Raw genomic sequence first — 45548 nt, 5'->3', positions numbered from 1 at the left:
CCGACCGGGCCGCAGTGCCGGTTTCCGCGGGGCGACGGAGGCGACAAAGGCCGGAATTCTCCGAGGTGAGCACGTGATAAGCCGTCAAGCCATTGCGCAGGGAATGTCGGATGTTCTCCGCTGCCCTGTATGCTCGTGTGCGGTTTTTTCTACCCATTTGCACACGAGACCGCGGGTGCAGCGCGCATCCGGCATTCCCTGCTCCCTCGTTGAGGGAGAACGATATTCAAACCTCGGGCAAATCATGCCGCGAGAACGCGGACGTGTATCCGGTGTCCACAATGAATTGCAACTCCCTCCACGTCATTGCGAGCCAACGGGTCGGCGCGAAGCGCCGCCCGATGACAGGCTCCGCGAAGCAATCCATCTCACCACCGGCACCGTTGCAAAATGGATTGCTTCGCTTCCGCTCGCAATGACGTTAATGACGTTGATGGGCCGGTGGAGTGGCGCAACCGCAGCAACGAAGCTATCGTGTGCGGGGCGGCCGGCCCGGGGAAAATTCAACCGGGAAATGGCAGGCCAGATAACGCCAGCGACGACGATTCCAGCGAGGACGGTAGTTTTGTGAACGGAGTACCTGGCGAAACGGCCGTAACGGAGTCGCGGGATCGTTTCATTCCGTTGCGGAAGTCGGATTTGATCGACGGCCTGCTGGCCGTTGATAACCTCGACGATGGCGGACAGGCGAGGTTCATGCAATTTGCCCGCCAGCTCGGCGCCTTGTTTCACTATCAGTATTTCGAACAGCTCGACCTGCTGCGCGAGGCGTATTTTCACTTCGATCCCGAAGTCGACCCGCGGATCGGCGGACCTCAGCAGGATAACGAGGCGGCCTATCGCCGACTGAGCGAGGAGGTGGTCCGTGTGCTCACCGAGGCCAATTTCATCGAGATCACGCACGACGAAATTATCAGCGCCTTTGCCGAGCATGCTTTGGTTCGAGTCAAGCTCAAGGCTCCGGTCGAGGAGTATCGCGATGTCCGCATGTTCCGCCGCGGCAGTCACCAGGAAACCGTCGAAATTCCGGTCTGGCGGGGCTTGCGCAAGCGATCGCATGAAATCGAGGTGTTCGACGACGTGGTGATGATGGTTGCGACCCGGCCGGGGAGTGACACGCCGGCCGATGCCCGCAAGGTACGCTGGAGCGGGAAACGGAGCAGTCAGAAAATTCGTGGCGGCGCGGTGCTGTTCAAGTATTTCCGGCACGTCGCCCGCGCCGATCTTGAGGCGCTGTTTCCCAATGTGCGGGTGGTGATGAGTCTGTCCGACCAGCTCATGCTGGGGGTGCCAGCCATTTTCGGCGGCATCCCGATCCTGATCAAGCTGGCCTCGACCATGGTGATCCTGTTTCTGGTCGCCGGCTTCTATCTCGGCGTCAACGGCACGCTCGGCGACAACGATCTCGAGCAGGCGCTGGCCGCGCTCAGCGGCTTGTTTGCGCTTGGCGCCTTTCTGCTGCGGCAACGAGGGAACTTCCACCGTCAGTCGCTGATCCATCAGAAGCAGCTGACCGACAATGTCTACTATCGCAACATCAACAATAATTCCGGCATTTTCAGTTATCTGATCGGTGAGGCCGAGGAACAGGAATGCAAGGAAGCGCTGCTCGCCTATTACTGCCTGGCCATAGCGGGTAAACCGGTGACGCGCGCGGTGCTCGGTGCAAGCATCGAAGCGCTCTTGTCGCACCGTTTCAGCGTTTCGGCCGATTTTGCGATCGACGAGGCGGCGACGCAGTTGCAGCGCCTCGGGCTATTGGACGACAGCGGCGGCATGCTGTCGGCTTTGCCGCTGCCCGCGGCGATCGAGCGGCTGGAGGCAGAGTGGGCGCAGTTATTGCAGCCTAGCGCAGGCTCGCGTTGATCTTCTCGAGTGCGGCGTTGCCGGGGCAAAGCTCCACGGCGTCCAGCGTATTGAGCGGCGCTTCCACGGTGTCGAGATGGCTGTGCAGGTCGTCCGATTCCGGATCGACATACAACAGCCCGGTGACGATCTGCCCGCGCGCAGCGTGCTTCTGCAGGAACGACATCGCACCGACGCGATCATGCGGATCATAGTCGGCATCGATCTTGCGCAGCGCGATCCGGGTGCCGTCGTGCTGCTCGACCAGTTGCACGGTGCCCGGGGCATAATCCACCGTGATCGGGTCGCGTCCGCTGATGACGTCGAGCCGGTTCACCGCGTCATTGTGCTCGCGCACATAGTCGAAGCTCTTGGTCGAGCCGGCGTGGTTGTTGAAGGCGACGCAGGGGCTGATGACGTCGATGAACGCCGCGCCCTTGTGCTGGATCGCGGCTGCGATCAGCGGCACCAACTGGGTCTTGTCGCCGGAGAAGCTGCGCGCCACGAAGCTGGCGCCGAGCTGCAGCGCGATCGCCACCAGATCGATCGGGCTGTCGCTGTTGATCAGGCCCTTCTTGGACTTCGAGCCGCGGTCGGCGGTGGCCGAGAACTGGCCCTTGGTGAGGCCATAGACGCCGTTGTTCTCGACGATATAGGTCATGTTGACGCCGCGCCGGATCGAATGCGCGAACTGGCCGAAGCCGATCGAGGCCGAGTCGCCGTCGCCGGAAACGCCGAGATAGATCAGGTCGCGGTTGGCGAGGTTGGCGCCGGTCAGCACCGACGGCATCCGGCCGTGCACCGAGTTGAAGCCGTGCGAGTTGCCCAGGAAATAGTCCGGGGTTTTCGACGAACAGCCGATGCCGGAAATCTTGGCGACCCGGTGCGGTTCGATCGACAGCTCGAAGCAGGCCTCGATGATCGATGCGGTGATCGAGTCATGGCCGCAGCCGGCGCACAGCGTCGAGACCTTGCCCTCGTAATCCCTGTGGGTGAAGCCGAGATCGTTCCTCGGAAGTCCCGGATGCTGGAATTTCGGCTTGGCGATATAGGTCATGACTTCACCTTGCGGAGCGGGGTCACCTTGAGCTGATCCTGATGGTCGCCGATGGCGCCGGCGATGAAGCGCGCGGTAATCGGCGTGCCGTCATAATGCAGGATCGGAATCAGGCGGACCGGATCGATGCCGTTCTCGTTGACGATCAATGAGCGAAGCTGCGCATCGCGGTTCTGCTCGACCACATAGACGAAGTCGTGGTCGGCGATGAAGCTGGCGACGCTGGAATGGAACGGGAAGGCGCGGATGCGCAGGCGATCAAGCTGATGCCCGCGCGATTCCAGGATGCCGATCGCCTCGTCCATGGCCGGCGCGGTCGAGCCGAAATAGATCACGCCGTATTTGGTCGGCTTGGCAGCGTTGGCCTGCAGCGGCCGCGGCACCATGTCCTGGGCGGTCTCGAACTTGCGCACCAGCCGCTGCATGTTGTCGGCATAGACAGGGCCTTCCTCGGAATAGATCGCATAGCGGTTGCGCGAGGTGCCGCGGGTGAAGAACGAGCCCTTGGTCGGGTGGGTGCCGGGATAGGTGCGGTACGGGATGCCGTCGCCGTCGACGTCGAGGTAACGCCCGAAGTCGCGGCCGGGTTCATCCAGCATCTCCGCCGTCATCACCTTGCCGCGGTCGTAGTGCCGGGCGTCGTCCCACTTCAGCGGACGGGACAGGCGGTGGTTCATGCCGATGTCGAGATCGAGCATGAGGAAGATCGTGGTCTGCAGCCGCTCGGCGAGATCGAAGGCCTGGGCGGCGAATTCGAAGGCCTCGGCCGGGTCTTCCGGCAACAGCAGCACATGCTTGGTGTCGCCATGCGAGGCATAGGCGCAGGCGATGATGTCGCATTGCTGGGTTCGCGTCGGCATGCCGGTCGAGGGGCCGGCGCGCTGCACGTTGATGATCACGGCCGGAATCTCGGCGAAATAAGACAGGCCGATGAACTCCGTCATCAGGGAGATGCCGGGCCCGGAGGTGGCGGTGAAGGCGCGGGCGCCGTTCCACGATGCGCCGATCACGATGCCGATCGAGGCCAGTTCGTCCTCGCCCTGCACGATGGCATATTTCGCCTTTCCGGTGACGGGATCGTGCCGCAGCTTCTTGCAGTGGCTGGTGAAGGCGTCGGCCACCGACGACGACGGCGTGATCGGATACCACGCGCATACCGTGGCGCCGCCATAGACTGCGCCGAGAGCGGCCGCGCTGTTGCCTTCGATGAAGATGCGGTCGCCGACCTTGTCGGCCTTCCTGACGCGCAGGCCGATCGGGCATTTCAGGTTCTGCAGCGCCCAGTCGCGGCCGAGATGCAGCGCGTGGATGTTCGACGACAAGAGCTTCTCCTTGCCCTTGTACTGCTCGCCGATCAGCTGCTCGACCAGCTTGGCATCCATGTCGAGCAGGGCGCACATCGCGCCGAGATAGATGATGTTCTTGAAAAGCTGGCGCTGGCGCGGATCGGTATAGGTCGAGTTGGTGATGGCGGTCAGCGGCACGCCGATCACGGTGATGTCGGCACGGAACTTCGACGCCGGCATCGGCTTGGTCGAATCGTAGAACAAGTAACCGCCGGGCTCGATCGAGGCGATGTCCTTGTCCCAGGTCTGCGGGTTCATCGCCACCATCATGTCAACGCCGCCGCGGGCGCCGAGATGGCCGTCCTCGGTCACCCGCACCTCGTACCAGGTCGGCAGGCCCTGGATGTTGGAAGGGAAGACGTTGCGTGGGCTAACCGGCACGCCGTGGCGCAGGATCGAGCGCGCGAACATTTCGTTGGCGCTCGCCGAACCCGAGCCGTTGACGTTGGCGAAGCGGACGACGAAGTCGTTTACGCTGCTGATCGGGCTTTGGACGGACATGATGTTCCTGCGTGGGTCATATCGATGAGGTGCTTTTGCATGTCCCAGGCGCCGGTGGGACAGCGTTCGGCGCACAGGCCGCAGTGCAAGCAGACGTCTTCGTCCTTGACCATGACACGGCCGGTCTTGAGGCCGTCGGCGACATAGAGGTCCTGGTCCGGATGCAGCGACGGCGCCTTCAGCCGGGTCCGCAGATCCTCTTCCTCGCCATTGTCGGTAAAGGTGATGCAGTCCATCGGACAGATATCGACGCAGGCGTCGCATTCGATGCACAAGGGCGCTGCGAACACGGTCTGGATGTCGCAGTTCAGGCAGCGCTGCGCCTCGCCGAGCGCGAGCTTGACGTCATAGCCGAGTTCGACTTCGGCGCGGATGTCCTTCAGCGCGATTACCTTGTCGCGATGCGGCACCTTGTAGCGCTTGTCGTTGGAGACGTCGTTGTCGTAGCTCCATTCGTGGATGCCCATCTTTTGCGAGGAGACGATCACCTCGGGCAGCGGCCGTTCGGTGATGTCCTCGCCGGACAGCATCTTGTGGATCGACAGCGCGGCATCGTGGCCGTGCGACACCGCCCAGATGATGTTTTTCGGCCCGAACGCGGCGTCGCCGCCGAAGAACACCTTCGGATTGGTCGAAACAAAGGTTTTGGCATCGACCTTGGGCATGTTCCACTTGTCGAATTCGACGCCGCAGTCGCGTTCGATCCAGGGAAAGGAATTCTCCTGGCCGACCGCCACCAATACGTCGTCGCAGTTGATCGTCTCGTCCGCTTCGCCCGACGGCACCAGATTGCGGCGGCCTTTGGCGTCGTATTCCGCCTTCACCTTCTGGAAGGTGACGCCGGTAAGCTTGCCGTTGTCGTGGATGAAGGCGACTGGCACCATGAAATTGAGGATAGGGATGTCCTCGTGGAGGGCGTCTTCCTTCTCCCAGGGGCTGGCCTTCATTTCCTCGAATCCGGAGCGCACGACCACCTTGACGTCTTCGCCGCCGAGCCGGCGCGCGGTGCGGCAGCAGTCCATCGCGGTGTTGCCGCCGCCGAGCACGATGACGCGCTTGCCGATCTTGCTGACATGCTCGAACGAGACCGACGCGAGCCATTCGATGCCGATGTGAATATTAGCGGCGGCTTCCTTGCGGCCAGGAATTTCCAGCTCACGGCCGCGCGGCGCGCCGGAGCCGACAAACACCGCGTCGAAGTTCTCGGTGAGCAGCTGCTTCAGGCTGTCGATGCGGTGACCGCCCTTGAACTCGATGCCGAGATCGAGGATGTAGTCGGTTTCCTCGTCGATCACCGAATCGGGCAGCCGGAATTTCGGAATCTGCGTCCGCATCATGCCGCCGGCCTTGGGGTCGGAATCGAACACGGTGCAGTGGTAACCAAGGGGGGCGAGATCGCGGGCCACCGTCAGCGAGGCAGGGCCGCCACCGACAATCGCGATCCGCCTGCCGTTCTTCGCCATCGGCTTCGGCATGCGGTGCTTGACGTCGTCCTTGAAATCGGCGGCGACGCGCTTCAACCGGCAGATCGCGACCGGCGTATCCTCGACGCGGCCGCGGCGGCAGGCGGGCTCGCACGGGCGATCGCAGGTGCGTCCGAGAATTCCCGGAAACACGTTCGATCTCCAATTGATCATGTAGGCGTCGCTGTAGCGGCCTTCAGCAATCAAACGGATGTATTCTGGAACGGGCGTATGCGCAGGACAGGCCCATTGGCAATCGACCACTTTATGGAAGTAGTCCGGCGCCGAAATATCAGTCGGTTTCATTCCTACCTTGTCCGCGCGATTTCAAGGAAGGCGCGGCCTTATCTTTACCTGCGAACGCTCAGTCGGCGTTCTTGTGGTTTTTGAATTGGATCATATGCTTATCTTATTAGAGGCATTCCAGAGCCTGCACAAAGGCAAATTTGTCTCACCACCAGCCTTCATTAGTTGAAGGCCACGGCGTTGAGGTAATTGCGGCAGTGCAGCATCTGCAACGCGGTTCACGTCGTGTTCAAATCGTCGGGAGGTCGCACTTCGCCAGGTCCCACATCAGATGATAGAGGCCGGTCGAGATCACGGCGGATTTGATTGCGGCATCGCCCAGGCGCGCAGTGACGGCGGCCGAGACCGCCTTCACGTCGGTCCCCTCGATCAGCACGAACCAGTCGCCTGCGCCGGGATTGGGGGCCGAGGGATCGTCGGTGATCGGTTTGGACAGTGAAGGATCGCTTTCGAGCAGGTGCATCGAGAGGATTCCGTCCAGCTTCCCGGGCTCGAGTTGATCCCGCAGTGCGATACGCAACCTGTCCTTGTCCACGGCACGCAGGCGGACGATGCCGAGTACGGCGCCTCGGCCCTGGCCGCGGCTGATGCTGATCCGCGCGACTGCGCGGATCATGTTCCTGAAGCGCGCGATGTTCGCCTTCGACCAGTCGGTCTGGTTCGCGAGCGCCGTGCGATAGGCCGGGCTGTCGAGCACCTCGAAGGTTTCGGTGGAATAGAGGCTGAGATATTTCGGCTTGCCGTCATGGGCGACGTAGCGCCGGGCCTCGAGGAAGCCGGGAATCGCGACCCGCTCCTCGAGATGCTCGCGGTCATACCAGCGGTTGAATTCGGCCTCGTTGGAAGCGTCGATGTCCATCGACGTCAGCAGCATTCCCTTTCCGGCGAGCGGCATTTCAATCCTCCTTATCGTTTGATTTTGGAAGCCATATCCGCGATCGCCTTCATCACGGCGTCCCTGACGTCGGGATCATACAGCGAGTGGCCGGCGCCCTCGACAATGCGGATTTCGGATCCGCGCCACGCCGCGGCCAGCGCATGCGAGGTTGCCGGCGGACACAACAGATCATAGCGGCCCTGCACGATGATGCCGGGGATGCCTTCGAGCCGGCCGGCATGGCGGAGGAGCTGATCGGGCTTCATGAAGCAATCGTTTTGAAAGTAATGCGCCTCCATGAACGGCGTCGAAGGCAGCGTCCGCGTTGAGTTCAGCGCGTTGAGATCGAGCCGAACCCGCGACGAGGTGTGTTCGGAGAGAATGCGTTCGGTCTCGCCCCAGGCGCGGGCGGCAGGGCCATGCACCGCCGGATCGGCATCGAGGATACGGCGGAAGTAGACATCCAGCGGCTCGACGCGTTCTTCCGGCGGCAGTACACCGAGAAAATCCTCGGAGAGGCCGGGATGCAGGCGCGGCAGTGCGCCGAGAAATACATCTTCAAGCTCCCGGCGGGTGCCGAGAAAGGTTGCACGCAACACGATGCCGGTGACCCGCTGGGGATGCGCTTGCGCATAGGCCAGCGCCAGCGTCGCGCCCCAGGATCCGCCCACGATCATCCAGCGCTGAAACCCGAATTTCTCGCGCATCAGCTCCATGTCGGCGATCAGATGCGGCAGCGTGTTGTCGTCGCGCCGGCCCTTGGGACGGCTTCGTCCGGCTCCGCGCTGATCGAACAGCACCGCGTGGAAGCGCTCGGGATCGAACAGCCGCCGGTGGTCAGGCTGGCAGCCGCTGCCCGGGCCGCCGTGCAGGTAGACCGCGGGAATGCCATCGGCGCGGCCGACGGTTTCGACATGGAGCTCGTGGCCGTCGCCGACCGGCATCAGCTCCGATGTCAGCGGTGCGAATGGATCGGAACGGTTGCTGCTGGCTTTGCCGGCGTCGGCGTCAGGCGCCATGATTGTCGCCCGTCTCCAGCGTGCCACCGGAAAAATTGCGATAGAGAAAACGGTTGTTGTCGGAAGCAGCCTCAAGCTCGGCCTGCTTGAAGAGCTGCTCGTGCATCGGCGACAGCGTGCAGGCCGGATCGGTATTGCCGGCATCGCCGGTCAGCGCAAAAGCCTGGCAGCGGCAACCGCCGAAATCAATCTCCCTGAATTCGCAGCTCTTGCACGGCTCCTTCATCCAGCCGGTGCCGCGATAGCGGTTGAAGGCTTCGGAGTTCTGCCAGATCCAGGCGATCGAATGATTGGATCGCACGCTTTCGAATTCCAGCCCGGTGATGGACTCGGCGGCGTGGCAAGGCAGGACTTTCCCCGCAGGCGAAATGTTGAAGAATTGCCGGCCCCAGCCGCCCATGCATTTCTTCGGCCGCAACGCATAATAATCCGGCACCACATAATCGATGGTGAGGATGCCCTTCAGCCTCACCGCGGCTTCCTCGACGATGCGGCTGGTCTCTTCGATCTGCGACAGCGTCGGCATCAGCGCCGCGCGGTTTTTCAGCGCCCAGCCGTAATACTGCACGTTGGCGACCTCCAGCCGGTCGGCGTCGAGATCGACCGCCATCTCGATGATGTCGGCGAGCTGATGCAGGTTTTGCCGGTGCATCACCGCGTTGACCGTCAGCGGCAGATCCAGCTCGCGGGTCCACCTTGCGACTTCGAGCTTCTTTTCATGGGCATTCTTCAATCCGGCGACGCGATCGGCCACCATGGGCTCGTTGCCCTGAAAGCTGATCTGCACGTGGCACAGCCCGGCATCGGCCAGCGCGGAAAGCTTTTCCCGGGTCAGTAACACTGCCGACGTGATGAGATTGGAGTACAGGCCGACATCGCTGGCGTGCTGCACCAGCTCGACCAGGTCCTTGCGCGCGGTGGGTTCGCCGCCGGAAAAATGGATCTGCAGCACGCCGATCTGGGCGAGTTCGGTGAGAACCTTCTTCCATTCCTCGGTGGTGAGTTCGCTGCCGCCGCGGTCGAGTTCGACCGGATTGGAACAATAAGGGCATTGCAGCGGACAGCGATGCGTCAGTTCGGCGAGCACCGCGAGCGGAATGCCAAAAGCCTCCGCCGTCGAGCCCCGCGCCTCCAGCACCGCGAGCCCGTCGTGGGGGTCGCTGGCCGCTACGCCGGCATCTGACCGCGTCGGACTCATGATGTCTTCTCGCGTGCTTCCGTCAAAAATCCCTTGTCGGCCAGGTCCTGCAGCATGGCGATGACGTCGGTCAAGATCGCCTCGCGTTCGGCGGCATATTTGGCGGCGAGTTGGTCGACCATGTCGGCGACGCTGCGAACGCCGTCGCACAGCTGCAGCACTTCCACCGCGATTTCGTCCGGCGCCAGCACCCGCTCCGGCGCCAGAATGACCCAGACCTGCCGGGTTTCATCGAACTTCAGCTTGGCATGCCGCGGCAGAACCGGCCTGCTGCTCTCGCTGACGTTGATGTTGCGGTTACGCGGGGTTGCCATCGTCTCATCTCTAACTGGGTCTCATCTCTAACCGGCTTTGGGAACGAACGCCCCGGGTGGTATGTGGCCATCGACGTAGGCATGATACAGCGCATCGAGCTGAGCCCATAGCACATTGGTCTTGAATATCAGCGCATTGCAGACCGCCGCGCGTTCCGCCGGCGTCTTCGCGTGTTCCCTCACATATTCCAGCGCAAAGCCGGCATCGCGTGGCGCCTGCGTCAGGCGGCGGCTGAAATAGCTCATGATATCGGGGTTGACGAAATCGTAATGCGCCAGCATCCCCGAGATGCGTTCTTCGTGCAGGTTCGGCGCGAACAGCTCGGTCAGCGACGAGGCGATGGCCTCGAGCGGGCTCTTGTCGCGAACGAAATGCACATAGGCCTCCACCGCGAAACGCGTCGCCGGCAGAATGCCCTCGGTGGATTCCACATAGGCGCTGTCGAGCCCGAGCCCCTCGGTCAGCTTCAGCCAGCGCTCGATGCCGCCCTCGGCGCCGAGGTCGCCGTCATGGTCCTCGATCCGGTGCCGCCATTCCATTCGAATGCTGCGGTCGCGGAAGCGCGAGATCACCACCGCGTCCTTGATCGGAATGGTGCTCTGGTAGAAATAACGGTTGAGCGCCCAGGCCTGCACCTGGCCCTTGTTCAGCTTGCCGCCATGCAGCAGCCGGTGAAACGGATGCAGATTGTGGTAGCGGGTCGCGCCGATGTGGCGAAGCGCAGCTTCCAGTTCCTCGGCATTGTTGAGCGGCGCGCAGCCGGCGAGCGAGAAGGCTGTCATCCCGGTCAGGGCTATCGCGTTCACAGCGTAATCTCCGTTCCATCGGCGGGGATTTGCCAACCCGCGCGCTCGGCTTGTTGCCGTTCGGCGGAATCGTGCAGCAGCGCCGGGTTGGAATTGTTGATATGCAGAAACACCTTCCGGCCGATATTGAGGCCCGACAAGGCTTCGATCGCGCCGCTCTCGCCGGACATGGCAATGTGTCCCATGCCTTGCCCGGTCTTGTTGCCGAGGCCGGCCACGATCAACTCGTCGTCGCGCCACACCGTGCCATCGAAGAAGATCAGGGGCGCGCCGGCAAGCCTGGATTTGAGATCGTGTGTTACTTCGGCGCAGGCGGCGAGAAAATAGAAATACTTGCCCGTTGCCTTGTCGCCGAGTCGTAAGCCGAGCGTGTCGCCCGCGCCGGTATCGCCCGCAGGGTGGGCCTTGCCCTCCAGATACCAGGCGCTCTTGCCGGGAGCGGCAAACGGCAGGATTTCGATCCCGGACGGCGTGCCATTGGGCAGCGTCGGCTCGAACGTCTCGTCCAGTTCGATCGGCTGGCGTTTTACGTTCTTCTCGTTCAGCACGTTGAAGATGCTGTTGTCCCGGAGGATCGCCAGCACCTTGCCATGCGCATAGACCGTAAATGGTGAGCCCTCGCGCATCGACAGCAGGCCGGCTAAGGCATCGATCTCGCCGTTGGTCAGGATCACGCCCGAGATCGGGCTGTGGCGAAGCTTTCCGGCCTTGGGGTGAAGCTGCGGGGTCGCGATCAACTGCTGGCGCAGGTCGGGGGAGGCATTGATCAGGAACCAGTGCTCGCCGTCGGCGCTGATCGCGATCGAGGCCTGGGTGCTCTGGAGTTCAGGGTGTTCGCTTCTTGCTGCCCAGCACACCGGACATCCGCAATTCCACTGCGGAACGCCACCACCTGCCGCGGCGCCCAGGACGACGACGCGAAGCATGATTCGTCTCCTGGAAATTCCTAAGCGTATAAAAGCGTGAGGTGCACAAGCTTCAAAGGTGGACACCGATAGGGACACAATTCCGCGGTCGGGATCGTGTCACGCCCGGAGGTCCACCTCAGATCATGCGAAGCTGGCGCAGCCGCTTACTTGCGGGCGGCGCACGCATACATGTTGATTTCCATGCCGACCGGCACTTCGACGATCTTCGGGGTTTTCCAGGCCATTTGGCGCTCCTTTTCGAACGGACGACTTCCGCCCTCAGAGAGATAAACTACCGCGGAATGAAAAGTTCGCCAGTTAAATCTTTGGTCACGTTCTTTGCGTTTTCCATGCTGCGACGCACAAGGAATCACGTCATTGTGTGAGAACGTCCCAAAACAACGTGAGATCAACGGGTTCAAAGTCGCGCGCAGCAACCTAGATGCAGACCTCGCGCCGGGGTGGCGGGCCGCCGCCTTTCGGATAAGGAACTTGTGAGATGTCGCGGACTTTGGCTGGAGCCCGCAACGGAAAGGCCGCATGCCCCGGTATTTTTTCAACACTCGGATCGCGGACGAACTGATCGCCGACCCCGAAGGCGAACAACTGAGGGATCCGGATCAGGCTTGGGAAATTGCGCGCGCCATGATCCGGGAATTGCTCAAGCTCGAAGGCGCGGAAGGCGGCCTGTTGAACGCGACCCTCGAGGTGACGGATGACGCGGGCGAGATCGTGCTGGAGTTTCCTTTCACCGAGGCGATCCTCGACATGTCGGGCGAAGCAGGCACCAGGCACTGACGCAACATGACCCGCACTTGATCACGCGCCGGTCGATGTGCTGCAGATGAAGGACGGTTCGCTGCTGGTGTCGGACGACTGAAACGGCGAGGTCTACCCCGCGCGGATGCAGCGCGCCCAGGCGCTGGCGCAGCAGCATCGTTGCGACACCTGTCACAATCCGGATTTTTCCGGCAAGGAGAATGTCCCGCGCATCGCCAACCAGCGCGAGGATTATCTCGCCAGGACGCTGGCCGAGTACAAGGACAATAGTCGCACCGGCTATGATGCTTCGATGGCGGACGTGATGGCGCCGGTCACGCCGGGGCAGATCGCCGACCTCGCCTATTTTCTCGCCCGCGTGCGCTGATCAGGGCCGGACAGGCGCTTTTCCCGGTGGCCTTGCCCTCCGCGCGGCGCTACAAGCGGGCGATCAACGGAGCTATTCATGCAAGATCTCTGGCGTCTGTCGGCTACCGATATCGCTGCCCTGGTAAGATCGAAGAAAATCTCGGCGAAGGAGGCCGCTTCCGCGGCGCTGGCCCGGCTCGACGCGGTCAATCCGAAAATCAACGCCGTGGTAGACCATCGGCCGGCGGATGTGCTGGCGCAGGCCGCCGCCATCGATGCCGCGCTCGCGCGGGGCGATGCGGTGGGCCCGCTGGCGGGGGTGCCGGTCACCGTCAAGGTCAATATCGACCAGGAGGGGTTCGCCACCACCAACGGCCTCAAGCTACAGCGCGATGTCATCGCGAAGACCAACAACCCGGTGGTCGACAATCTGCGCAAGGCCGGTGCCGTCATTCTCGGGCGCACCAATTGCCCGGCGTTCTCCTATCGCTGGTTCTCTACCAACCTCATTCATGGCGATACCAAAAATCCGCGCGACCCCGGCATCACGCCGGGCGGCTCGTCGGGCGGAGCAGGGGCGGCAGTGGCGGCGGGCATCGGCCACATCGCGCACGGCACCGATATCGCCGGATCGATCCGCTATCCCGCCTATGCCTGCGGCGTGCATGGCCTGCGTCCGACCATCGGACGTATCGCGGCCTTCAATGCGGCGCTGCCGGAGCGCCCGATCGGGCCGCAGATCTCCGCGGTATCGGGTCCGCTGGCGCGCACCATCGGCGATCTCAGGATCGCGCTGGCGGCGATGTCGGGCTACGATTCGCGCGATCCCTGGTGGGTGCCGGCACCGCTGCAGGGGCCGGCGATGCCGAAGCGCGCCGCGCTGTGTCTCAATCCCGACGGGCTCGATCCGGTCGCCGAAGTACGGGCCGCGGTTACCGATGCCGGCAAGCGGCTGGAGCGCGCGGGATGGGTGGTCGAAGAGGTCGAGACGCCGCCGCTGCGCGAGGCCGCGGAGCTCCAGACCAAACTGTGGCTCGGCGACGGCTATGAGGCGCAACTGGCCGCAGCCGAACGCGAAGGCGATCCCGGCGCGCTGGCCTGCCTGCGCGGCAACCGGTCCAAGGTATTTCCGTTTGACGTCGATACCCTTTCGAAAGTCCTGACGCGGCGCGCGACCCTGACCCGGCAATGGCTGCAATTTTTGGAGAAGTATGCCGTGCTGGTGATGCCGGTCTCCGGCGAATTGCCGTTTCCCGATCAGCTCGACGTCAAGGACGATGCCTCCTTCGCCCGGGTGTGGCACGCACAATTGACGCAGATCGCGATTCCTTTCATGGGGCTGCCGGGGCTGACCGTTTCCACCGGACTGGTGGGCCGCGTTCCCGTCGGCGTGCAGGTCGTCTCTAGCCGCTACCGAGAGGATCTTTGCCTCGCCGCGGGCGAGGCGATCGAAGCCGGCGGCACCCCCTCGGCGGCGATCGATCCAGCCGGTTAATGGATTTGCGCGTCCAGACGAAAGAACATGATGACTGGCGTTCTTGATTTCACGGCGAAGTCGCTGGCCGGCGAAGACGTTCCGCTGAAGCGGTTCGAGGGCCAGGTGCTGCTGATCGTCAATACCGCGAGCAAGTGCGGTTTCACGCCGCAATACAAGGGCCTCGAGACGCTGCACCTGGCGCTGAGCCCGCGCGGCTTTTCGGTGCTCGGATTTCCGTGCAACCAGTTCGGCGGCCAGGAACCGGGCGACGCCTCAGAGATCGAGCAGTTCTGTTCGAGTCAATATGCCGTCACCTTTCCGATGTTTGCCAAGGTCGACGTCAATGGCAGCAACGAGCATCCATTGTTTGCGTATCTGAAGAATGCGAAGTCCGGCCTGCTTGGGCCGTCGATCAAATGGAATTTCACCAAGTTTCTGGTCGACCGTTCCGGCAAGGTGGTGGCGCGGCATGCGCCGACGGCGAAGCCGGAAGGCCTGACCAGAGAAATCGAGGCACTGCTATGAACGACAAGAACGAGACCATGAGCGATGCGTTTCCGGACCGCCTCTCCACCAACCCGAAAAGCCCCTACTACAATGAAGAGCTGCTGCAGCGCGACGTCGGCATCCGCTTCAAGGGCGCCGAGAAGACCAATGTCGAGGAATACTGCATCAGCGAGGGCTGGGTCCGCGTCACCGCCGGCAATGCCAAGGACCGCTACGGCAATCCGCTGACCATCAAGGTGCACGGTCCGGTCGAGCCGTATTTCAGGGACAAGACAGAGTCGTAAGCCATGTCGGTCCGCATCGTCGACGTCCGCGAAATCACAAAGCCGATCTCGTCGCCGATCCGCAACGCCTATATCGATTTCACCAAAATGACGACCAGCCTCGTCGCCGTCGTCACCGACGTGGTGCGCGACGGCAAGCCGGTGGTCGGTTACGGCTTCAATTCCAACGGCCGTTACGGACAGGGTGGGCTGATCCGCGAGCGCTTTGCGCCGCGTCTGCTGGAGGCCGATCCCAAGACCTTGCTCGATGAGGCCGGCGGCAATCTCGATCCGGACAGGGTGTGGGCCGCGCTGATGTCGAACGAAAAGCCGGGCGGTCATGGCGAGCGCTCGGTCGCGGTCGGCACCATCGACATGGCGGTGTGGGACGCGGTGGCGAAGATCGCGGGCAAGCCGCTGTTCCGGTTATTGGCGGAGCGTCACCGGCGCGACGCCAACCCGCGCGTGTTCGTCTATGCCGCCGGCGGCTATTATTATCCCGGCAAGGATCTCACGGCACTGCGCGGCGAGATGCGAAGCTATCTCGACCGCGGCTACAACGTCGTCAAGATGAAGATCGGCGGCGCGCCGCTCCTGGAAGACAGCCAGCGCATCGAGGCGGTGCTGCGGGAGATCGGCAGCGAGGCCCGGCTCGCGGTCGACGCCAACGGCCGTTTCGATCTGGAGACCGCGATCGCCTATGCCAGGATGCTGCGCGACTATCCGCTGTTCTGGTACGAGGAGGCCGGCGATCCGCTCGATTTCCAGTTGCAGGCGGCGCTCGCGGAATTCTATCCGGGACCGATGGCGACCGGCGAAAACCTGTTCAGCCATCAGGACGCCCGCAACCTGCTGCGTTACGGCGGCATGCGGCCCGACCGCGACTGGCTGCAATTCGACTGCGCGCTGTCCTACGGACTGTGCGAATACCAGCGCACGCTCGCCGTGCTGCAGGCGCAGGGCTGGCCGGCGAGCCGCTGCATTCCCCATGGCGGCCACCAGATGTCGCTCAACATCGCGGCCGGGCTTGGGCTTGGCGGCAATGAGAGCTATCCTGATCTGTTCCAGCCCTATGGCGGCTTCCCGGACGGGGTGGGTGTCGAGAACGGCCACATCACCATGCCGGATCTGCCGGGCATCGGGTTCGAGGGCAAGAGCGATCTGTATGCTGAGATGAAGGCGCTGGCGGAATAAGGAGCCTCCAACGTCTCCACGTCATTGCGAGGAGCTCTTGCGACGAAGTAATCCATGCTTTCTTTGCGCGGATATATGGATTGCTTCGCGGAGCCTGTCATCGGGCGGCGCTTAGCGCCGACCCGTTGGCCCGCAATGACGCTGGGAGAGCGCAGCTACGACAACCGCATGTCCAGCAGCCGCCGCCCCTCGCCCTTCAGCAGTTTCTTCACCGCGCTGGAGGCGACGACCGCGCCGTCGTTGGCGTAGGCCTCGTGGTTCTTCTCGATGTCCTCGAGCCGGTAGAGATAGTTGACCATGATGCCGGCGGATTCGCGCAGGCCCTTGGGCGAGAGATCGCCGAGCCAGTCGATCCGCTCCAGCCGCGCACCATTGCCGAGATGGAATCGCGCCACCGAATCGATCAGCCGCCCCTTCGGCGTCCTCGCCTTCAGGAAATAATGCGCGGCCAGCGGTTCCAGCACCGCGCGCAGTTTTGATGCGAGTTCGGCATCCTCGAACCAGCCGGGCTGTTCCAGGTTTTCGAGCAGCGTTCGCTCGTCGTCTGAAACCGGAACGTCGCTCGCCTGCTTCAGCCACTGCACAAAGCCGGGCACCGGCGAAAGCGTAACGAAATTTTCCAGCTTCGGCAGTTCGCGCCGCAATTCCTCGACCACCTGCTTGATCAAAAAGCTGCCGAACGAAATGCCGCCGAGGCCTTTCTGGGTGTTGGAGATCGAATAGAACACCGCGGTGCGGGCGCGCTCGGTCGGCACCAGCGCCCGGTCTTCCGCCAGCAGCGGCGCGATCGCGGCGGGAATTGTCTCGGTCAGCGCCACCTCGACGAAGATCAGGGGTTCGTCGATCAGCGCTGGATGAAAGAAGGCGTAGCAGCGCCGGTCCACCGGATCGATGCGGCGGCGCAGATCGTCCCAGTCGCGGATCTCGTGCACCGCCTCGTAGCGGATGATCTGTTCCAGAATGTTCGCTGGCGTCTGCCAATCGATCCTGCGCAGCACGAGAAATCCCCTGTTGAACCATGAAGACAAAAGATGCACGACGTCGCGGTCGAGCGCGGCCAGATCCCGGTGCCGGTTCAGCAGGCCGAGCAGGTCGGCGCGCAGCGCCACCAGCTCGCTGGTGCCGCCGGGCGCGCGGTTGAGCCGCCGGATCAATTCCTGCCGCCGCGGCTCCGAGGCAAAATGCAGGTCGCTGGCGTCCTCGTCGGACGGCTGCGCGCGCCAGGCCTCGATCGCCTGCGACAGCCGCTCGCGGTCCGGGCCATAGTTGCGCGCCAGCGTCTCGAAAAACGCCAGCCGGCCGGCCTCGTCGAGCTGGCGGTAGCGGTCAAGCACCTCGCGCGCGATCGCGATGCCGGACGCCTCGCCGCGGCCCGACAGCAGCGCCTCGCACAATTCGATCAGCTCGGAAGCATCCTGTTTCGCATCCGGCGCCCCGCCGCGGCGAAGCAGCGTGCGGCCGCGCTCGGAAATCGAGGCGAGAAGGTCGGAGAAGAAGGCGTTGCTGCTCATACCGGGCGGTCGAATCCTGACTGGATGGAAATCCTACACGAGATTTAAGACGGAACGGATCACAATCAAGCTGGTGTGGGTGAGTAAAAAATTGTCATGGACTGCACCGCTCCCTCAATAGTCGTCGTCCCAGCGAACGCAGGGGCCCATACGCCGTGCTGTCGTGATTGTGGTTGGCGCGAGAGGATTTTCTTGAACCATTGCACGCTGCATAAAGCTACCGGGATTATGGGTCCCTGCGTGCGCAGGGACGACGGATGAGATTTCGCTTGCATCAGACACGCCTTCGCGATCTCGCGGCGCATGTCGCCCGAGCATTGCGTCATTTGCCGCCCTCGACAGGAAAGAGGGCGCAGGGAAGACCGGGTGCACGCTGCACCCGCGGTCTCGTGTGCAAAAAGTACGAGTAAATGCGCACACGAGCATACAGGTCCAGCGGAGGCATCCGGCCTTCCCTGCGCAGTGGTTTACGGATTATCCCGCGATCTCCTCGGCGAGCCCTGCACTTTTGCCGCCGTCGCCCCCGGGGAGTTTTGCTACCCGCGAACTTGACACCAGCCTTGGGGTGTCGGAACCACGCGTCTTCACCGTCCGCTCAAGTTGCGCTCGTCAGTCGCAACTGCCGCGTCCACCGCATCCCAACGCGCGTTCGTGACGATCGCGATCGCCCCTCTCATCGGGTGAGACGGACGAATTACTAAAGGTGATTTGCCCGACGTGTTAAGCAAAATATTTTCTTGCGATGGGCTTGACACGAATTCCGATAATCGGAAGTGATTTGCCCGTCGGGTCGTTTGTCGCGGGTTTCCGAAGGTGGGCGCCGTCCCAAACCAAAAATATCGAAAACAACCCCATGTACAGTAAGCGGCAGCGTCGTCGTCCAGAACATGATGGGTATCCCTTCCGTTCCACCCATCGCTTGTCATTGCCGGGCCTGACCCGGCAAAACGTCTTCGGATGAGGTGCGGTGGATAACGCGGGTCAAGCCCGCGTATGACGATCCTGCTTTCCTTTCACTTCGTTTCCGCAAATTCCGTCGGCGTCTTCCCCGTCACCTGGCGGAACGCATGCGAAAACGCCGGCACGCTGGCGTAGCCGAGGTCGGCGGCGAGTTGTTTTACCGAAACATTGGCATCGACGGACAGGCGTTCGATCGCGGCGGCGATGCGGGCGCGCTGGCACCAGCTCTTGAAGCTGAGTTGGGTTTCCGACGCGAACAGCCGCGACAGGGTTCGCGCCGAGGTGCCGACCTCGCGCGCCAGCGCCACGATCTCGTGGCTGCCGGTGGGATCGTCGAGCACGATGTCGGCGGCGCGGCGGCAGCGCGGCTCGCGTGGCAGCGGAATGAAGGTCGCGGAATCCTCGGCCTGGTGCAGTTCGAGCATCACGAGTTTTATCAAGAGCGCGGTGCGGTCGGGGTCGTTGCGGCCGTCGAACAGCGCGAGGATGGCCTGGTGCAGCAGGGGCGAGACTCGCACCACGAATTCGGCATCGAGGCTGGCGCTGCGGTCTTCGCGCGCGAGCCAGGCGAGGTCGAAATACAGCGTGCGCATGTCGATATCGGCGAGCACGTCGATGGCATGTTCCGATCGGGCCGGCACCCACACCGCGCGGTCCGGCGGCACCAGCCAGCGCCCCTTCGGCGTGGTGACCTGCATGGTGCCGCGGGCGGCGTACACCAGTTGCGCCTCGCGGTGCATATGGGTGTCGAGCCGCGTGCCCCTGCGGTAGTGGTTCGCAATCAGATGGAGGCCGTCGCCGGTCGAGATCCGGCGTCCCTTGATGGCAGCAATTGGCTTTTCGGCGATATTCATTGGCCACATCCCGTCAGCACAACACCCTATAACCTATTTTAGGAAATTGCGGGATTCGCCAATGAACAGCCCAAGCCGGGTGATCGGCTACGTCAACGCCGGCCACTTCATCGACCATTATTCGATGCTGATCTTCGCCGCCGCCATCATCGTGATGGGGCCGGCGCTCGGCATGGCCTATTCCGAGCTGCTGCCCTACGCGACCCCCGGTTTCGTGGCCTTCGGCGCGGGCTCGCTGCTGACCGGCTGGCTCGGCGACCGCTGGAGCCGCCGCCACATGATGGTGATCTTCTTTGCCGGCATCGGACTGTCGATGATCGCGGTCGGCTTCGTGCAGACCCCGCTGCAGCTCGGCGCGGCGCTGCTCGCAATCGGCCTGTTCGCCTCGATCTATCACCCCGTCGGCACCGCGATGATCGTGTCCTATGCCGACAAGCTCGGCCGCGAAATGGGGATCAACGGCGTCTGGGGCAATCTCGGCGTGGCCTCGTCGGCGCTGGTCACCGGCGTGATCGGCCAGTATCTCGGCTGGCGCTGGGCTTTTGTCATTCCCGGCATCGTCACTATCCTGATCGGCATCGCGTTTGCGCGAACCGTCGTGCATGAGGACCGCTCCGGCTTCAGGCAGGCGGCGGCGCAGGCGCGGGTCGCGAAAGCCGACATGTGGCGGGTGATTCTGGCGCTGTTCATCGTGGTGATCGCGATCTCCACCACCTTCAACGCGGTAACGGTGGCGCTGCCAAAACTGTTCGCCGAGCGCCTCGCCGACATGACCGCAAGCCCGGCACTGCTCGGGGTGATCGCGGCCTGCGTCTACGTGTTCGGCGCCATGACGCAATACACCATCGGCAAGCTGATCGACCGCTATTCGTTGAAGGCGATCTCGCTGCCGCTGTCCCTGCTGCTGGCGCCGTTCCTGTATCTGGCGGCGACGCTGTCCAACCTGCCGCTGATTCTCGCCGCGATCGGCATCGTGATGGGGGCGTTCGGCCAGGTCACGGTCAACGACGCCATGGTCGGCAAATACACCAGCGAGGAATGGCGTTCGCGCGCCTATTCGGTGCGCTACTTTATCGGCTTCACCGCGGCGGGCGCGTCCGTCGGCCTGGTGGCATGGCTGTACGAGCAGGGCGGTTTCGTCACCATGCTGCATGCATTCGCGGGGCTGTGCCTGTTCGTCATCGCCGCCGCGATCATCCTGCCGACCGAGATCAAGGTGCCGGCGGCCAGCGCAAAGGCGGGCTGACGGCGCCCGCCGCGAACGTGGCCGCATAGCCGAGGACCGCGCCAATCGCGGCGCCCAGCGACTTGAATTCCACGTCGCGGAGGCTTGGATGACGCCCGGTGGCGAGCGACTGCAACGGCTCGACGGTCGCAGCCGTCAGCGACAGCGTCAGCACGATCAGCCAGAATCGCCTGGGATAGGCGGCGGCAAACAGCACGCCGACCGTCGCCATCACGCAAAACCGTTCGATGTTCGGGGACAGCCCCGTAGCGGGCCGCCACCCGATGGGAACCAGCGTGACCAGGAGCACGATCAGGATCGAGAGCCAGGCCGCGCGCCTGATGACAAGCCGGATGGTATCCACTTTGAAGTCCTTCATTCCCGATCAGTTCTTCTATCGGGATCAGCGGCTGAACAGCTTCCGGAACAGCTTCTGGGACTGCGGAAACTGGTTGTTGTCGATCTGCGTCGGCCATTGCCCGTCGACGTCGAAATAGGCGGCATAGGCGATTCTGTCTTCGTTCTGCGCGAACCAGTCGCGCATCTGCTGGATGAAGCTGAAACACGATCAGCGGCCAATGCCACAAATAAAGCGAATAGGAGATCAGGCCGATGAAGACGATCTGTCGCGGTTTCGGATAGAGCCAGGAAGTCGCGCGAATGCGCGGCCGATGACGTAATCAGGCAGAGCTGATTTTAGGTGGGTTGGATCCTTGCGTCGATCGGGCCTGCCAGGGGGAGTTGCGCGATGTTATCGACGGAGGATTAACCTTTGTCCCCGGCCGCTGGCCGCGGCCGATTGTGATCGTGCTGCATGTGGTGCGCCGCATCACTTTTCGGCCGATATCTAGCCGGGAACAGGAGGGTACAGCCCCGAATCGCCGATTCGGGCGCGATTCGTTCCGTCAGCGTTCCAAAGCTTAATGCTGGGTCGCTTGCCGTTGCATTGTGGTACAGCGAGCCGGTCTCAGGACCGGGCGCGAATGCCGGCAGCGGGCAGGCGCCAGCCGACCACGGTGGCCTCCACGGCGCCGCCGGAATCGTTGTTGCGCCATGCGCCATCGACGAAGCGGCAGGCGAACGGCAGTTGGTAGGTGCCGCTGTGATCTTCGCAAAGCACCTGAACCGGCTGATCCGGCGGCGGTTCGCCATTGCCATTGAACTCGGCCAGCCGTCGTTCGCGTGTTGCCATCGAGTGAGTCTCCTTCAGTGACAAGCTGGTGCCGTGGCTCCGGTTCCCCGCCATCGGTGCCGTCGCCTGCTCCAGGCAGAATGTCCGCCAAACCTCAACGCGCGAATGAGGTTTCAGTATGGTAGCCTCGGTGGCTGGTTCCAGTTCGCGACAAATTGACCGCGACGCCAGCCCTTGAATGAGGATTTAAATGATGGGCCGGATCGTTCTTGTCGCGTCGATAGCTCTGGCGCCCCTTCTGCTGACGCCTGCCTGCGCCCAGGACGTTCCCGGCATCGAGATCTGCACCGTCGAAAAGACCATGGAGCGGCGCACCAGCTGCCTGCAGAGCAACGTCGATTTCCTGATGAAGACGATCACCAAACTGAGCGGCGAACAGCGGCAGAAACTCGACGCCGCCAACCGCCAGATCGACGGCCTGAAAAGCGCGGTCGTCAGCTTGCAAAAGACCATCGATGATTTGCAGGCGGCGCAGAAGAAAGTGCCTGAGGACACGAAAAAGAAAGTGGATGCGCCGGCGGCGAAGGATGGCGCGAAATAGATTGACGCCGGCGGTGCTCAGGCGACCCGGTAACGCTCCATGATCTCCTTGTCCGGCTCGTAGCCGAGCCCGGGTCCCTCCGGGACCGCGATAGTGCCGCCGGCATCGACATCGATGCGGCCGCGCCAGAGGCAGGCGGCGCGCTTCATGTAAAACACTTCGACGAAAGTGCCGTCGTCGCGCAGCGACATCAGTTGCAGCGTCGCCAGCAGGCCGGGGCCGAAATAAGGGGAATGCGGCGCAAGCCTGACGCCCTGTTCGTCGGCCAGCGCCGCGACTTTCAGATATTCGGTCACGCCGCCGACTTTCGTCACCGAGGGCTGGGCGTGGCTGACCGCGCCCGCTGTCATCATCTGCCGGAACTGGTAGACCGTGCAGGCGTTCTCTCCGGCTGCAACGTTTACTCCGCCTTTTGACCGCACCTCCGCAAGGGTGGCAAAATCCTCCGGCGGCCAGACCGGCTCTTCGAGGAACATCGGCGCCGCCGCCCGGCAGGCCTGCGCGAAAGCGATCGCCGCCGCGCCGTTCATCGGGCAGTTCATGTCGACCATCAGCGGGATGCCGGCGCCGATCGCCTGCCGTGCCGCGAACACCGCCGGCGTGGCGGTCTCGTGCAGCTTGATCGCGCCGTATCCCTGCCGCAGGGCGGTCTGGCATTCGCCGGCCACCAGATCCGGCGTACCGATCCGAAGCAGGCTGGCATAGGCTGGAATTTGGCTGCGTTTGGCCTGTCCGATCAGCCGATGCAACGGCACGCCCTGCACCCTTGCGGCCAGATCCCACAGCGCGATGTCGAGCCCGGAGATCGCAAACATGGTAATGCCGTAGCGGCCGAACAGATGCAGATTGCGCTGGATGTTCTCCATGAAGGCGGGAATGCCCGCGGCGTCGGGCACTTCAAGGCCTCGCGCCTGCGGTGCGATCATCTCGTCGATGGCGGCACAGGTCGTCTTCGGGCAGACATAGCTGAAAGCGTCGCCCCAGCCGGTGAGGCCGGTATCGGTCGAGACCTCGACGACAACGATATCGAGCGCGGCGATGGAGGAGGCGCCCTGCTTGAAGCTGGCCACCCCCGAATCATAGGGAATGCGGATGTGGTGAGCGCGGACCTCGGTGATCAGCATGGCGCGACCCTTGTTTGAACCGGCGAGACAGGATCGATCATAGAGCAGATGCCGCAAACGGGCCTGCTTTTCTGCGGCTCTCCACAAGCGCCGGGATGGGTCCGGCATTTGCGAAGGATGATTTTTCAGCAGGCGCCGTTCAGCCCGGAGAGCGGCCCGCGAAGTCAAGCACGTCGCGGCTTCGGTGGCATCTGAGAAATACAACGACATAGGCGAGCAGCACGAACAGCGGACCGAGCATGATCACGACGGCCGGCTTGCGCACGCCCCACGGGCCGATCAGAAAATTCCCGAAGCTGCGGGCGAGGCAACCGGGAGAGAGTTCGCAGGCGCAGAACAGCAGGAATGCCGGCGTGACGCTGAGTATGGTCAGCAGAGCGAGAATGAAGCAGAAAAGGCTGGATGCTCGTTGCATCTTTCCCTCACAGCAGTTCAAGGCCTGTTGCAGCCGGTTGCGAATTTCAGCCGCGGGCCGATCCGGCACGGCCGTGCCAAATCGCGTCATGACCTGACGATGCGCCGCCGGTTGACAGCGCGTTTGCGCGGCATGGTCAGGATTTGCGGATTCTCGTGCAAATATCGCGCAGACGCAGGGGCACGCCGGTGGCCTCGAGTTCTGCGCCGGTCCGGGCAGACGCTGCCGCTGGGCTGCCCTGCACCGTCAATTGCTTGGCAAGCGATATCGACTTTGCCATAACATCAGGCAACGAAATCGTTGCGCGTGCGGAATGACCCAGGAGTCCGCCTGCAGCCATAAAAGCGGGGGATTCCATGTCCAATATTCGCGTTCTTGCCACGGGTCTGGAGTTTCCCGAGGGGCCGGTGGTGATGCCGGACGGTTCGGTGGTGCTGGTCGAAATCCGCGGCCGGCGGCTCACGCGCGTCTGGCCCGACGGCCGCAAGGAAGTGGTGGCGGAGATTCCGGGCGGCCCCAATGGCGCGGCGCTCGGGCCCGACGGCAAGATGTACATCTGCAACAATGGCGGCTTCAGCTGGATTCCGACCAAGAACATGATCATGCCGGGTCCGCAGCCCGACGATTATCTCGGCGGCTCGATCCAGCGGATCGATCTGCAGAGCGGCAAGGTCGAGACGGTCATTTCCAAATGCGGCGAGTACGGGTTACGGGGGCCGAACGACCTTGTGTTCGACAGGCATGGCGGCCTCTGGTTCTCCGACCTCGGCAAGCGCCGCGCCCGCGAGATGGATGTCGGCGGCATGTATTACCTGAAGCCCGGCATGAAGGAGATCGTCGAGGTAGTGCATGGCGTGCTGCCGGCCAACGGCATCGGCCTGTCGCCGGACGAGAACACCGTCTACATCGCGGAGACGCCGACCGCCCGGCTGTGGGCGTACGAGATATCCGAGCCCGGAATGCTGAAGCCGCGCGACGTGATCTATCGCGGCGAGCGCGGCAAGCCGATCTGCGGTCTCGGCGGCTACCAGATGTTCGACTCGCTGGCCGTCGAGGCCAATGGCAATATCTGCGTCGCCACGCTGGTCTCGGGCTGCATCTCGGTGATTGCGCCCGACGGCACGCTGGTCGAGCAGATCCCTACCGGCGACCGCGTCACCACCAACATCGCTTTCGGCGGACCCGAGTTGAAGACCGCCTACATAACGCTGTCAGGCAAGGGGGAACTGATCGCGATGGACTGGGCGCGGCCCGGTCTGGCGCTGAATTTTTTGAATAAGTGATGTCGCAGCTTGCGCTGACCCTCGTGGTGAGGAGCGTCGCCTTTGCGACGCGTCTCGAACCATGAGCGAACTGGAGGCCCATCCTTCGAGACGCGCTTCAAGCGAAGCGCTCCTCAGGATGAGGCGGAGAGGATGATAAAATGCCCTGGCCGGAACCGGTTACGCTAATCGGCGCGCATGCGCAGCTGAAGCCTCTTTCGCATGAGCACCTCAACGGGCTGACCGAGGCGGTGCGGGACGGCGAGCTGTGGAATCTCTGGTATACCTTCATCCCGAAGGCTGAGGACATGCGCAAGGAGATCGATCGCCGGCTCGGCCTGCAGGCGGCGGGATCGATGCTGCCGTTCACGGTGTTCGATGCCGACGGCAAGATCGCGGGCATGTCGACCTACATGAATGTCGACGCCGGCAACCGGCGGGTTGAAATCGGCTCGACCTGGTACGCCAGGCGCGTGCAGCGCAGCGCGCTCAATACCCAGTGCAAATTGCTGCTGCTCGGCCACGCCTTCGAGAAGCTCGATTGCATTGCGGTCGAGTTCCGCACCCATTTCTTCAACCACCAGAGCCGGCGCGGCATCGAGCGTCTGGGCGCCAAGCAGGACGGCATCCTGCGCAACCATCAGGTCGCACCCAACGGCACGTTGCGCGATACCGTGGTCTACAGCATCATCGCCAGCGAATGGCCGACGGCGAAGGTGCATCTCACCTATCAACTCAACGAAAAGGCGCGCTAGTTTCATTCGCGCCGGAAAAATACCATGGAAACGTTCGATTACGTGATTATAGGCGCGGGCTCCGCGGGCAGCGTGCTCGCCAACCGGCTGAGCGAAGACGCCGGCACCAGCATCTGCGTGCTGGAGGCCGGCCCCAGCGACTGGCACCCCTACATCCATCTGCCGGCGGGTTTCATCAAGACCTTCCACATGAAGAGCATCAACTGGGCCTACCAGCAGGAGCCGGGGCCCTGGACCGGCGGGCGCAGCATCTACGCGCCGCGCGGCAAGACGCTCGGCGGCTCCTCCTCGATCAACGGCCACATCTACAATCGCGGCCAGCGCCAGGACTTTGACACCTGGGCACAGCTCGGCAATCGCGGCTGGGGCTATCCGGATGTGCTGCCGTATTTCAAGCGGCTGGAGCGGCGGGTCGGCGAGGGCGAGGATACGTTTCGCGGGCGCGACGGCGCGCTCACCGTCACCACCATGGACTGGCGCGATCCGCTCTGCGAGGCCTTCATGGCCGGCGCAGTGAGCCTCGGCATTCCCAAAAACGACGATTACAACGGCGGGATCCAGGAGGGCGTCTCCTACGCCCAGCGCACCATCCAGAATGGCCTGCGCGTCAGTGCCGCGACTGCGTTCCTGCGCCCGGCGATGAAACGGCCCAACGTCCATGTGCGCACCCATGCGCATGCCACCAACATCATCTTCGAGGGCAAGCGCGCGGTCGGCGTGCGCTACATCAAGGGCGGCAAGGGCGGCACGCCGGTGGAAGTACGGGCGGCCAAGGAAGTCATCCTGGCCGGCGGCACCTACAACTCGCCGCAACTGCTGCAATTGTCCGGCGTCGGATCGCCTGAACTGCTGGGCTCGCTCGGCATCGAGGTGCGGCACGCACTCACCGGCGTCGGCGAGGGATTGCAGGACCATTACGCGCCGCGTTCAGTCGCCCGCGTCAAGAACATCAAGACCATCAATGAACTTAGGCGCGGCCTCAGCCTGTGGGTGGAGGCGCTGAAATGGGCGACGACGCGGCGCGGCCTGCTGTCGCTGTCGCCGACCATGGTCTACTGCTTCTGGCATTCCGGCGAGAGCACCGAAAGCTCCGACCTGCAGCTGACGTTTACGCCCGCGAGCTACAAGGAGGGCGTGCAGGGCCAGCTCGAGGACGAGCCCGGCATGACGGTCGCCTCCTGGCAGCAGCGGCCGGAAAGCCGCGGCTATGTCCGCGCCCGCTCGGCCGATCCGTTCGCGCCGCCGATCATCCAGACCAATTATCTGGTCGAGGAGCTCGACCGTCGCACCGTGGTCGACGGCATGAAGCTGGCGCGGCGTCTGCTGTCATCGTCGCCGCTGGCGCCGTATTACGCCTATGAGGATTATCCCGGGCCCAACGTGCAGAGTGATGACGAGTTTCTGGCGGCGGCGACCGAGCGCGGCACCACCACCTTCCACCCCGGCTGCACCTGCCGGATGGGCCCGGCCGACGCCAAATGGGCCGTGGTCGACGACCAGTTGCGCGTCCACGGGCTGCAGGGCCTGCGCGTGGTCGATGCCTCCATCATGCCGCGCATGATCTCGGCCAACCTCAACGCCTCGACCCTGATGATCGCCGACAAGGCCTCCGACATGATCCGCGGCAAGGCCGCGCCGGAGGCGGTGGTGCTGCGATAGGCGGCTACCGCCCGGCGCTCACGAGTTGATAGGCGCCGCGCTCGAACGCGTCGTGGACGGCCAGCGCCCTGGCGTCGGCGAACGGCAAATACTGCATCATGATCACGCCGGCGATGCCGCTGATGGGATCGATCCAGAAGTAGGTGTTGTTGATGCCGGCCCAGCTCAGGCTGCCGGGCGAGCGCTTGCCGGGCACCTGGTCGACCGTGATGAGGAAGCCGAGGCCCCATTTGTCGCGTCCGTCCGCGATGAAGGTGAAGTCGGCGCTGCGCGGCAGCACGCTCTTGAGCGCGGGGACTGCCACCGCGCCGATGTGGTTCTGGCCCATCAGCGCCACCGTCCCGGCCTCGAGCACGCGCACGCCTTCGAGTGCGCCGCCGTTCAGCAGCATGCGCATGAAGCGGCCGTAGTCCTCGGCGGTCGAGGCGAGGCCGCCGCCGCCGATCGGTGATGCAATGGTGAGCCCGAGCTGCGGCTTTTGAAGTTCAATGGCGCCGTCCATGCGCTCGCCGCCGCGCCACTGTTGCGCGACAAGGCGAGAGCCCTTGGCCTCCGGCACGTTGTAGAACGTGTCATCCATCCTGAGCGGCGCAAAGATGTGCTGGCGGAAATAGTCCTCGAGCAACTCGCCGGACACCACCTCGACCAGCCGACCGACGACATCGGTAGAGGTGCTGTAGTGCCAGCGCTCGCCCGGATCGAACAGCAGCGGTCCGCCGAACGGATAGGATTCGCCGGCACACGGCTTGAAATCACGCCAGATCGCGCTGGTGAAAGGATAGGCGAGGCCCGACGTGTGCGTCAGGAAGTGCCTGACGGTTGCCGGTCGCGATGCCGGGCGCAGCTTGCAGGCGCCGGTCGCGGCGTCGAACGATTCGACGACCTTCAATCCCGCAAGCTCGGGCAGGTATTTTTCCGCCGGGTCATCGAGGCCGAGGCGGCCCTGCTCGACGAGCTGCATCAAGGCTACTGATGTGACCGGCTTGGTCATCGAGGCGATGCGAAACAGCGCGTCTGTTGTGAGCGGGCGCCCGGTCGCGACATCGGCTACGCCGAAGGCGCCCTGATACAGCACGCGCTCGCGGTCAGTGACCAGCGCGACCACGCCCGGCACGTCCTTGCGCTCGATCGCGCCGCGCAGGCTGGCGTCGAGGGCCGCACTTTCCGGTGAGGCGCTCGCCGTGCCGGCCAGGGCAGGCTTCTCCACCTACACCTCGCGCCGGCTCAGAAACGCCAGCCGCTCGAACAGGTGCACGTCCTGCTCGTTCTTCAGGAGCGCGCCGTGCAGCGGCGGGATCAGCTTGCGCGGGTCGCGCTCCCGCAGCATTTCCGGCGTCATCTCCTCGTTCAACAGCAGCTTGAGCCAGTCCAGCAGCTCCGAGGTCGACGGCTTCTTCTTCAGGCCGGGCACTTCGCGCACCTCGAAGAAGATCCGCAAGGCTTCTTCCACCAGGCGCTTCTTGATGCCGGGGAAATGCACGTCGACGATCCGCTGCATGGTGTCGGCGTCGGGGAACTTGATGTAGTGGAAGAAGCAGCGGCGCAGGAACGCGTCCGGCAGTTCCTTCTCGTTGTTCGAGGTGATCATCACGATCGGGCGCAGGCTGGCCTTGATGTTCTCGCCGGTCTCGTAGACGAAGAATTCCATGCGATCGAGCTCAAGCAGGAGATCGTTGGGAAATTCGATGTCGGCCTTGTCGATTTCGTCGATCAGCAGCACCGGGCGCTTCTCGTGGGTGAAGGCGTCCCACAATTTGCCGCGCCTGATGTAGTTGGCGATGTCGGAGACCTTGGCATCGCCGAGCTGACTGTCGCGCAGTCGCGACACCGCGTCGTATTCGTAGAGGCCCTGCTGCGCCTTGGTGGTGGACTTGATGTGCCAGGTCAAGAGCGGCGCGCCGAGCGCCTTGGCGACTTCCTCGGCCAGCACGGTCTTGCCGGTGCCCGGCTCGCCCTTGATCAGCAGCGGGCGCTCCAGCACGATCGAGGCGTTGACGGCGATCTTGAGGTCATCGGTGGCGACGTAGTTCTTGGTGCCGGTAAATTTCATTTCAGTCGTTGCCTTGTTGCTTGTTCTTGAGCGCGACGCCGCGCCTCGGTCTCTAAAGGAAACGACCGCCGGATCGGCGGTCGCCACGGGGGTGAGAGTCTGGTCAGACGCGTTTGACCAGCGAGAGAATAACGAGGACGATCACCGCACCGATGGTGGCGTTGACGATATCGCGGACGGCGCTGCCGCCGAGGCTGACGCCCAGTTGCGGCAATATCCAGCTCGCCACCAGCGCGCCGATGATGCCGATGACGATGTTGCCGATCAGCCCGAAGCCGGCGCCGCGCACGATCAGGCCGGCGAGCCAGCCGGCGATCGCGCCGATCACTATTGCCGCTAGAATACTCATTGATCCTGCCCCGTTGAAAAGCCCCGATGGGTCAATTCTAGTTGAAAAACCCGGCAGGTCTAGGCCTCTTGGAGCCGCGCAAGGCCCTTGACGTTGGCGGGCCGGCGGGCAATCTGTAGCTCATGTTCTTGCAATTCTTCACATCGCTGCGCGATGCCCAGGTCCCGGTCACCTTGCGCGAATATTTGACGCTGATGGAGGCGCTCGACGCCGACCTCGCCGATCAGACCGTGGAAAATTTCTATTACCTGTCGCGCGCGGCGCTGGTGAAGGACGAGCGCAACCTCGACAAGTTCGACCGCGTGTTCGGCTCCGTGTTCAAGGGGCTGGAGAGCCTGCTCGACGCCATGGAGAAGGCGGACATTCCCGCCGAATGGCTGAAGAAGCTGGCCGAGAAATACCTCACCGAGGACGAGAAGAAGCAGATCGAGGCGATGGGCTGGGACAAGCTCATGGAGACGCTGCGCCAGCGCCTGAAGGAACAGCAGGGCCGGCACCAGGGCGGCAACAAGTGGATCGGCACCGCCGGCACCTCGCCGTTCGGCGCCCATGGCTACAATCCCGAGGGCGTGCGGATCGGCCAGGACAAGAACCGCAACAACCGCGCGGTCAAGGTATGGGACAAGCGCGAGTTCAAGGATCTCGACGGCAATGTCGAACTCGGCATCCGCAACATCAAGATCGCGCTGCGACGCTTGCGTAAATTCGCCCGCACCGGCGCCCCCGACGAACTCGACCTCGACACCACGATCCGGGAGACCGCCAACCACGGTTATCTCGACGTCCACATGCGCCCCGAGCGGCGCAACGCGGTCAAGGTGCTGGTGTTCTTCGACATCGGCGGGTCGATGGATTCGCATATCGAACAGGTCGAGGAGCTGTTCTCGGCGGCGAAGAGCGAATTCAAGCACATGGAATATTTCTACTTCCACAACTGCCTCTATGAGGGCGTCTGGAAGCAGAACAAGCGGCGCTTCACCGATCGCACGCCGACCTGGGACGTGCTGCATAAATATCCGCACGACTACAAGGTGGTGTTCGTCGGCGACGCCTCGATGAGCCCCTACGAAGTCATGGTGCCCGGCGGCTCGGTCGAGCACGTCAACGAGGAGGCCGGCTCGGTCTGGCTGGAGCGCATCACCCGGACCTATCCGCATGCGGTGTGGCTCAACCCGGTGGCGCAGAAGCATTGGGATTATTCGGAATCCACCACCATCATCCGCCGGCTGTTCTCCGAGCGCATGTACCCGATCACGATCGAGGGCCTCGAAGGCGCGATGAAGGAACTGGTGCGTTAATTTATTGTCGTCATTTCGGGGGCGCACGTTAGCGCGAACCCGGAATCTCGATGTAATTGGCGATGAATCGATCGGGATTCCGGGTTCAACGTTCGCGTTGCCCCGGAATGACGGAGCAGCAAGAGGGACCATCAATGCCCCAGACCATCCATACCGGCATCAAGGCCTTGATCGACGAGGCCAATGCGCAGATCGAGACCTTGAGCGCGGCCGAGGCCATCGACGCCGCCAGTAGCGACGACGTCGTCATCGTCGATATCCGCGACCCCCGCGAGATCGAGCGCGACGGACGAATCCCGGGCGCGTTCTCCTGCACCCGCGGCATGCTCGAATTCTGGATCGACCCGGCGAGCCCCTATGCCAAGCCGCTATTCCAGCAGGACAAGAAATTCATCTTTCATTGCGCCGGCGGCCTGCGCTCGGCGCTGGCGGCCAAGACCGCGCAGGACATGGGGCTGACGCCGGTCGCGCATCTGGCCGGCGGCTTTGCCGCCTGGCGCGACGCCGGCGGCCCGGTGGAGAAATTCGAGCCGAAGAAGAAGGCTTGAGTTTTTTTCGTCATTCCGGGACGCGCGCCAGCGCGAACCCGGAATCTCTCGCTACAACTTCGGGATTCCGGGTCCGCGCCTGGCGGCGCATCCCGGAATGACAACTGGGATTTGGCACGATGACATCCACCGACGATCCGCTTGTGACCACCGACTGGCTCGCCGCCCGTCTCGACGATCCCAAGGTCAGGATCATCGACGCCTCCTCCAAGCTGCCCGGCGTGCTGCCGCTGCCGTCGGAGGATTATCTCGGCGGACATATTCCGGGCGCGGTGTTCTTTGATGTCAACGCCATTGCCGCGCCCGATGACCCGCGGCCGCATATGTATCCCGATGCCGCGCAGTTCGCGCGCGACGTTGCGGCGCTCGGCATTTCCTCCGACGATACCGTGGTGGCCTATGATTCCGGTGGCTGGACCGCGGCTCCCCGGGCGTGGTGGATGTTCCTGTCGTTCGGTCATCCCAATGTGAAGGTGCTGGACGGCGGCCTGAAGAAATGGCTGCGCGAAGGCCGCCCGACGCATTCCGGCAAGGTCACGCCGAAGCCCGGCAAATTCCGCGCGAAACTCGATCCCAACTATGTCCGCAGCCAGCAGCAATTGGTGGGCAATCTCGAAACCAAGGCCGAGCAGGTGATTGACGCGCGCGCGCGGCCGCGTTTCGAGGGAACGGTCGCCGAGGTGTGGCCGGGCCGCCGCTCCGGTCATATCCCCGGCAGCCGCAACGTGCCCTACTCCGAATTGTTCGACGCCGGCACCGGCGCGATGAAGCCGCTGGAGGACTTGCGTAAAGCCTTCACGGGAGCGGGTGTCGACCTGACCAGGCCGATCGTGACCAGCTGCGGCTCCGGCGTCTCCGCGCTGGTGCTGACGCTGGCGCTGTACCGGCTCGGCGTGCGCGGATCAGCGCTATATGACGGTTCGTGGGCGGAATGGGGCCTGCCTGAAGGTCCGCCGGTCGCGACCGGTCCGGCCTGAAAACTTCAGCGGCTGCGGGTGGTGATCGTCGGCTGCGCGAAGGGATCGGCGGCCTGTTGCTGAGCGGCGGCCTGTCGCGCCGCGGCTTGCCGCGCCGCCCGCGCCCGCTGCGCGCGGCGCTCCTTGGCGCGCTGCGCTTGCAGTAGTTTCCTCGCCGCGCTGCGGTCGGGCTTGACGCTGACGACCTCGCCCTTCCGCTGCGTCTCGATCGCGACCGGCGGACCGCCCAGGGTGGCGATCTTGGCTGCGATGAGATCGGTGTCGACCGCGGAAGGTACGATCGCTGTTTCAGGTGCGGGTGCCAAGGCTTCATTGGCAGGCGGCGAGGCCTGTTCTACCGCCGCAATCCTGACTCCCTCGGCGAGAGCGGGGATGTCGGCGGCAGGCGCCTCGCTTTCCACTGGAATTTCCGGGACCGGGATGGCAGCCTGGGTCGCCTGCGGCAGGGTTTTGTCCGGCGGCTCCAGCGCGGCGATTTTCCCGGGCAACTCCAGCGCCGGGGCGATGGCCGGTGGCTCGGCCGGCTCCGCGACCGCCGGACCCGGCCGCGCCGGCTCCGGTTCGACACGCAGCATAGCCAGCACGGGCATCGGCTCATCTTTTGGGGGCTCCCGCGAAGCTTCCTTCGGGAGGTCGTTCTGCCGGGCAAATTTCGGCTCCGGCGCCACACGCCATGCCGGGGCGCTGGCGAATTCCTCGTGGGCGGCGCGCAGCAAGGCCGCCGCGCCGAGCCCAAACACCAGGACCGATATCGACAGCACGATCGCGGCGAGCAGAAAACGGAAGCCGGGAAGCATGGACGCGATTTCCGCCTTCGCAGCTGATCTGGGAAGGCCTTTGAACCCCGGGGAACGCGGTGACCACACAATTCGATCAGCTTCGCGACGCGGGCCGCCGCCAGCGCGCTGCGAATCAGGCTGACTTCAGGATAGCGCAACCGCTTCGCGCGCGATGGTTACAAATCGGCGGGAAGGACCCCGCCGACCCCGTTTTCTTGCGGGGTGCGGCCTCGTTGCAACGCCGGCCGGTTCATCACAATATGCCGGAATCGGGCGTGATTTCACCGATTTGTCTTGAATGCGCCGCTATCTTCGGCCATCTGCCATTAACGGTCCGGTGTCGGCTTGGGGTCTATACAAGAGCGATGATGATCAAACGCATTCTGACGATTTGTGCTGCCTTGGCGGCGGGCGCGGCGGGAACCTCGCTGGGGATCTCTCTTGCCCTGGCGCAGGGCTATTCGCAGCCCTCCGGTCCCCTGTATTCGGCATCCCCGGCGCCCTATCCGCCCGGCGGCTACATTGTCGATGAACGCCGCGGTCCCGGCGCGCCGGATTTCGACGCGCTGGATGACGACGACGACGCGCCGAACGCGCAGAGTTCAACCGCCCTGTCGCCGCCCGGCCCGGTGCTTTCCCCGGCCGATCCGCGTTATGGCCGGCCGGACAGCCGGCCGGTCTATTCCGACCGCGCGCCCGGTCCGATCCTGTCTCCGAGCGATCCGCGTTATGGCCGTCCCGACGGACCGCCGCCGGTGATCTATTCGGACCGCCCCGGTCCGCCGCAACAGACCTATTCGGATCGACGCTATGACGACCCGCGCGCGCTGCGGCCGCCGGGCGCCATTGGCGGCGAGCCGGCCGGCGTCACCGGAACGGTGCAGCCAGGCGCCCCGCAGGGGACGGACGGCCGTCCGTTGGTATTGTCGGCACTGCCGCCCGAAGAGCAGCCCGAAGTCGGTCCGGCGCAGCTTCCGCCGCACCTGCGCAAGCAGGAAGTGGCCTACGCCAGCAAGGAGCCGGCGGGAACGCTTGTTGTCGATACCCCCAACACCCACCTCTATTACATCCTGGGCAATGGGCGGGCGATCCGCTACGGCGTCCGCGTCGGCCGCGACGGTTTCACCTGGAACGGTGTGCAGAAGGTCACGCGCAAGGCCGAATGGCCGGATTGGCATCCGCCGACCGAGATGATCGAGCGTCAGCCCTATTTGCCGCGCTTCATGGCCGGCGGCCCCGGCACTCCGATGGGCGCGCGCGCCATGTATCTCGGGTCCACCGTGTTTCGCATTCACGGCACCAACCAGCCCTCGACCATCGGCAAGTTCGTCTCCTCCGGCTGCATCGGCATGCTGAACGAGGACGTCTCGGACCTGTTCGACCGGGTCAAGGTCGGCACCCGCGTGGTCGTGCTTCCCGGCGGCGCGCCGCCTTCGGCAACCGCCACTGCCTCGGCACAGCCGCTGCCGGGCCCGGGTCCGGCTCAGGCGGCGAACGCCCCGGTGCCCGGCCAGCAGCCTACTGTGGTGCCGCCGCTGCCCGCTCCGGTGACGGTACGGTAGGGGTCGGGTATCGAAAAAAAATGAGAAAAGGTCCGCTGAAGCGGGCCTTTTTTATGCTTCGTTGCGAGCCAGCGGGTCGTGCGCGCTGCTCGCCCGCGCCGACCAGGTGATCGGTGACTGTGGAGTTCTGACTTAACCCCTCGGAATTGAGCGGCAGCTCTTGATGTATTCAGACGGATTGGCAAGGTCCAACCGCCGGAGTAAGCCTGCAAGCATTGGAAACCAGCAGGATTGAGAAAAATGCGCGCACATTTCGCCCTCGCCTGTTTCTTCGGTGTCCTTTCGGTTGGACCCTTATCCGCCAGCAGTGCGCCGCAAGCAGCCTTGAACAAGACCGTCACTCTATCCTGGGCGGTGTCCGGCAGCGGAAAGAGCGCCGATGGTGCGCCGATGAGCTTCAACAACACGGTTGCACTTACGATTTACGTAAGCAGTGCAGGTCGCTTGTTTCAAAGAAAGCGGCTCACTTCGATGCGAGGCAAAGCGGCGGAATTGAGCAAGGGCCCGGGAGAATCCGGCGCATACCCAGGGAGCCTACGCTTCGAAGGAAGCAAATTGGTGGGGGTGCAAACCTGGGCCAACGGCGCCACCCGGTATTCCGCGACGTTCGATCCTGGTTTTTCAAGCTGTTCTCTCTCTGTGATCGATGGAAAAGGGGCGGGCGGGAAAATTTCGCGAAAGGGACCCGACGGCCGGATGTATGTGATCGATTCGGTTTCCGTGGGCTCGCCGACCTGTTCAGTGCAGAGTGGTAACGCTTTCGCTCGGTAGCCACCGGCTTGTACAATGGATTGCTTCGGTCTCGGGCCAAAGCGGACTTCGATCACGGCTTGCCGGCTAACGCATCGTAGCGATGGACGCCGCGGCGGACCTGCGGTCGATCAGATGACGTCAGACGAGGTAAGCCGAACCTCGTGGCTGGGCGTGCAGGTGGTTAGCACCAGCGCCGATCTGCGGCAGTTCCAAGTCACCCCGTCTGCATTCGAAAGCATAACTGGAGGCGTTGACCTGACGGGAAGCAAAGTTGTTGTGCATGCGATTGCTAAAAATGCAGCCACGAAAAAATGCGAATTCATGTTCGTCGTCCCCTGTTTCCAATGCGTTCAGATTAGTGTGTTGCGAAACTGAGGAATGTGATTGAAGTCACAATTCTCGATTTGGGCGGTTGCGGCATTGCGGCACGGTACGTACCTTCACCACGAAGACATCATCCCAGCCTAGACGCTGCGCGAAAAGCGCGGCTCCTCAGCATGAAGTGGGGTTGTTTTCGAGTTTTTTGCTTGAAGCAGGAACCGGGTGCCTCACACCAGCCTGCGCAGCGGTTCGCCCTTGAACCAGGCGTCGATGCCCTCGACCATCTGGTCATAGTGGTGGCGAAAGCTTTCCTCGGTGACGTAGCCGAGATGCGGCGTCAGCACAGGACGCGGTGCAGCGCTCTTCGCGCTGCCCCGCAAAGCAGCGCGTCGCCATAGCGCGCCGAAGAGTCGCAGACGTGCTTATGGCGCGCGCTGTATCCGGGCCGGTAGTGACAAGACCACCCCACACCATCGATCCGATATGGAATGTTCGACCCCCTGAAGATCGATCACTCTTGCCGGCGCATCCGCGTTATACGCCGGCAGCAGGGGTCGGACATCCGCGGTTAGTTCTTTCGCGCGCGTTTGAGGCTGTCCAGTTGCGCCGCGATATCAGCGGGTTGCGTCACCGGATAGGAACAGAAGGTGCTGGTGCAGGCGAACGCGGCGGGTCCGTCGGGAAAGTCCGGATAGTCAACGTCTGGATTGGCGAGCTTTCCCTCGCGCTTGTCCCACCACTCCGCGCGCTTGTTCACCAGCGGATAGGCCAGCGCGGCGCGATAGAGCGCCGCCGAGCGCGGGTCGTCCCTGGCGCCTACGACGGTGATGTGAACCGGCTCGTTGCGCAACTCGTCTTCGGCCAGCAGGACGTCGGGCAGGAAGCCGAAGGCATCGAGAATCGCCGGTGACGTCAGATAGCCCATGCCGGCCTCGGCGATCTCGCGGTAGCTGCTGTCGCCGGTGTAGGACGACAGCAGGTTGAACATCCGCACCGCGGTGACGTTATCCTCGCGCTGCTTGATGGGCTTTGTTAGCTGCTGCGCGTCGGGCGACGCCGAAGCGACGAAGCCGCCGGTCGCGGGGTCGATAAAGGTTCGGGCGATGAAATCGGCGGCGGCTTGCGCATGGGTGAGCCATTGACGCTCTCCGGTCGATCGGTGCAGGGCCAGCAGCGCCTTTGCCATCTCGACATTGTCGGCGAGATAGGGACCGCCCTCGTCCTGTTCGGCGTGACGGAAACCGCCGCCGGGCAGCGCGCGGTTGGCGAGCGCCCAGCGGGCTGCTCCGACGGCCAGTTCGCGTGCGTCCACCGCTCCGGTGGCATCGAAATAGGCGAGCACCGCCGCGATCGCCTGCGCGGTTTCGCGCGCATACTGGCGGCGGTCGACGCCGGGCTCACCCTCGCTCATTCCCATCGAGGTATAGAAACCGCCGCCGGGAGCGGACATCGTGTTCTTGAGAAATCCATAGATGCGGTCCGCAGCCAGCCGGTAGGCGGGATCGCCGAAAATGGTCCAGGCCCGCGCAAAGGCGCCAAGTCCGGCCTCCTGCGCGAACATCGGAAACTCCCGAGCCGGCTCCGACCAATCGGGCTTCAGATTGACGTGGTCCAGGGCGCCGGTGGTCGTGTCGACCATGTTGCCGGCCATCAAGCTCAGAACCTTCCTGATCCGGGCTGCATTGGTCGCATCGCCCTGACGCGCGCGCTGAAGGGCCCAGATCAGCATCGCTCCATCGACAAATTTCGACTTGCTCCAGCCGCTGTGCTGCGCGTCCCAGGCCTGGTCGATGAAACCGAGGATTTCGTCGCGTTGCGCGTCGGTCAGTCCAGCGGTCAAGGTTCGCGCCCGCTCGGCTCCGCCGGCGTCGGGATAAACCACAGGCGAGGGATCCTCGATCGTGGCGGTCAGTATCGGCTTGAAAAACTGCGGCGAGTAAAAGCCGCGCAGCTTGGCGATTTCAACGCCGTCGGGTCCGAAGATGATGGTGGCGGGCCAGCCCCAGCGCTCGTAGCGCTGCGAGATGTCCAGCCGGCTGTCCTGGTCAACATAGACCGGGATGAACCTGTCCTTGAGGATGCTCCGGACCTCCGGATCGGCCCAGGTGTCGCGGTTCATCACATGGCACCACCGGCACCACCACGACTGCAGCGATACGATCACGAACTTCTTTTCGCGCGCGGCCCTGGCAAAGGTCGCGTCGCTCCACGCGCTCCAGAAACCATCGCTGTTCTCGATCGGCGCGGCCTGGGCCGAGAGAGTCATCAGCAGGGACAGGACGATCGCGCCGGTTCGCATCATGTCTGTGTTCTCGGAACAGGTGTTGCCGCGGGCATACTATCCGATGGTCCTGCAAACCAGAACGCAGGTTGGTGAGTTAATCCCGGAATGGCCTGCCGGGCGCGATGGGTTGATCCGGGAAAAATCAGAAAGGCCCCACGGACCGACATCCACCGGATGACCGGCCTGTTGAGGCCGAATCTCACGCAAATGGGCACTAAGCACAAGACCAGACCCCGGCGACGAGACCCCGGCGAAGTGGTCTTCTCGAAGGAGCGGCACCAGCACTGAACTACGATTCAAGTACTCGGCGTGATGCCTACGCCAGCCTCCGCAGCGGCTCGCCCTTGAACCAGGCGTCGATGCCTTCGACCATCTGGCCGTAATGGTGGCGAAAGCTTTCCTCGGTGACGTAGCCGAGATGCGGCGTCAGCACGAGGTTGTCGAGCTTGCGGAACGGATGGTCCACCGGGAGTGGCTCGACCGAGAACACATCGATCGCGGCCCCCGCGATCTTTCGCTGCCGCAGGGTCTGCAGCAGGGCATCTTCGTCGATGATCGGTCCGCGCGCGGTGTTGACGATGTAGCTGGTCGGCTTCATCCGCGCGAGGTCGGCAGCTCCCACCAGGCCGCGCGAGCGCTGGCTCAGCACCACATGGACGGTGACGATGTCCGCGGTGGCGAACAACTCCTCCTTGCTGGCGTAACCGACCCCGACCTCCTTGCATCGCTCCGGCGTCAGGTTCGGGCTCCATGCGATCACGTTCATGCCGAAGGCCTGCGCCAGCCCTGACACCTTGGCCCCCAATTTGCCGAGTCCGACCACGCCGAGCGTCTTGCCCTCGATCTCGATGCCGGCGAATTTCTGCAAGGGCTCGCCGGCATGCATGCGCGCGCTCTCGCGGCCGATGTTGCGGGTCAGTTCCAGGATCAGGCCCATCGTCAGCGGCGCAGTGGGATCGCGGGAAAACTGCGTCCCGCACAGGACGACACCCTGGTCCTTGGCGGCCTCGAGATCGAGCGCGGCATTGCGCATGCCCGACGTGATGAACAGTTTCAATTTGGGCAGGGCCGCGAACAAGGCGCGCGGAAACGGCGTGCGCTCGCGCATCGCGCAGATGATCTCGAAATCCTTCAGCGCACTGGCGGCGGCCTGCTGCGAAGCGAAGGGCTGGTCGAACACGGTGACGTCGATACGATCGGAGACTTGGGACCAGTCCGCGATATCAAGGGCCATGTTGAGATAGTCATCGAGAATTGCACAGCGCAGCCGCGTCATGGAAAGGTCCGTTCATGGCGATGATGACGGGGCGGAAACGCCGCCGTCGGGGAAGCGCCATGGTCGCGCGCAATCGGCGGACGCGCAAGCGCCCGGGGTACGGAAAGCGCCCGCGGGCTGACCCAGCGTCGCGATCGATCGGGTGCTAAGAGCCGGCCTGTTTGGCCCGACACGCCGGTCCGGGGCCGCGCATGTAATGCAGTTCCGGTCGGTAGGGATCGAACGCCCGGAGGAAGAACTGGCGCCAGAAGTCGCGGATTTCGGCCAGAATACCCGCTTGTCCGTCCCGGCTGCCTGCCGGGGAGGAGAGCGATGCGGAGTTGATGGTTGCCATGACGCGGCCCTGTCGTTTTCGTCCGCGGCGTTCGCCGCTTTCGCCGTTTTGTGGCGCGAAATCCAGCTTTGGCCTGATTTATTAAAAGTTGGTTTCAATCGTCGTGATCTGCCGCACACATGGTGTCCACAGGGTAATGATCCGTGGTGAACGGATGGAAAACGCTGCCCGCGCGGTTGCCCTTTGGGGCCCGTCCCGCTACATCAGCGGCAGCAAATTTCCGTAAAATCCACGGTTTTCAAAGGGATCGCGATGGCCCGTCAGTTCGTCTATTTCATGCAGGGTCTGTCGAAGACCTACCCGACCCGCAAGGTGCTGGATAACGTCCATCTGTCGTTCTACCCCGACGCCAAGATCGGCGTGCTCGGCGTCAACGGTTCCGGCAAATCGACGCTGCTGCGGATCATGGCCGGGCTCGACAAGGAATACACCGGCGAGGCCTGGGTCGCGGACGGGGCGCGGGTCGGTTACCTCGAACAGGAACCGCAGCTCGACGCCGACAAGACGGTGCGCGAGAACGTCATGCTGGGCGTCGCCAAGCAGAAGGGGATCCTCGATCGCTACAACGAACTGGCGATGAACTATTCCGAGGAGACCGCCGACGAGATGACCAGGCTGCAGGACGAGATCGAGGCCGCCGGCCTCTGGGATCTCGACAGCAAGGTCGACCAGGCGATGGACGCGCTGCGCTGCCCGCCCGACGATTCCGACGTGACGAAACTCTCCGGCGGCGAGCGCCGCCGCGTCGCACTGTGCAAGCTGCTGCTCGACCAGCCCGATCTGTTGCTGCTGGACGAGCCGACCAACCATCTCGACGCCGAGTCGGTGTCATGGCTGGAAGGCCATTTGCGCAAATATCCCGGCGCCATCCTGATCGTCACCCATGACCGCTACTTCCTCGACAACGTCACCTCATGGATTCTCGAACTCGACCGCGGCAAGGGCATTCCCTACGAGGGCAACTACACCGCCTGGCTGTCGCAGAAGCAGAAGCGCCTCGCCCAGGAAGGCCGCGAGGATGTCGCGCATCAGCGCACCCTGGAGCGTGAAAAGGAATGGATCGCCGCCTCGCCGAAGGCCCGTCAGGCCAAGTCCAAGGCGCGCTACCAGCGCTACGAGGACCTGCTGAAGCAGGCCAGCGAGAAGCAGGCCCAGACCGCGCAGATCACGATTCCGGTGGCCGAGCGGCTCGGTCAGAACGTGGTCGATTTCGAGGGCCTGACCAAGGGATTTGGCGACAAGCTCCTGATCGACAACCTCACCTTCAAGCTGCCGCCCGGCGGCATCGTCGGTGTGATCGGCCCCAACGGCGCCGGCAAGACCACGCTGTTCCGGATGATCACCGGCCAGGAAAAGCCCGACAAGGGCACCATCACGATCGGCGAGAGCGTGCATCTCGGCTATGTCGATCAGTCCCGTGACAGTCTCGACGGCAAGAAGAGCGTGTGGGAGGAGATTTCCGGCGGCAACGAACTCATTCTGCTCGGCAAGCGCGAGGTCAATTCGCGCGGCTATTGCTCATCATTCAACTTCAAGGGCGCCGACCAGCAGAAGAAGGTCGGCGCGCTGTCAGGCGGCGAGCGAAACCGCGTGCATCTGGCCAAGATGCTGAAGTCCGGCGCCAACGTGCTGCTGCTCGACGAGCCGACCAACGATCTCGACGTCGACACGCTGCGCGCGCTGGAAGAGGCGCTGGAGGATTTCGCCGGCTGCGCCGTGATCATCAGCCATGACCGCTGGTTCCTCGACCGCATTGCCACCCACATGCTGGCGTTCGAAGACGACGCCCATGTCGAATGGTTCGAAGGCAATTTCCAGGACTACGAGAAGGACAAGATGCGCCGGCTGGGTCAGGATTCCATCATCCCGCACCGGCTGAAGTACAAGAAGCTGACGCGCTGATGAAGCAGCGTATCGGCAATCTGGCGAACCAGTACGCTACCATGTCGAACCGGCGGGATCGGATGGACATCCGCATCGAGCGGATCGAGCGGCGCCTCGATCCGACCGACGCGTGAGCGGCTTCCCGTACTTTTCGCGTCACAAGCATTTCCATGGGCGGTATCCAGCCTGCGCCAAATGGCCGCTCGGCCCGGACTGTCCGAAAATGTGCCATATATCCGGTGCTAGAACAGCCGCGACTCGCCCGACTCAGTCCTCCCACAGAAAGCCCCCCGATCCATGTCCATGACGCCGGAAACACCGCTGCCCCCCAAGGCCATCAGGGCGGCATTGCGTCCGATCCCGATGCTGATCTTCGGCTCGCGCTGGCTGCAGTTGCCGCTTTATGTCGGGCTGATCGTGGCGCAGGGCGTCTATGTCGTGCTGTTCCTCAAGGAGCTGTGGCACCTGTTTGCCCACGCTTTCAGCTTCAGCGAGCAGCAGATCATGCTGGCGGTGCTGGGCCTGATCGTCGTGGTGATGATCTCCAACCTGCTGGTGATGGTGATCGTCGGCGGCTACGAGACTTTCGTCTCCCGCCTCAATTTGCAGGGCCATCCCGACGAGCCGGAATGGCTCAGCCACGTCAATGCCAGCGTGCTCAAGATCAAGCTCGCGATGGCGATCATCGGCATATCCTCGATACATCTGCTGCGAACCTTCATCGAGGCCGGCGCGCTGGGGTCGGGAAAAGGCAACTACACCGAGACCGGGGTGATGTGGCAGACCATCATTCACACGGTCTTCATCCTGTCGGCCATGGGCATCGCCTATGTAGACCGGCTGTCGAGTATCGCCACGGAAGAAGCGAAACACGCCGTCAAGCATTGATGGACGCCATGACGCTTGCCGGGAGTTTGGTTTTGCGAAGCCGCGCGATCCCGGCACTTCTGGTGGCGGCGGCAATGTCGCTGGGCACGGCGCTGCCGGTCCACGCCGCGGACTCAGGATTCACCCGGTTCATCGCCGCATTGTGGCCGGAAGCGCAGGCCGCCGGCGTTGCGCGCGCGGTGTTCGACGCCGAGACCCGCGGCCTCGATCCGGATTACAAACTGCCCGATCTGATCCTGCCCGGACGCCCCGCGACCGGAGCGCCGTCGCAGGCCGAGTTCGTGCAGGTGCCGGCCGACTACGTCAAGGAATCCAGTATCGCGCGCCTGGCCGCCGAGGGGCAGAGGCTGATGGCAAAACATCGCGCCACGCTCGGTGCGATCGAAACGCGCTTCGGCGTGCCCGGCAGCATCGTGCTGGCGATCTGGGGACGCGAAACCGATTACGGTCGCCACCGGCTGCCCTATGACGGGCTGCGCGTGCTGGCGACGCAGGCCTATGTCGGCCGCCGCAAGGAGCAGTATCGCATCGAGTTCATTGCGGCGCTGAAGCTGATCGGCGACGGCGTGGTGACGCGCAAGGATCTGCGTTCGTCCTGGGCCGGCGCCACCGGTCTCACCCAGTTCCTGCCCTCCGAACTCGGCAAGCACGGCGTCGATCTCGATGGCGACGGCCGCCGCGACATCTGGCATTCGGTGCCGGACGCGCTGGCATCCGCGGCGCAACAGCTCGTCAACAAGGGCTGGCAGCCGGGCGTGCGCTGGGCCTATGAAGTGCGCGCGCCTGATAATGCCGATTGCACCATGGGCGTGCCCGAGGTGACAAAGCCGATCGGGCAGTGGCTGCGCGAAGGTTTCGTGCCGGTGCGCGCGCAAAAGCTCGGCGCCGCCGAGCAGGCGCAGCCGGCGTCCTTGCTGCAGCCGGAGGGCATCTACGGTCCGGCATTTCTGACCACGAAGAACTATTTCGTCATCAAGGAATACAATTTCTCGGACCTGTACGTGCTGTTCGTCGGCCACCTCGCTGACCGCATCGTGAGCCCGCAACCGTTCGCGACGCCATGGTCGGCCTCGATGCAACTGCGCACCACCTCGGTCGAAGCGATGCAGCGTCACCTCACGCGCATCGGCCTCTACAGCGACAAGGTGGACGGCAAGGCGGGCATGAAGACCCGCGCCGCGCTCGGCGCCTATCAGAAGTCCGCCGGGCTCAAGGTGGATTGCTGGCCGAGCGAGACCGTGCTGCGCGCGATGGGCGCGGCGCGCTGAGCGCCGGCGCCAAGAAAAACCCGGCCGCATGGGCCGGGTCTGGTTCATGTCATGCGTTTGAAACGCGCCGGTCAGATCAGTGGCAGATCTCGACGCGGCGATAGCTCCAGCCGTACCCGTCCCAGAAGCGCTCGCGCACCAGGCGGCAGGACGGCGGGTAGTCATCGACATATACCGGGGCAGGGGCCGCGTAGGCCGGGCGGCTGGAGGCGATGGCTCCGCCGATAATGGCGCCGCCGATCAGGCCTCCCACGACGCCCGCGGCAACGCCGCGCTGCGCGCTGGCGGGTGTCGTGGCGAGCGAACCGGCGATGGTGGCGACCGCGACCAGGGCAGCAAATGTCTTCTTCATGTCCAGGACTCTCCTCGGATGGCGCCTGGCGGCGGCGCCGGGTTCAGGGTGATCTCACAGGCGGTCTTCGAAATGGGCCGTCGCACCAGAGAAAGCGCACAACCGTCAATCGAAAGTAAACGCTGTCGAGGTCTTGTCCGGAAAAAGCGGTTTTTTCAGGCCAGCGACGTCAAATGTCCCGGAAAACCGCTGGTTGCCGGGACATGGCCTTGCTTTGTAATGAAGATGAACAGGCCTAGTCGCAGACGCGAACGTCGCGGACCCGCCAGCCATAACCATCCCAGAAGCGCTGGCGCTGCCAGAAGCAGCTGGGCGCGACGACATAGGCCGGACCGCCGTAATAGCCGTATCCCGGGCCGTAATAGCCCGGCCCGTAATATCCGTTCTGCGACGCGATCATGCCGCCGACAACGGCGCCGCCGAGCAAACCGGCCGCGACACCCGCGGCAACCCGGCCATTGCGAGCTTCGGCGGCTTGCGGCGCGGCCACGGCTGCAACAGCCAGCGTGGCGACGGCAGCGAGCGCCATCAATGTCTTCCTCATGGCTTCACCTTTCTCATGGAGCAGGGACAGGGAGCGGTCTGTCAGGGACAAAAGTTCCACATTTTGCTTGAACGATCAATGAACGGACAAGCCCGGAGGAATCACGGCCGTCGTGGCGGTTTTTGGGCGGCGCACAAGCGGACGCCTTGGCAGTTTTGATCTACCGCAACAGCCTGTGTTTAGACTGCTTCTAGCATGTCCCGGGTGCAGTTTGGAATTGCTTGAAAAGACCGCTTTTCCTTTTGCATCCCGCGGCGCCCTTCAATATCTGTGGGGTCACGCATCACCGATGGGCCTGCCGTTTCATGATTGTCTGTTCCTGTAACGTCATCAGCGACCAGGATGTCCGCAGCGCCGTCAACGCCGCGGCGGA

47 protein-coding genes and 1 pseudogene are annotated in these 45548 nt (G+C 63.6%); 20 read left to right on the top strand and 28 right to left on the bottom strand.

The features are described from left to right. The first annotated feature begins 390 nt into the window (after positions 1 to 390). Positions 391 to 1866, top strand: coding sequence for a TMEM143 family protein (locus tag Q8N40_RS18970; protein ID WP_305712894.1), 1476 nt, complete (start codon positions 391 to 393; stop codon positions 1864 to 1866). Here the strand turns inward: Q8N40_RS18970 and Q8N40_RS18965 are convergent. The 10 genes from Q8N40_RS18965 to pqqA all read right to left on the bottom strand — a co-directional run bounded on the left by Q8N40_RS18965 (position 1847) and on the right by pqqA (position 11886). Further along, positions 1847 to 2902, bottom strand: a complete 1056-nt coding sequence (locus Q8N40_RS18965; protein WP_305712893.1) for a 2-oxoacid:ferredoxin oxidoreductase subunit beta — start codon at positions 2900 to 2902, stop codon at positions 1847 to 1849. The genes Q8N40_RS18970 and Q8N40_RS18965 overlap by 20 nt on opposite strands. Next, positions 2899 to 4749, bottom strand: coding sequence for a 2-oxoacid:acceptor oxidoreductase subunit alpha (locus Q8N40_RS18960; protein ID WP_305712892.1), 1851 nt, complete (start codon positions 4747 to 4749; stop codon positions 2899 to 2901). The genes Q8N40_RS18965 and Q8N40_RS18960 overlap by 4 nt, the downstream gene beginning before the upstream one ends. Further along, a complete protein-coding gene (locus tag Q8N40_RS18955) occupies positions 4719 to 6518 on the bottom strand; it encodes an FAD-dependent oxidoreductase (RefSeq protein WP_305712891.1) in 1800 nt (599 codons plus the stop codon). Before Q8N40_RS18955 ends, Q8N40_RS18960 begins: the two co-directional genes overlap by 31 nt. Before the next feature lie 229 nt (positions 6519 to 6747). Further along, positions 6748 to 7413 (bottom strand): DUF4286 family protein, encoded by a 666-nt coding sequence (locus tag Q8N40_RS18950; RefSeq protein ID WP_305712890.1) that lies wholly within the window; start codon positions 7411 to 7413, stop codon positions 6748 to 6750. An 11-nt stretch (positions 7414 to 7424) separates the two neighbouring features. Next, entirely contained in the window at positions 7425 to 8414 is a 990-nt protein-coding gene (gene pip / locus Q8N40_RS18945; RefSeq protein ID WP_305319766.1) for a prolyl aminopeptidase, read from the bottom strand. Next, positions 8404 to 9612: a pyrroloquinoline quinone biosynthesis protein PqqE gene (gene pqqE, locus Q8N40_RS18940; RefSeq protein WP_305712889.1), complete on the bottom strand. Its 1209-nt coding sequence runs from the start codon at positions 9610 to 9612 to the stop codon at positions 8404 to 8406. The genes pip and pqqE overlap by 11 nt, the downstream gene beginning before the upstream one ends. Further along, entirely contained in the window at positions 9609 to 9926 is a 318-nt protein-coding gene (pqqD, locus tag Q8N40_RS18935; protein WP_305319764.1) for a pyrroloquinoline quinone biosynthesis peptide chaperone PqqD, read from the bottom strand. Before pqqD ends, pqqE begins: the two co-directional genes overlap by 4 nt. A 27-nt stretch (positions 9927 to 9953) precedes the next feature. After that, positions 9954 to 10718, bottom strand: coding sequence for a pyrroloquinoline-quinone synthase PqqC (gene pqqC, locus Q8N40_RS18930; protein WP_305319771.1), 765 nt, complete (start codon positions 10716 to 10718; stop codon positions 9954 to 9956). An 11-nt stretch (positions 10719 to 10729) separates the two neighbouring features. Continuing rightward, positions 10730 to 11659 (bottom strand): pyrroloquinoline quinone biosynthesis protein PqqB, encoded by a 930-nt coding sequence (gene pqqB / locus Q8N40_RS18925; RefSeq protein ID WP_305712896.1) that lies wholly within the window; start codon positions 11657 to 11659, stop codon positions 10730 to 10732. Between the two features lie 146 nt (positions 11660 to 11805). Then, positions 11806 to 11886, bottom strand: coding sequence for a pyrroloquinoline quinone precursor peptide PqqA (gene pqqA, locus Q8N40_RS18920; RefSeq protein ID WP_009031067.1), 81 nt, complete (start codon positions 11884 to 11886; stop codon positions 11806 to 11808). Positions 11887 to 12181: 295 nt separating this feature from the next. On the opposite strand from pqqA, the gene Q8N40_RS18915 reads away from it, so the two are divergent. From Q8N40_RS18915 to Q8N40_RS18890, 6 genes are all read left to right on the top strand, one after another. Beyond that, on the top strand, positions 12182 to 12439 hold the full coding sequence (locus Q8N40_RS18915) for a hypothetical protein (protein WP_305319762.1): 258 nt from the start codon (positions 12182 to 12184) through the stop codon (positions 12437 to 12439). Between the two features lie 106 nt (positions 12440 to 12545). Further along, entirely contained in the window at positions 12546 to 12788 is a 243-nt protein-coding gene (locus Q8N40_RS18910; RefSeq protein WP_305712888.1) for a c-type cytochrome, read from the top strand. A 78-nt stretch (positions 12789 to 12866) separates the two neighbouring features. Continuing rightward, positions 12867 to 14264, top strand: coding sequence for an amidase family protein (locus Q8N40_RS18905; RefSeq protein ID WP_305712887.1), 1398 nt, complete (start codon positions 12867 to 12869; stop codon positions 14262 to 14264). A 30-nt stretch (positions 14265 to 14294) separates the two neighbouring features. Next, positions 14295 to 14771, top strand: coding sequence for a glutathione peroxidase (locus Q8N40_RS18900; RefSeq protein WP_305712886.1), 477 nt, complete (start codon positions 14295 to 14297; stop codon positions 14769 to 14771). Continuing rightward, entirely contained in the window at positions 14768 to 15037 is a 270-nt protein-coding gene (locus Q8N40_RS18895) for a DUF3297 family protein (RefSeq protein WP_305319758.1), read from the top strand. The genes Q8N40_RS18900 and Q8N40_RS18895 overlap by 4 nt, the downstream gene beginning before the upstream one ends. Before the next feature lie 3 nt (positions 15038 to 15040). Continuing rightward, positions 15041 to 16210 (top strand): mandelate racemase/muconate lactonizing enzyme family protein, encoded by a 1170-nt coding sequence (locus Q8N40_RS18890; protein ID WP_305712885.1) that lies wholly within the window; start codon positions 15041 to 15043, stop codon positions 16208 to 16210. Between the two features lie 155 nt (positions 16211 to 16365). Here Q8N40_RS18890 and Q8N40_RS18885 read toward each other — a convergent pair whose 3' ends face one another. After that, positions 16366 to 17721: a malonyl-CoA decarboxylase gene (locus Q8N40_RS18885; protein WP_305712884.1), complete on the bottom strand. Its 1356-nt coding sequence runs from the start codon at positions 17719 to 17721 to the stop codon at positions 16366 to 16368. A 1013-nt stretch (positions 17722 to 18734) separates the two neighbouring features. Then, entirely contained in the window at positions 18735 to 19535 is an 801-nt protein-coding gene (locus Q8N40_RS18880; protein WP_305319755.1) for a helix-turn-helix transcriptional regulator, read from the bottom strand. 61 nt (positions 19536 to 19596) lie between these two features. Here Q8N40_RS18880 and Q8N40_RS18875 point away from each other — a divergent pair, with 61 nt between their 5' ends. Then, on the top strand, positions 19597 to 20781 hold the full coding sequence (locus Q8N40_RS18875; RefSeq protein WP_305319754.1) for an MFS transporter: 1185 nt from the start codon (positions 19597 to 19599) through the stop codon (positions 20779 to 20781). Here Q8N40_RS18875 and Q8N40_RS18870 read toward each other — a convergent pair. From Q8N40_RS18870 to Q8N40_RS18860, 3 genes are all read right to left on the bottom strand, one after another. Further along, positions 20747 to 21139: a VanZ family protein gene (locus Q8N40_RS18870; protein ID WP_305712883.1), complete on the bottom strand. Its 393-nt coding sequence runs from the start codon at positions 21137 to 21139 to the stop codon at positions 20747 to 20749. The genes Q8N40_RS18875 and Q8N40_RS18870 overlap by 35 nt on opposite strands. Before the next feature lie 24 nt (positions 21140 to 21163). Then, positions 21164 to 21304 carry a hypothetical protein gene (locus Q8N40_RS18865; RefSeq protein ID WP_305319752.1) on the bottom strand — a complete coding sequence of 47 codons (141 nt, stop codon included), beginning with the start codon at positions 21302 to 21304 and terminating at the stop codon, positions 21164 to 21166. Positions 21305 to 21727: 423 nt separating this feature from the next. After that, positions 21728 to 21952, bottom strand: coding sequence for a hypothetical protein (locus tag Q8N40_RS18860; RefSeq protein ID WP_305319751.1), 225 nt, complete (start codon positions 21950 to 21952; stop codon positions 21728 to 21730). A gap of 190 nt (positions 21953 to 22142) precedes the next feature. On the opposite strand from Q8N40_RS18860, the gene Q8N40_RS18855 reads away from it, so the two are divergent. Next, positions 22143 to 22493, top strand: a complete 351-nt coding sequence (locus Q8N40_RS18855; RefSeq protein WP_305319750.1) for a hypothetical protein — start codon at positions 22143 to 22145, stop codon at positions 22491 to 22493. A gap of 17 nt (positions 22494 to 22510) precedes the next feature. Here Q8N40_RS18855 and Q8N40_RS18850 read toward each other — a convergent pair whose 3' ends face one another. Together Q8N40_RS18850 and Q8N40_RS18845 are read right to left on the bottom strand one after the other, a co-directional pair. After that, positions 22511 to 23617, bottom strand: coding sequence for a mandelate racemase/muconate lactonizing enzyme family protein (locus Q8N40_RS18850; protein WP_305712882.1), 1107 nt, complete (start codon positions 23615 to 23617; stop codon positions 22511 to 22513). Positions 23618 to 23756: 139 nt separating this feature from the next. Beyond that, entirely contained in the window at positions 23757 to 24101 is a 345-nt protein-coding gene (locus Q8N40_RS18845; RefSeq protein ID WP_305712881.1) for a hypothetical protein, read from the bottom strand. A 287-nt stretch (positions 24102 to 24388) separates the two neighbouring features. On the opposite strand from Q8N40_RS18845, the gene Q8N40_RS18840 reads away from it, so the two are divergent. The 3 genes from Q8N40_RS18840 to Q8N40_RS18830 all read left to right on the top strand — a co-directional run bounded on the left by Q8N40_RS18840 (position 24389) and on the right by Q8N40_RS18830 (position 27708). Beyond that, complete coding sequence (locus tag Q8N40_RS18840) at positions 24389 to 25315, top strand: SMP-30/gluconolactonase/LRE family protein (RefSeq protein ID WP_305712880.1); 927 nt, start codon at positions 24389 to 24391, stop codon at positions 25313 to 25315. Positions 25316 to 25455: 140 nt separating this feature from the next. Next, complete coding sequence (locus Q8N40_RS18835; protein ID WP_305319746.1) at positions 25456 to 26049, top strand: GNAT family N-acetyltransferase; 594 nt, start codon at positions 25456 to 25458, stop codon at positions 26047 to 26049. Between the two features lie 24 nt (positions 26050 to 26073). Continuing rightward, on the top strand, positions 26074 to 27708 hold the full coding sequence (locus tag Q8N40_RS18830) for a GMC family oxidoreductase (protein ID WP_305712879.1): 1635 nt from the start codon (positions 26074 to 26076) through the stop codon (positions 27706 to 27708). A gap of 4 nt (positions 27709 to 27712) precedes the next feature. Here Q8N40_RS18830 and Q8N40_RS18825 read toward each other — a convergent pair whose 3' ends face one another. The 3 genes from Q8N40_RS18825 to Q8N40_RS18815 form a co-directional block, all read right to left on the bottom strand. Beyond that, entirely contained in the window at positions 27713 to 28915 is a 1203-nt protein-coding gene (locus Q8N40_RS18825; protein WP_305712878.1) for a serine hydrolase, read from the bottom strand. Beyond that, positions 28916 to 29758, bottom strand: a complete 843-nt coding sequence (locus Q8N40_RS18820; protein WP_305319743.1) for a MoxR family ATPase — start codon at positions 29756 to 29758, stop codon at positions 28916 to 28918. 103 nt (positions 29759 to 29861) lie between these two features. Then, positions 29862 to 30107, bottom strand: coding sequence for a GlsB/YeaQ/YmgE family stress response membrane protein (locus Q8N40_RS18815; RefSeq protein ID WP_305319742.1), 246 nt, complete (start codon positions 30105 to 30107; stop codon positions 29862 to 29864). Between the two features lie 122 nt (positions 30108 to 30229). Here Q8N40_RS18815 and Q8N40_RS18810 point away from each other — a divergent pair, with 122 nt between their 5' ends. The 3 genes from Q8N40_RS18810 (at position 30230) to sseA (ending at position 32930) form a co-directional block, all read left to right on the top strand. Next, entirely contained in the window at positions 30230 to 31405 is a 1176-nt protein-coding gene (locus tag Q8N40_RS18810; RefSeq protein WP_305319741.1) for a VWA domain-containing protein, read from the top strand. 134 nt (positions 31406 to 31539) lie between these two features. Then, positions 31540 to 31953: a rhodanese-like domain-containing protein gene (locus Q8N40_RS18805; RefSeq protein ID WP_305319740.1), complete on the top strand. Its 414-nt coding sequence runs from the start codon at positions 31540 to 31542 to the stop codon at positions 31951 to 31953. Positions 31954 to 32072: 119 nt separating this feature from the next. Beyond that, the gene (sseA, locus tag Q8N40_RS18800) at positions 32073 to 32930 is read left to right on the top strand and encodes a 3-mercaptopyruvate sulfurtransferase (protein WP_305319739.1); all 858 of its coding nucleotides are present in this window, start codon (positions 32073 to 32075) and stop codon (positions 32928 to 32930) included. Positions 32931 to 32935: 5 nt separating this feature from the next. Here the strand turns inward: sseA and Q8N40_RS18795 are convergent, their stop codons facing one another. Beyond that, positions 32936 to 33727, bottom strand: a complete 792-nt coding sequence (locus Q8N40_RS18795) for a hypothetical protein (protein WP_305712877.1) — start codon at positions 33725 to 33727, stop codon at positions 32936 to 32938. A gap of 347 nt (positions 33728 to 34074) precedes the next feature. Between Q8N40_RS18795 and Q8N40_RS18790 the strand changes: the two genes are divergently transcribed. Both Q8N40_RS18790 and Q8N40_RS18785 read left to right on the top strand, forming a co-directional pair. Beyond that, positions 34075 to 35271, top strand: coding sequence for a L,D-transpeptidase (locus Q8N40_RS18790; RefSeq protein WP_305712876.1), 1197 nt, complete (start codon positions 34075 to 34077; stop codon positions 35269 to 35271). 240 nt (positions 35272 to 35511) lie between these two features. Beyond that, complete coding sequence (locus Q8N40_RS18785; protein ID WP_305712875.1) at positions 35512 to 36042, top strand: hypothetical protein; 531 nt, start codon at positions 35512 to 35514, stop codon at positions 36040 to 36042. Positions 36043 to 36572: 530 nt separating this feature from the next. Here the strand turns inward: Q8N40_RS18785 and Q8N40_RS18780 are convergent. From Q8N40_RS18780 to Q8N40_RS18765, 4 genes and pseudogenes are all read right to left on the bottom strand, one after another. Further along, positions 36573 to 36689, bottom strand: a pseudogene (locus Q8N40_RS18780) (D-2-hydroxyacid dehydrogenase family protein); the annotation flags it as partial. 224 nt (positions 36690 to 36913) lie between these two features. Next, positions 36914 to 38647 carry a DUF255 domain-containing protein gene (locus Q8N40_RS18775; RefSeq protein ID WP_305712874.1) on the bottom strand — a complete coding sequence of 578 codons (1734 nt, stop codon included), beginning with the start codon at positions 38645 to 38647 and terminating at the stop codon, positions 36914 to 36916. A gap of 298 nt (positions 38648 to 38945) precedes the next feature. Further along, the gene (locus Q8N40_RS18770) at positions 38946 to 39905 is read right to left on the bottom strand and encodes a D-2-hydroxyacid dehydrogenase family protein (protein ID WP_305712873.1); all 960 of its coding nucleotides are present in this window, start codon (positions 39903 to 39905) and stop codon (positions 38946 to 38948) included. Positions 39906 to 40050: 145 nt separating this feature from the next. After that, on the bottom strand, positions 40051 to 40239 hold the full coding sequence (locus tag Q8N40_RS18765) for a hypothetical protein (RefSeq protein WP_305319733.1): 189 nt from the start codon (positions 40237 to 40239) through the stop codon (positions 40051 to 40053). Positions 40240 to 40491: 252 nt separating this feature from the next. On the opposite strand from Q8N40_RS18765, the gene ettA reads away from it, so the two are divergent. The 3 genes from ettA (at position 40492) to Q8N40_RS18750 (ending at position 44279) form a co-directional block, all read left to right on the top strand. Continuing rightward, complete coding sequence (gene ettA, locus Q8N40_RS18760; protein WP_305712872.1) at positions 40492 to 42141, top strand: energy-dependent translational throttle protein EttA; 1650 nt, start codon at positions 40492 to 40494, stop codon at positions 42139 to 42141. Between the two features lie 279 nt (positions 42142 to 42420). Then, a complete protein-coding gene (locus Q8N40_RS18755) occupies positions 42421 to 43011 on the top strand; it encodes a TIGR00645 family protein (RefSeq protein WP_305712871.1) in 591 nt (196 codons plus the stop codon). Positions 43012 to 43085: 74 nt separating this feature from the next. Beyond that, positions 43086 to 44279, top strand: coding sequence for a lytic murein transglycosylase (locus tag Q8N40_RS18750; protein WP_305712895.1), 1194 nt, complete (start codon positions 43086 to 43088; stop codon positions 44277 to 44279). A gap of 76 nt (positions 44280 to 44355) precedes the next feature. On the opposite strand, the gene Q8N40_RS18745 is transcribed toward Q8N40_RS18750, so the two are convergent. The 3 genes from Q8N40_RS18745 to Q8N40_RS18735 form a co-directional block, all read right to left on the bottom strand. After that, positions 44356 to 44631 (bottom strand): hypothetical protein, encoded by a 276-nt coding sequence (locus tag Q8N40_RS18745; RefSeq protein ID WP_305712870.1) that lies wholly within the window; start codon positions 44629 to 44631, stop codon positions 44356 to 44358. A gap of 235 nt (positions 44632 to 44866) precedes the next feature. Further along, complete coding sequence (locus Q8N40_RS18740) at positions 44867 to 45175, bottom strand: hypothetical protein (RefSeq protein ID WP_305322778.1); 309 nt, start codon at positions 45173 to 45175, stop codon at positions 44867 to 44869. A gap of 179 nt (positions 45176 to 45354) precedes the next feature. Continuing rightward, positions 45355 to 45548, bottom strand: a 194-nt coding sequence (locus Q8N40_RS18735) for a hypothetical protein (protein ID WP_305712869.1), incomplete at its 5' end; no start/stop codon positions are given.

Source organism: Bradyrhizobium sp. (assembly GCF_030693485.1).
Classification (GTDB): Bacteria; Pseudomonadota; Alphaproteobacteria; order Rhizobiales; family Xanthobacteraceae; genus Bradyrhizobium.
Note: the sequence above shows the minus strand (reverse complement) of the source record. Positions and strands in the feature narration are given on the sequence as shown.

What these genes read in the sequence shown, in the direction of transcription:
- Q8N40_RS18790 (WP_305712876.1), top strand. Translation starts at nt 34,075, where the DNA reads ATGATGATCAAACGCATTCTGACGATTTGTGCTGCCTTGGCGGCGGGC.
- Q8N40_RS18770 (WP_305712873.1), bottom strand. Translation starts at nt 39,905, where the DNA reads ATGACGCGGCTGCGCTGTGCAATTCTCGATGACTATCTCAACATGGCC.
- Q8N40_RS18795 (WP_305712877.1), bottom strand. Translation starts at nt 33,727, where the DNA reads ATGCTTCCCGGCTTCCGTTTTCTGCTCGCCGCGATCGTGCTGTCGATA.
- Q8N40_RS18965 (WP_305712893.1), bottom strand. Translation starts at nt 2,902, where the DNA reads ATGACCTATATCGCCAAGCCGAAATTCCAGCATCCGGGACTTCCGAGG.
- Q8N40_RS18765 (WP_305319733.1), bottom strand. Translation starts at nt 40,239, where the DNA reads ATGGCAACCATCAACTCCGCATCGCTCTCCTCCCCGGCAGGCAGCCGG.
- Q8N40_RS18860 (WP_305319751.1), bottom strand. Translation starts at nt 21,952, where the DNA reads ATGGCAACACGCGAACGACGGCTGGCCGAGTTCAATGGCAATGGCGAA.
- pqqB (WP_305712896.1), bottom strand. Translation starts at nt 11,659, where the DNA reads ATGCTTCGCGTCGTCGTCCTGGGCGCCGCGGCAGGTGGTGGCGTTCCG.
- Q8N40_RS18915 (WP_305319762.1), top strand. Translation starts at nt 12,182, where the DNA reads ATGCCCCGGTATTTTTTCAACACTCGGATCGCGGACGAACTGATCGCC.
- Q8N40_RS18895 (WP_305319758.1), top strand. Translation starts at nt 14,768, where the DNA reads ATGAACGACAAGAACGAGACCATGAGCGATGCGTTTCCGGACCGCCTC.
- Q8N40_RS18805 (WP_305319740.1), top strand. Translation starts at nt 31,540, where the DNA reads ATGCCCCAGACCATCCATACCGGCATCAAGGCCTTGATCGACGAGGCC.
- Q8N40_RS18970 (WP_305712894.1), top strand. Translation starts at nt 391, where the DNA reads ATGGATTGCTTCGCTTCCGCTCGCAATGACGTTAATGACGTTGATGGG.
- Q8N40_RS18905 (WP_305712887.1), top strand. Translation starts at nt 12,867, where the DNA reads ATGCAAGATCTCTGGCGTCTGTCGGCTACCGATATCGCTGCCCTGGTA.
- Q8N40_RS18840 (WP_305712880.1), top strand. Translation starts at nt 24,389, where the DNA reads ATGTCCAATATTCGCGTTCTTGCCACGGGTCTGGAGTTTCCCGAGGGG.
- Q8N40_RS18955 (WP_305712891.1), bottom strand. Translation starts at nt 6,518, where the DNA reads ATGAAACCGACTGATATTTCGGCGCCGGACTACTTCCATAAAGTGGTC.
- Q8N40_RS18740 (WP_305322778.1), bottom strand. Translation starts at nt 45,175, where the DNA reads ATGAGGAAGACATTGATGGCGCTCGCTGCCGTCGCCACGCTGGCTGTT.
- Q8N40_RS18870 (WP_305712883.1), bottom strand. Translation starts at nt 21,139, where the DNA reads ATGAAGGACTTCAAAGTGGATACCATCCGGCTTGTCATCAGGCGCGCG.
- Q8N40_RS18830 (WP_305712879.1), top strand. Translation starts at nt 26,074, where the DNA reads ATGGAAACGTTCGATTACGTGATTATAGGCGCGGGCTCCGCGGGCAGC.
- pqqE (WP_305712889.1), bottom strand. Translation starts at nt 9,612, where the DNA reads ATGAGTCCGACGCGGTCAGATGCCGGCGTAGCGGCCAGCGACCCCCAC.
- Q8N40_RS18900 (WP_305712886.1), top strand. Translation starts at nt 14,295, where the DNA reads ATGACTGGCGTTCTTGATTTCACGGCGAAGTCGCTGGCCGGCGAAGAC.
- Q8N40_RS18815 (WP_305319742.1), bottom strand. Translation starts at nt 30,107, where the DNA reads ATGAGTATTCTAGCGGCAATAGTGATCGGCGCGATCGCCGGCTGGCTC.
- Q8N40_RS18775 (WP_305712874.1), bottom strand. Translation starts at nt 38,647, where the DNA reads ATGATGCGAACCGGCGCGATCGTCCTGTCCCTGCTGATGACTCTCTCG.
- Q8N40_RS18950 (WP_305712890.1), bottom strand. Translation starts at nt 7,413, where the DNA reads ATGCCGCTCGCCGGAAAGGGAATGCTGCTGACGTCGATGGACATCGAC.
- Q8N40_RS18890 (WP_305712885.1), top strand. Translation starts at nt 15,041, where the DNA reads ATGTCGGTCCGCATCGTCGACGTCCGCGAAATCACAAAGCCGATCTCG.
- pqqD (WP_305319764.1), bottom strand. Translation starts at nt 9,926, where the DNA reads ATGGCAACCCCGCGTAACCGCAACATCAACGTCAGCGAGAGCAGCAGG.
- ettA (WP_305712872.1), top strand. Translation starts at nt 40,492, where the DNA reads ATGGCCCGTCAGTTCGTCTATTTCATGCAGGGTCTGTCGAAGACCTAC.
- Q8N40_RS18865 (WP_305319752.1), bottom strand. Translation starts at nt 21,304, where the DNA reads ATGCGCGACTGGTTCGCGCAGAACGAAGACAGAATCGCCTATGCCGCC.
- Q8N40_RS18820 (WP_305319743.1), bottom strand. Translation starts at nt 29,758, where the DNA reads ATGAAATTTACCGGCACCAAGAACTACGTCGCCACCGATGACCTCAAG.
- pqqA (WP_009031067.1), bottom strand. Translation starts at nt 11,886, where the DNA reads ATGGCCTGGAAAACCCCGAAGATCGTCGAAGTGCCGGTCGGCATGGAA.
- Q8N40_RS18745 (WP_305712870.1), bottom strand. Translation starts at nt 44,631, where the DNA reads ATGAAGAAGACATTTGCTGCCCTGGTCGCGGTCGCCACCATCGCCGGT.
- Q8N40_RS18885 (WP_305712884.1), bottom strand. Translation starts at nt 17,721, where the DNA reads ATGAGCAGCAACGCCTTCTTCTCCGACCTTCTCGCCTCGATTTCCGAG.
- Q8N40_RS18855 (WP_305319750.1), top strand. Translation starts at nt 22,143, where the DNA reads ATGATGGGCCGGATCGTTCTTGTCGCGTCGATAGCTCTGGCGCCCCTT.
- Q8N40_RS18810 (WP_305319741.1), top strand. Translation starts at nt 30,230, where the DNA reads ATGTTCTTGCAATTCTTCACATCGCTGCGCGATGCCCAGGTCCCGGTC.
- Q8N40_RS18850 (WP_305712882.1), bottom strand. Translation starts at nt 23,617, where the DNA reads ATGCTGATCACCGAGGTCCGCGCTCACCACATCCGCATTCCCTATGAT.
- Q8N40_RS18755 (WP_305712871.1), top strand. Translation starts at nt 42,421, where the DNA reads ATGTCCATGACGCCGGAAACACCGCTGCCCCCCAAGGCCATCAGGGCG.
- Q8N40_RS18785 (WP_305712875.1), top strand. Translation starts at nt 35,512, where the DNA reads ATGCGCGCACATTTCGCCCTCGCCTGTTTCTTCGGTGTCCTTTCGGTT.
- pip (WP_305319766.1), bottom strand. Translation starts at nt 8,414, where the DNA reads ATGGCGCCTGACGCCGACGCCGGCAAAGCCAGCAGCAACCGTTCCGAT.
- Q8N40_RS18835 (WP_305319746.1), top strand. Translation starts at nt 25,456, where the DNA reads ATGCCCTGGCCGGAACCGGTTACGCTAATCGGCGCGCATGCGCAGCTG.
- Q8N40_RS18750 (WP_305712895.1), top strand. Translation starts at nt 43,086, where the DNA reads ATGTCGCTGGGCACGGCGCTGCCGGTCCACGCCGCGGACTCAGGATTC.
- Q8N40_RS18910 (WP_305712888.1), top strand. Translation starts at nt 12,546, where the DNA reads ATGCAGCGCGCCCAGGCGCTGGCGCAGCAGCATCGTTGCGACACCTGT.
- Q8N40_RS18960 (WP_305712892.1), bottom strand. Translation starts at nt 4,749, where the DNA reads ATGTCCGTCCAAAGCCCGATCAGCAGCGTAAACGACTTCGTCGTCCGC.
- Q8N40_RS18875 (WP_305319754.1), top strand. Translation starts at nt 19,597, where the DNA reads ATGAACAGCCCAAGCCGGGTGATCGGCTACGTCAACGCCGGCCACTTC.
- Q8N40_RS18880 (WP_305319755.1), bottom strand. Translation starts at nt 19,535, where the DNA reads ATGAATATCGCCGAAAAGCCAATTGCTGCCATCAAGGGACGCCGGATC.
- sseA (WP_305319739.1), top strand. Translation starts at nt 32,073, where the DNA reads ATGACATCCACCGACGATCCGCTTGTGACCACCGACTGGCTCGCCGCC.